Genomic DNA, 56,739 nt, shown 5'->3' with positions numbered 1-56,739 from the left:
GGTGATCGAGACGACCTGGGGCATCGCCCGGTGCTCGTCGTCCCAGCCCCAGGCCTGCCGGTCGATCAGCTCGGGGGTGAGCTTGCCGTCGGGCGTGGGCACGGTGAGCAGCTTGAGGCCGCCCATCCGCTCGGGGGCGCCGCCCTCGTCGACGTGGATGTGGGCGCTCTCCGCGCAGATCACCGCGCCCCAGCGGTCGGTGACCGCCTGGAGGGCGACGACGTTGGCGCCGGTGCCGTTGAAGACCGGGAAGGCCTCGGCGGTGGCGCCGAAGTGGCTGCGGATCACGCTCTGGAGGTGCCCGGTGTAGTCGTCCTCGCCGTAGGCGACCTGGTGGCCGCCGTTGGCGAGGGCGAGGGCGGCGAGCACCTCGGGGTGGGCACCGGCGTAGTTGTCGCTGGCGAAGCCCCGGACCTCGGGGTCGTGGTGACGACGGGCGTCGGTCCGGGGAGGGTTCACGGCTGCTCGGTCAGCCACAGACGGTTTCCGTTCACTTCGGCGGCGGACTTGTTCCAGACGTCGGTGATGGCCTCGGCGAGGTCCGTGACGTCCGTGAAGCCGGCGAACTTCGCGTGCGGCCGCTCGGCCCGCATCGCCTCGTGGACCAGCGCCTTCACCACGAGGATGGTGGCCGCCGAGGTCGGTCCCCCGGCGCCGCCCGCCTTGCGGAAGTAGTCGCCCATGGCCAGCGTCCACGCCTCGGCGGCGGCCTTGGCGGCGGAGTAGGCGGCGTTGCCCGCGGTGGGCTTGGTGGCGCCGGACGCGCTGATCAGGACGTACCGGCCGCGCTCGCTCTCCTGGAGCGCCTCGTGGAAGGCGAGGGAGGTGTGCTGCACGGTGCGGATGAGCAGCAGTTCGAGGAAGTCCCAGTCGTCGAGGCTGGTCTTGGTGAAGGTCTCGCTGCCGCGCCAGCCGCCGACGAGGTGGACCAGGCCGTCGACGCGGCCGAACTCCTCGACGATGTGGGCGGCCCACGCGTGCGTGGAGTCGAGGTCGAGCAGGTCGACGGGTTCGCCGGTGACGGTGGCGCCGCCCGCCGCGTACCGGGCCGCGTCCACCGCCTCGGCGAGCCGTTCCGGGTCGTTGTCGGCGGCGACGACGGTCGCGCCGGCCTCCGCGAGCCGGATCAGGGTCGCGCGGCCCGCGGGTCCACCGGCGCCGGCGACCGCGATCACCGCGCCGCTGAGAGGGCTGTTCACCATGTGCTTCGCCTCCTGAGCACTGTGGCCGGTGCGGTCGCTCACGCGGCGACCTGCTCGGCGTTCTCCGACCGGATGCCCCGGGTCGAGGCGATCACGTTCTTGAGTTTCTTGGAGAGTGCCTCATAGAACATGCTCAGGGGAAACTCGTCCGGAAGCACGTCGTCCACCAGCTTGCGCGGCGGCAGGTCCAGGTCCAGGGCGTCCGGCCCCTTGGCCCAGCGGGAGCCCGGGTGCGGCGGGAGGTAGCCGGCGACCAGCTCGTACCCGGCGAACCAGTGGACCAGCTTCGGGCGGTCGATGCCGTCGCGGTAGAGGGTCTCGATCTCGGCGCAGAGCTGGTTGGTGACCTGCGGGGCGCGCTCCCAGTCGAGGTGCAGCTTGTTGTCCGTCCAGCGGATGACGTCGTGCCGGTGCAGGTAGGCGAAGAGCAGCTGGCCGCCGAGCCCGTCGTAGTTGCGCACCCGCTCGCCGGTGACGGGGAAGCGGAACATCCGGTCGAACAGGACGGCGTACTGCACGTCACGAGCCTGCGGAACGCCCTCGTCCGCCAGCTTCACGGCCTCCCGGAAGGCGGTGAGGTCGCAGCGCAGCTCCTCCAGGCCGTACATCCAGAACGGCTGCCGCTGCTTGATCATGAACGGGTCGAACGGCAGGTCGCCGTGGCTGTGGGTGCGGTCGTGGACCATGTCCCAGAGCACGAACGCCTCCTCGCAGCGCTTCTGGTCGTGGACCAGCGCGGCGACGTCCTCGGGCAGTTCGACGCCGAGAATCCCGACGGCGGCCTCGGTGACGCGGCGGAAACGCGCGGCCTCGCGGTCACAGAAGATGCCGCCCCAGGAGAATCGTTCCGGCGCTTCCCGCACGGCGATGGTCTCCGGGAACAGGACGGCGGAGTTGGTGTCGTACCCGGCCGTGAAGTCCTCGAAGGTGATCCCGCAGAACAGGGGGTTGTCGTAGCGGGTGCGCTCCAGCTCGGCCAGCCAGTCGGGCCAGACCATGCGCAGCACGACCGCCTCCAGATTGCGGTCCGGGTTGCCGTTCTGCGTGTACATGGGGAAGACGACCAGGTGCTGGAGGCCGTCCTCGCGGTGCGCGGCGGGCTGGAAGGCCAGCAGCGAGTCGAGGAAGTCCGGCACCGCGAACCCGCCGTCGGCCCAGGCCCGCAGGTCCGCGACGAGCGCCCGGTGGTAGGCGGCGTCGTGCCCCAGCAGCGGGGACAGCTCCTCGACGGCGGTGACGACCGCGTCGACGGCCCGCTCGGCCGCGTCACGCCCGGGGGCGCCCTCGGCGGCGAAGTCGATCGATCCGTCCTTGGACTGCCATGGCCGAATCCGCTCCACGGCGTTCTTGAGCCCCGGCCACGCCGGGTGCTCGACGACCCTGGTCACGGGAGGAACAGACCCCTCCACGCCCACCCGCACAAGAATTTCCGTCATGTCCCACCCTCCACAGGAGAACGTCGCGTAAGAAGACCGTATAGGTACGTGGTTTCACGCAGCAAGAGGAGCCCCAGGAAATTATCCTGCCAGCCCCCGCTTCTCACCGAATTTTTTCCTGCCGGAAACCCGTTTGCCCGATACATGGACGGCGCCCGCCTACCCCGGGTCCCGGTGCGCGAAACAGGCCACTGATCGCCACGCGTGGCTCCGGGGAACCGGGGCAGGGGCGGACACGGCACGTGCGGGTTCATCGCGGGGCGCGGCCATTAGGCTGCGGCTCTGCCCGCGCGGCCGTCCGCCCCGGTGCGCGCGAGCCCCTCAGCCGCCGTCGACGGAAGTGAGTCGAGCCTTGAACTTCTTCACCATCGGTCACCGCGGAGTCATGGGTGTCGAGCCCGAGAACACCCTGCGTTCCTTCGTCGCCGCCCAGCACGCCGGTCTCGACGCCATCGAACTGGATCTGCATCTGAGCAAGGACGGCGCCCTCGTCGTCATGCACGACACGGACGTGGACCGCACGACCGACGGGACCGGCGCGATCGCCGAGAAGACCCTCGCCGAGCTGCGGGCCCTGGACGCGGGGCGGGGCGAGCGCGTCCCGGTCTTCGAGGAGGTCCTCGACGCCGTGCCGACCCCGGTGCAGGCCGAGATCAAGGACCTGGCGGCGGCGCGGGCGCTGGCCGAGGTGATCCGCGCGCGCAGGCTGGTCCCCCGCGTGGAGGTGTCGTCGTTCCATGACGAGGCGGTCGCCGAGATCGCCCGTCTGGTGCCGGGCGTGCGCACGGCGCTGATCGCCAGCCGGTTCGGCCCCGACATCGTGGACCGGGCCGTGGAGGCAGGGGCGGCGACGGTCTGTCTGAACATCCGGCGGCTGACGCTGGAGATCGTGGAACGGGCGCGGGCGGCGGATCTGCGGATCATCGGCTGGGTGGTGAACACGCAGGACCAGCTGCGTCTGGTGCGGGCCCTGGGCCTGGACGGCGCGACCACCGACTACCCGGAGATCAAGCGCACCGGCCGGTTCACCGCGTGACGCTCAGCCCCACTCCTTGACCAGCAGCTCGAACCGCAGGTCGGGGCGGAGCGGAATGCCGAAGCGCTCGTCGCCGTACGGGAAGGGGCTGGTGCGTCCTGTGCGGCGGTAGCCGCGCCGTTCGTACCAGGCGATGAGGTCGGCGCGGACCGAGATCACGGTCATGTGCAGCGCGCGGGCGTCCCAGTCGACGCGGGCGACGCGTTCCGCCTCGGCGAGGACGGCTCTGCCGAGACCGGCGCCCTGGAGCGCGGGGCTGACGGCGAACATCCCGAAGTAGGCGTGGTCGCCGCGGTGTTCGAGCTGGCAGCAGGCGACGACGTGGCCCGCGCGCTCGACCATGAGCAGCCGGCTGTCCGATGCCGTGATGACCTCGCGGACGCCGTCGGGGTCGGTGCGCTGCCCGTCCAGGATGTCCGCCTCGGTCGTCCATCCGACCCGGCTGGCGTCGCCCCGGTACGCGGACTCGATCAGCGCGACCAGCGCGGGCACGTCGGTGTCCCCGGCATCGCGGAAGGTGAGGGCGTGGGGGGCGGCCGTGTCCATGGGCGGGTCTCCGATCTGCGCTGCGGCGCGAACACGGCCGAGGGTAGCGCGGGTTGGGCTCTGGGGTCCGGCCCGGTCGGGTCCGGGCCGGAAGGTCAGACGCGCAGCGCGCCCAGGCGGCCTTCGAGACGTCCGAGCAACTCCCCGAGCAGTCCCGCCAGTTCCTCCTGGCCCTCGGGGGCGAGTACCGACAACACCGCTGTCTCGTAGGCGAGTTGGTCGGGGAGGATGGCGTCGACCAGGTCCCGGCCCGCGTCGGTGAGGCGGAGGTGGGCCACCCGGCGGTCGCGGGTGTCACCCCGGCGCTCGACGAGACCGCGCGCGGTGAGCTGCTTGAGGCGTTTGGTGACGGCGGCGCCGGAGGAGAAGGTCTCGCGGGCCAGCTCGCCGGGGGTCAGTTCGTGCCCGGTGCGGCGCAGGGCGCCCAGCAGGTCGAACTCCGCCCGGCTGAGCCCCGCCCGGCGCAGCGGCGCGTCCTCGGCCTGCTGGAGGAGGGCGGCGCAGCGGTTGACGCGGCCGATGATCTCCATCGGGGCGGTGTCGAGGCCGGGGTGGACGGCCTGCCACTGCCGCACCACCGCGGAGACGGTGTCGCCCACGGGCGCCGAGGTAGCCCTCTCCCGGCGGGGTGCCGTCATCGTCGTACGCCTTCCGTCCGTGTGCGGTGGTCCGGGTGCCGTGCCCGGCGTCGGGTGGTCGCGGCGAGCGTACGGTGTCCGGCGCGCTCGGCCCACATCACCCGCTCGTGCGGCAGGGCCCGCCCCCACCATTCACCGGACGCGGCCTCGACGGTGGCCCGCAGGTCGACCAGGCAGGCGGCGAGGGCCCGGCGGGCGGACTCCAGCGCGGCGGGCTGCGGCGCGGATGCGGCGAGCAGCCGGGCAGCGCGTTCCCGGGCGCGTTCGACGGCGGCGAGGGCGTCCTCGACCCGGTCGCGGGAGCGCCGGTTGGTGACGGCGACGGCGGCGACGAAGCCGACCAGGGCGCCGACGACGGTGTCCACCACGCGCTCGGTGATGAGCGCGGCGGACTCCTGGGCGCCCACGAACTCGGTGATGAGCAGCGCCATCGGGGTCACACAGACGCTGCCGAGCCAGTAGTTGCGGGTCATCAGCGCCTCGGCGCCGAAGTTGAGGGCGAGGCAGCACAGCACGACGGCGGCGGGGCCGAGGTGGGCGAGCGGGGCGAGGGCGGCGAAGAGGAGGACGCCGACGAGGTTGCCGACGACGCGCTGGACGCCCCGGCTCCAGGTGAGGGCGACGTTGGCCTGGTAGAGGGAGGCGGCGGTGACCAGCGCCCAGTAGGGGCGGCCGATCCCGAGGGCGAGCGAGGCGTATCCGGCCAGCGCGCAGCCGAGCGCGGTGCGTACGGCGAGGGGGGCGAGCGGGCCGAGACGCTGCCACAACGGCGGTGGCGGGGAGGCGAGTTCGACCTCGACGCCGAGCAGCTCGTCGTCGTCCTCGGGGGTGTCGGTGCGCGGGACGGGTCCGGCGCCGACCAGGTCGCGGGCGAAGGCACGCAGCCGTTGCGGGTCGGTGTCGGCGGGGGCGGCGAGGGCGACCTCGGCGCGTACGACGAGGCGTTCCAGGGCGCGCCGGGTGCGGGCGGAGGGGGCGCCGGTGGTGAGCAGCGACTGCCAGGCGGCCTGCACGGCGGCGGCCGCGGCGGCCCGGGCGCGGGCCGCGCCGTCGCCGGTGGGGCCGGTCTCGGCGTACCCGGCGGCGGCGTTCAGGGCCTGGGCGGTGGCCCGGCGCTCGGGGCCGTGCGGGCGCAGCAGCCAGGGCGCCATGCCGACCAGCCAGGCCCAGCCGCCGGCCGCGACGGCGAGGGCGAGGTGGGCCGGGACCTGGTCGAGGCGCTGCGGGGCGAACAGGGAGGCGGAGCTGATGAAGGTGAGGACGATGGGGCCGGGCGGGCCGACCCGGGTGGCGTCGCACAGCGTCTTCTGGGCCGCCGCCAGCAGGGCGCCGACGGTGACCAGGACGATCGCGCTGCCGGTGAGCGAGGCGGTGACCAGGGAGACGGCGAGCCCGGCGACCATGCCGAGGACGACCAGGGCCAGCACGCGGGCGCGGGCGGCGTAGGGGCGGCTGTGGGCGTACACGGCGCACAGCGAACCGGCCATCGTGTAGAGGGCGAGGTCGAGGCGGCCCAGGGCGAGGAGGGTGAGGTTGGGCGGCGCGACCGAGACCACCACGCTGAAGGCGGACTTGTACCAGATGTCCGAGGGTCTGCCGAGCCGCAGCACTCCGGCCAGCGGGAGGCGCCGGACGCGCGGGGCGGGGGTGGGGGTCGCACTGCTCATCCCGTCACCTTAACAAGTGTTTTACCTGTAAACAATATCGGCGGGAGCGCGTGGACCGGCGCGTTCACCCGCCGCGCTCCGCCGGATGCTCCCCGTGTACCTCCTTGCGCTGGCGTGCGCGCCGCGTGGTGTGGGCATCGACCGACTGTCGACACCGTCGAGCGGGGAGGTGCGTGTGCACGGACCGGCTTCGCCCGGGTGGCTGCTGGTCGCGCTGTGCGCGGTCACGGGGGCCTACTGTCTGCTGCGGATGCGCAGCGAGGTCGAGGAACAGCGCCGGAGTGCGGGGGCCGAGGCGCTGATGGGGTTCGGGATGGCCGCGATGGCCGTGCCGAGCGCGGTGTTCAGTCCGCCGCCGTGGACCTGGCCGCTCTACGCGGCGGTGTTCGGGGCCGCCGCGCTGCGCGCCCTGTGGGCGATGCGGCGGGGCACGCGGCATCTGCACCATCTGGTCGGCGAGGCGGCCATGGTCTACATGGCGGTCGTGATGACCGTCTCCCCCGGCGACCACGCGGGACACGGCGCCGGGTCCGGACTCCCGCCGGTGACCGGGGTGTTGGTCCTCTACTTCGTGGGATACGTGCTGCTGTCCGGCGCCCGGCTGGTGCCGGTGACGGCGGGCGCGGGGAGCCTCGGGTGGGGTGACCGGCCGGAGTTGGCGCGGGCCTGCCGGCTGTCGATGGGGATCGCGATGGTGGCGATGCTGCTGACGGTGTGACCCGGCGCCGGGGCGGCGCACGCGGGGCCGTTGCCTGCGTCACTTTGCCGCGACGGGCCGTGTGCCGGGCGGCGGCACCCCCATAGGCTGGGCCCATGATGGTCCCCGCAGCACTGTTGCTGCTCGGCGCCCTGACCGCCGTCGTCGCGCCACGGCTGCTCGCGCTCGCCCGCTGGCCCGACCGTGAACCGGTGGTCGCCCTGTGGGTGTGGCAGTGCGCGGTGGCGGCGGTCCTGCTGTGCTGCACGCTGTCGATGACGCTGAGTGCGGCGGCGGCCTGGCAGGCGGTGCGCGGCCATGTGTTCGCGACGGCCCCGCACGGCGTGCTGGAGGCCTACCCGCTCGGAACGACGGGACCGTGGGCGGCGGCGACGGCGCTGACGCTCGCCGGTGCCGGCGTCTGGAGCGTGGCCATGCTGCTGCGCGAGGTGCTGCGGGCCCGCACCGGCCGGCTGCGTCGCCGGGCCGAACTCCAGCTGCGCGCCCCGCTGTTGCCCGGCGAGGAACCGGCGCACGGCCGGCTGGTGGTGCTGGAGGGCGAGCGTCCCGACGCGTGGTGGCTGTCGGGCGCGGCGCCCGGGCTGGTCGTCACCACCGCCGCGTTGCGCCGCCTCAAGGGGCGGCAGCTGGACGCCGTTCTGGCGCACGAGCGGGGGCACGCGCAGGCCCGGCACGACTGGCTGCTGCACTGTTCGTCGGCGCTGGCGGGCGGGTTCCCGCAGGTGCCGGTGTTCGCGGCGTTCCGGGACGAGATGCACCGGCTGGTCGAACTCGCCGCCGACGACATGGCCTCGCGCCGCCACGGCCGCCTCACCACCGCCCTCGCGCTGGTCGAACTCAACGAGGACCGTGGGGTGTTCGGCCCCTCCCCCGCCGCCCAGGCGTACGTCCCGCAGCGCGTCCACCGGCTGCTCACCCCGGCCGACCGCCTCCCCCCGACCCGCCGCCTGGGCCTGACGGCGACGGCGACGCTGGTCCCGGTGGTGCCGGTCCTGGTGGCGTTCGTGCCGGGCCTGCGGGCGCTGGGCTGACCGGCCTGTTCGCCTCCCGGCCACCTGGTCGGCGAGGATCGAGGTATGCACCCCCACCTCGTCGACTCCCCGCCCCGCCCGCCGGCCCACCTGCCCGCCACGCGGGCGGCGATCGCGCTGGCCGCCGTCTCCGCGCTGCTGCTCGCGCTGGTCGCCGTCCGGTGGCGGCCGTTGATGGACCTCGACGCGGACCTCGCCGGCACCACCCACCGCTGGGCCGTGGCCGACCCGGGCCTCACCGGCGTCGCGCGGATTCTCACCGACTGGGTGTGGGACCCGTGGACGATGCGGCTGCTGTGCGCGGTGGTCGTGGTGTGGCTGGTGGTGCGGCGGTCGGACCGCTGGACGGCGGTGTGGCTGGCCGTCACGTGCGCGCTGGGCACCGGACTGCAACAGGGTCTCAAGGCCGCCGTGGGCCGCCCTCGTCCGGTCTGGCCCGACCCGGTCGACACGGCGCGGTTCGCGGCCTATCCGTCGGGGCACGCGATGACGGCGACGGTCGTCTGCGGTCTCCTCCTGTGGCTCCTGCACCGGCACGGCACCACCCCGGCCAGGTGGCGCGCGGCGCTGGCGGTCGCGGTGGTCTCGGTGGCGGGCGTCGGCCTGACCCGGGTGTGGCTGGGCGTGCACTGGCCCTCCGACGTGGTCGGCGGCTGGCTCCTCGGCGCGCTGACGGTGGCCTGCGCGGTGGCGGTGCACCGACGTCTGCACCCGGCCGCCTGACCTGACCGACCGTCAGCTCCACAACGACGGTGCGCCGCACGCCCGTTCACGACGCGCCCTCGGAGCGGCTCGCGTACGCCGCCGGGCAGAACGGCACCGCCCGCCTGAGACGATCCCCCGTGTCGCCCCAGACGGACGGCTCCTGACCAGGCCGCAGGGGGCCCGGTCCGGATGCGCTGAGTATAGTTGGCTGGCAACCAGTCAACGCAGGAGTTCCAGCATGTCCCCGCGCAGCGCCTCGGTCAATGAAGAGTTACGGAGACGTTCCCGGGAACGGCTTCTGATGGCGGCCGTCGAGGTGGTCGCGGAGCGCGGGTACGACGCGACGACCCTCGCCGACATCGCCGACCGGGCCGGTTCCGCACGCGGTCTGGTCTCCTACTACTTCCCGGGCAAACGGCAGTTGGTGCAGTCGGCGGTGCACCGGCTGATGCACCGCACGCTGGAGGAGGCCGTCGAGCGCGCACCGCGCACCTCGGACGGGCGGGAGCGGATGGCGCGGGCCATCGACGCCATTCTGGGCCTGGCCCGCGACCGGCCGGTCCTGATGCGCCAGCACATGGCGGGGCTGCTCCAGGCGGAGGGGTTCGTGCAGTGCCCCGAACAGCAGCGCCTGGCCGAGCTGTTGCGGGACGCGGTGACCCGGCACGGCTCCGCGCACGCCGACACCGACTACCCGATGCTGCGCTCCCTGCTGATGGGCTCGGTCTACGCCATGGTGCTGCCGAACGTCCCGATGCCGATCACCACCCTGCGCGCCGAACTGTTCGCGCGCTACGGCCTGGAGTGGGACATGGGAATCCCGCCGGACGCGGATGAGGCGTCCGACGGGAGTCAAGGGGCGGATCTGTCACGGTACTTCGCGACCGGCGACCCGGTGACCGCTCGGCCCGGGGGGACCGAACGGCCCGATGGCGCGGGTCAGTCGAAGTAGTCCGGCTGCGTCTGCACGTTCAGCTCGCCCAGGCGCACGCGCGCGGCCGGGTCCGTGCGGCGGTCGCTGAGCTTGAGCACGTCGAAGCCCTTGGCCATGTCGTTCGAGTAGATGTAGCCGTTGTAGTAGTACGCCGACCAGGAACCGCCGCCCACCAGGGTCTCGGTGCTCAGCGGGCCGCGCTCGAAGTAGGCGATCTCCCGGGGCTTGGCCGAGTCGGTGAAGTCCCAGACGGAGACGCCGCCTTGGTACCAGGCCTGGACCATGAGGTCCTTGCCCTTGACCGGGATGAGCGAGCCGTTGTGGGCGACGCAGTTCTCGGTGTCGGCCTGGTAGCGGGGCATCTTGTAGTAGCTGCGGAAGACGAGCTTGCGCTGGTCGCCCTTGCCGACGATGTCGTAGATGCCGTCGGCGCCCCGGTTCGGGCCGGTGGCCGCGTTGCAGGTGGCCGCGCCACCGCCGCCCAGCTCATCGGTGAACACGACCTTCTTGGCGGTCTGGTTGAAGGTCGCCGAGTGCCAGAACGCGAAGTTCACGTTGTCCTGGACCTGGTCGATGACCTTCGGGTGCTCCGGGTCCTTGAGGGAGAACAGGATGCCGTCCCCCATGCAGGCGCCGGCCGCCAGGTCCTCGTCGGGCAGCACCGTGATGTCGTGGCAGCCCGTGGTCTTGGAGACGCCCGGGTTGGTGGGCGCGCCGGGGTTGCCGCCGCCGTCCTCGCCCTCACCGGGGAAGAGCACCGGGAAGCCGACGACCGCCGACTTCTCGGGGTGGGCGCGCGGCACCTTGATGACGGAGATGCCGTCGTGCGGCGGCTGGCAGTCCGGGTAGGACGCGCTGGGCGAGTACGAGGAGACGTAGATGTAGACGTTCTTGCGCTCCGGCACCAGCGAGTGGGTGTGGGAGCCGCAGGCGGTCTCGACGGCGGCGACATAGCGCGGGTTGCTCTTGTCGCTGATGTCGAAGACCTTCATCCCCTCCCACGACGACTTCTCGGTCGCGGGCTGGGTGGTGCTGTTGCAACTGCTGTCGCTGCGCGAGGAGTCGGTCGACAGGAACAGCAGGTCGCCGGAGACCGAGATGTCGTTCTGCGAGCCAGGACAGAGCACCTGGGCGACGGTCCTGGGGGCCTTCGGGTTGCTGATGTCGAAGACGCGGAAGCCGTCGTAGTTGCCGGCGAAGGCGTACCTGCCCTGGAAGGCGAGGTCCGAATTGGTGCCGGGCAGGGCGTCCTTGGGGATGTTCGCGAGGTGCTCGATGTTGGCCGAGTGGACGATCTCGTCCTTGCCGGGTATCTCACCGGCGGCGATGGCCTCGGCGGCCTGGGCACGGACGCTCTTCGACACCTCCTTCTCGGTCGCCGGGGCGTCCCCGGGGTCGGGGGTGGCGGCTGCCGGGACGGCGGTCAGCAGCGCGGCCATGAGACCGGCGGCCACCGCGGCAACTCCCGCGCGTCTGCGCCGCGTTCGGGAATCTTTGAACAGGATCACTGCTTCCTCCCTGGTTCCGTTCACGTCGGAACGGTTCGCGCACCCCCGAAGTATCGTCTTCATCATGCTCAGATCAACAGTGCGCAATGAAGCCGTAATGAAGCTTTTCGATCACCCATGAACAAGGGCGTGCTAGGAAAGTCATCCACAGCCACGCGGTGACCTCAATCCGCCTGCCACCGGAGGTAGTTGTGCCGTTGCGCCGAGCCCCCCGCGCATTTCTCGCCACCCTCGCGCTGACCGCGCCGGTCCTGCTCGGGCTCACCGGTTGCGAGGCCGACACCGACGCCACGCCGCCCGCGTCGAGCGGGCCTTCGGTGATCGTGCCGGGGGCTCCGGGCGAGGCGAACCGGACCCTCTCCGCGGCGGACGCGGCGGCCCAGCGCTCCGAGGACGACTCCCCCAACGCGGCGGACGTCGCCTACGCCCGCATGATGATCCAGCACCACTCCCAGGCCCTGGACATGACCGGACTCGTCGCGGACCGGGCCGAGTCGACGAAGGTCATCGGGCTCGCCGAGCGGATCGCCGCGTCCCAGGGGCCGGAGATCACCGCCATGCGGGGCTGGCTGAAAACGAACGGCAAGAGCGAGCAGGGCACCGGGCACGACCACGCCTCGATGCCCGGGATGGCCACCGACGCCCAGCTGAAGACGTTGCGCGCGGCGCACGGCACGGCGTTCGATCAGCTCTTCCTGACCCTGATGATCACCCACCACGAGGGCGCGCTCACCATGGCGACGGACGTGAAGGGGCAGGGCAACAACATCCGGATCGAGGAGATGGCCGACGACACGATCGCCCAGCAGACCAGCGAGATCACCCGTATGCGGGAGATGCTCTGACGGTCGCCGCCACCCCGACTCCGGTGCTCAGCGCTTCACATGACGGGGCGTCAGGAATCCGGCGTCCCGCGCCCCCGAGATCAGCCGCAGGGACGTGCGGCGGCTGTGGCCCGTGGCGTCCATGACGGCGAGGACCGGGTCGGCGCCCTCCCGCTGGGCCGCCCGGTACTCCTGGGCGACCTGCCGGCGCCCCTCGGCACCGCCCGGCCAGGGCGGACGCGCTCGGCGGGACCCGGCGGCGCCGTCGCCGCCGGGGTCGGCACCGAGGCCGCACGCCTCGTGGAGCGGGGCCTCCAGCCAGTCGGCGAGCACCACGAGGTCGTCCAGACAGAGCGCCGGCTGGGCCCGCACGTCCTCGACGGACAGACCGGCGGCGCCCACCACGGCCAGGGCGTCGACGCGGGCGCCGTCGGCGAACGCCAGCCGGACGGTGAACCACGACGTGACGTTCTCGCCCTCCCGCACTTCCCACGCGGGCCACACGGACACCGTGCAGTCCGCCGGGCAACGATCAGAAAGATTAAGAAAGGATGCTTCTAGCACTTACGCAACGTAACTGCACGATCACACTCGATCCGAACCGGACACGCGCACCCCATGCCGCCTGCACCCCGCCGGCCGAGCGGGGCGGGCCGAACGGCGGCCTACCAGATTCAGCCACTCTCTGGCCGGTATGACACGCACTGGCAACATGACAGTAATCAACAAACTGTTTAACGGGCCTACCGTCTGGTGCTGTTCGGATGCCATCCCCCGCCGCCGCCCAGGAGTACCCATGACCACAGCCACCCCCGCGCATCCCGTCGACGAGGTGCCACCCGCGGGCCGGCTGGCCGCCTTCGGGCTGCAACACGTGCTCGCGATGTACGCGGGCGCCGTCGCCGTTCCGCTGATCGTGGGCGGGGCGATGAAGCTGTCGCCGGCCGATCTGGCGTACCTCATCACCGCCGACCTGCTGGTGTGCGGCATCGCGACGCTGATCCAGTGCGTCGGGTTCTGGCGGTTCGGGGTCCGGCTGCCGATCATGCAGGGCTGCACGTTCGCGGCGGTGTCCCCGATGGTGCTGATCGGCACGACGGGCGGCGGACTGCCCGCGATCTACGGGGCGGTGATCGTCGCCGGGCTCGCGATCATGCTGCTCGCGCCGGTCTTCGGCCGGCTGCTGCGGTTCTTCCCGCCGCTGGTCACGGGCACGGTCATCCTGATCATCGGCATCTCGCTGCTGCCGGTCGCGGGCAACTGGGCCGCGGGCGGCTCCGGCGCGAAGGACTTCGGGGAGCCCAAGAACCTCGCGCTGGCCGCGTTCGTGCTGGCCGTGGTCCTCGCCGTGCAGCGGTTCGCGCCGGCGTTCCTCAGCCGGATCGCCGTCCTGATCGGCATCGCGGTGGGCCTCGCGGTGGCGATCCCCCTCGGGTTCACCGACTTCAGCGGGGTCGGGGACGCGGGCTGGCTGGGCATCAGCACGCCGTTCCACTTCGGGGCGCCCACCTTCCAGGCGTCGGCGATCATCTCGATGCTGGTCGTGGCGCTGGTGACGATGACGGAGACGACCGGTGACCTGATCGCGGTGGGCGAGATGACCGGGCGCAAGGTGGACCCGCGCTCGCTGTCGGACGGGCTGCGGGCCGACGGCCTGTCGACCGTGCTGGGCGGCGTCTTCAACACCTTCCCGTACACGGCCTACGCGCAGAACGTCGGCCTCGTCGGGATGACCCGGGTGCGCAGCCGCTGGGTGGTGGCGGCGGCCGGCGCGATGCTGGTGGTGCTCGGTCTGCTGCCCAAGCTGGGCGCGGTGGTCGCGGCGATACCGGCGCCGGTGCTCGGCGGCGCGGGCCTGGTGATGTTCGGGTCGGTCACGGCCAGCGGCCTGCGCACGCTCGCGCGGGTCGACTTCAAGGGCAACGACAATCTGACCGTGGTCGCCGTGTCGGTGGCCGTCGGCATGCTGCCGGTCGGGGTGCCGACGGTGTACGAGAAGTTCCCCGACTGGTTCCAGACGGTGATGGACAGCGGCATCAGCGCGGGCTGCCTGACCGCGATCGCCCTGAATCTTCTCTTCAACCACCTTCCCGGCAAGGGGAGTTCAGCCGCCGAGACGGACGGCCTGCCGGTCGGCGGCGTCCAGAAGAGCGTCGAGGAGCCCCGGGAACAGGTCGTCTAGGGCGGCTCGGCGCAGGGCGGTCATCTTGGCCGTGCCCCGGTAGACCTGCCGGACCACCCCGGACTCGCGCAGCACCCGGAAGTGCTGCGTGCTCGTGGACCTGGTGACCGGCAGGTCGAAGTGCGAACAGGCCAACTCGCCACCGTCGAGGGCCGGATCTCCCCGCAGGACCTGGGCCTGCGGAACGACACCCAGGTCGAGGCGTTCCGGCGGATCAACCGTTTCCTGGTCGCGCAGGGGACCGTGCCCGGCGTCCAGCTCGGCCACGGCGGGCGCAAGGCCTCCACCGACCAGCCCTGGAAGGGCGGCGCGCCGCTGGCACCGGACGCCGGGGGCCGGCGGCCGGTGGCGCCGAGCCCGCTCCCGTTCGCCGAGGGGCTCGCGGTTCCGGATGAGTTGACGGTCGATCAGATCCGTTTGATCGTGCGGCAGTTCGCGGACGCGGCGCGGCGGGCGCTGGCGGCCGGGTTCGAGGTCGTGGAGGTGCACGGCGCCCACGGCTACCTCATCAACGAGTTCCTGTCGCCGTACTCCAACCACCGCACCGACGCCTACGGCGGCGATCACGACAACCGCACCCGGTTCGCCCTCGAAGTCGTCGACACCGTACGGGAGGTGCGGCCGCAGGACAAGCCGCTGTTCTTCCGGATACCGGCGACCGAGTGGCCGGCCGACGGCGGCTGGAGCGCGGACGACACCGTCCGGCTCGCCGCCGATCTGCACGCCCACGGCGTCGACCTGCTCGACATGTCGACCGGCGGCAACGTCCCCGCCGCCCGCATCCCCGTCGAGCCCGGCTTCCAGGCGCCGTTCGCGGCGCGGGTGCGGGCCGAGACGCCGATGCCGGTGGCCGCCGTCGGCCTGCTCACCGAGCCCGCGCAGGCGGCGAAGATCCTGCTGAACGGCGAGGCCGACGCCGTTCTGCTGGGCCGTGAGCTGCTGCGCGACCCGTACTGGGCGCAGCGTGCGGCGCGCGAGCCGGGCGGCGAGGTGCACCGCCCGGCCCCGTACCACCGTTCCGCCTGAGCCTCCCCGCCTCGACCGCGTCCGGCCGCCCCCCTGCACGGCGGACGGGCGCGGTCGTTCGGCGTCAACTCGTCGTGCAGGCGGTGCCGTTGAGGGTGAAGGCGCCGGGTGCGGCGCTGTTGCCGGTGTGGGTGGCCTGGTAGCCGAAGGAGACGCTCGCGTTCGGGGCGAGGGCGGCGTTATAGGAGACGTTCGTCGCGGTCACCGCGCCGGAGGCCGGGGCGAAGGTGGCGCTCCAGCCGTTGGTGACGGTCTGTCCGGAGGGCAGGGTGAAGGCGAGCTGCCAGCCGTCGAGGGCTGTCGTGCCGGTGTTGGTGAGGGTGACGGAGGCGGTCAGACCGGTGCTCCAGGCGCTGGTCGAGACGGTCACCCGGCAGGGGCCTGCCGGGGGCCTGGGCACCGTGCCGCCGGCGTCCAGGCCGAAGAAGGTGAGCGCGCGGGCGGCCATGCCCCAGGCGTAGAGGTCGTGGCCGACGCCCTGGAGGCTGATCGCCTCCACGGGGGCCCGGTCACCGGTGGCGCCGTAGCGGGTGCGCGTCCAGCCTGCGGCGGGCGAGTCGGTGGCGGCGGGGGTCTGGCCGGTGCCGAGGACGTTCGTCCACTGCTTCACCTCCTCGCCGAAGTTGGGGTAGCGCAGGGTCTCGTCGGCGGTGCCGTGCCACAGCTGCATGCGGGGGCGGGGTCCGCTGTAGCCGGGGTAGGCGCCGCGCGCCAGGTCGCCCCACTCCTGCGCGGTGCGGGTGACGGTGCCGCCCGCGCACGCGCTGTTCCACTCGGAGCCGTCGGTGGTGGCGAAGCAGCCGAACGGGACGCCGGAGAAGGCGGCGCCGGCCGCGAACACGTCGGGGTAGTCGCCGAGCAGCACGTTCGTCATCATCGCGCCCGAGGAGATGCCGGTCGCGAAGATCTTCGTCGGATCGGCCGCGTACCGGGCCACGGTCCAGTCGACCATGGACTTGATGCCGACCGGGTCGCTGCCGCCGCCGCGCCGCAGGGCCGCGGGTGAGGAGACGTCGAAGCACTTGCTGGCACGCGTGACCGACGGGTAGACGACCACGAATCCGTAGGCGTCGGCGAGGGTGGCGAACTCGGTGCCGGAGTACATCGCGGGGCCCGAACCGGTGCAGTAGTGCACGGCGACGACGACCGCCGGGTGAACGCTGACGGTGGCCGGCACGTACAGGTACATCTGAAGGTCACTGGGGTTGCTGCCGAAGTCGGTGACCTCGGTGAGGGTCGCGGCCGGTACGGCGGCGGCCTCGGTGCGGGCGGTGGCCTGCGGCGCGGCGAGCAGCCCGGCCGCGAGGAACGACAGCAGGGCGGCGAGGAGTGCCACGAGCGGCGAACGCGGTGGTCTCCTCGTGGTGGCGGGCGTGGTCACGTCCTTGCCCCTTTCTCGACGGGAGGTACGGGCACGGAGGGGTGCGACGACGGTGCTGAGACGGTTCCGGAACGGGTGCGGGACGGGTGCGGAACGGCTTCGGGAAGGCTTCGGAACGGCGCGCGCTCGTCGGCATGGTGGCATGGACACGACCGGCATGGAAGCGCTCCCACACGCGCTTCCGGCCACCCCGCGGCTCCGACCAGGACTGGCCGAATGTGTCCTGCGCGAGGCGTTGACCAGAAAGCGCTTGCCCCCTACGTTCCGTTCAGCAGGGTGACCGCGAGGACGCGAATCCGGCCCGAATCGTCACCATGCCTCCGTAATGGGTTCAACATGAAGCTCGTCGTTCACATACTCGACCAAAAGCTTCCGAAGGGACGCACCCCGCATGCGTACTCGCCTCCCCCAGGCCCCCACCCGCCGCGCCGCCCTGGTCGCCGCCGCGGCTGCGTTGGCCACCGTCGCCGTGGTCTCGCTCCCCCAGTCCGCGGGCGCGGCCGACTCCCCGCTCGTCGGCTACGCCGCCGGGACCACCGGCGGCGGCAGCGCGACGGCCGTCACCGTCTCGACGCTGGACGCCTTCAAGACCGCCGTCACCGGCAGCGCCACGAAGGTGGTGAAGGTCAACGGCCTGATCTCGCTGAGCGGTCAGGTCGACATCGGCTCCAACACCACGGTCCTGGGCGTCGGTCCGTCCTCCGGCTTCACCGGCGGCGGACTGCGGCTGAAGAACGTGACCAACGTCGTCGTCCGCAACCTGAACATCAGCAAGCCGGTCGCGCCGTCCGACGGGATCACCGTCCAGGCCTCGACGAAGGTGTGGATCGACCACAACTCCTTCTCGTCCGACCTGGATCACGGCAAGGACTACTACGACGGCCTGCTCGACATCACACACGCCTCGGACTACGTGACGGTGTCCTGGAACACCTTCAAGGACCACTACAAGGGTTCGCTCGTCGGCCACAGCGACGACAACTCGTCCGAGGACACCGGGCACTTGAGGGTGACCTACCACCACAACTGGTTCAACAACGTCAACTCCCGCATCCCCAGCCTGCGGTTCGGCACCGGGCACTTCTACGACAACTACGTCGTCGGCGCCGACACGGCCGTGCACTCGCGGATGGGCGCGCAGATGCTCGTCGAGAACAACGTGTTCCGCTCGACCAAGATCGCCGTCACCACCATCCGGGACAGCGACGTGGACGGTTACGTGAACCTCAGCGGCAACGACCTCGGCGGGGCCGCGACCGAGGTCTCGCAGGTCGGGACGTTCACCAAGGCTCCCTACAGCTACACCGCGGAACCCGCGTCGACGGTCGTCGCCTCGGTGACGTCCGACGCCGGCGCCGGAAAGCTCTGACCGACCCCCACTCGGAAGCAGGTACCCGCACATGACCTCCCCAGCACCCCGGCGGGCCAGGCGGCGCGCGCTCACCGGCGCACTCGCCGCCGCCGGACTCACTATTGGCATGATCATGACGAACGGGGCGCTGACCCCGGCGGCAGCCGCCACCTGGCCGTCCGCGAGCGGCAACCAGGCGGTCACCGCCTCGATCAACATCTCCGGCACCAAGGACTACGGGATGCTGCGCCTGTACGGCAGCGGCGACCTCGGCACCGGTGGCCAGAACGAGGACCAGGACCCGATCCTGAACCTCGCGGCCGGGGCCACCGTCAAGAACGTCATCATCGGCTCGCCCGGCGCCGACGGCATCCACTGCGCGGGCAGCTGCACCTTGCAGAACGTCTGGTGGGAGGACGTCGGCGAGGACGCGGCCACCTTCCGCGGCTCCTCCTCCTCGAACGTGTACACCGTCTCCGGCGGCGGCGCGAAGGAGGCCAGCGACAAGGTGTTCCAGTTCAACGGGGCGGGCACCCTGAACATCTCCAACTTCGCGGCGCAGACGTTCGGCACCTTCGTGCGCTCCTGCGGCAACTGCTCGACGCAGTACAAGCGCACGATCAACCTGACCGGCATCGAGGCGACCTACAAGGGCGGCCGGATCGCCGGCATCAACACCAACTACGGCGACAGCGCGACCCTGAAGAAGATCACCATCGTGGGCGACTCCGGCAAGAAGATCGTCCCGTGCCAGAAGTACATCGGGAACAACACGGGGGCGGAGCCGCCCACGAACGGCTCCGGCCCGGACTCGACATACTGCAAGTACGCGACGTCGGACATCACCTACAAGTAGCGCGTCCGGGGTGAACTCGGCCGTACGGGGCGCCGCGAGGGCGGTGTGCCGTACGGCCGCCGGCGTGTTCGGGGACAGGGGGTTTCGGCGTGTCCGGGGACAGGAGGTGTGAGGCGGGGCGCTGTCGCCCACGCACGCGTGGCGGCCGTTCCGCGTCTCACGCGTGGCGGCCGTTCCGCGTCTCACGCGTGGCGGCCGTTCCGCGTCCACGCACGCGTGGCAGCCCTTCCGCGACGGCTTCGCCGCGCGCGCGGGCGAGCGTTCCGGTCGGGCGCCCGGCCGTTCGCAGGGGGTGGCCTCAGAGGCCGATCGCGACCGCGATCCCGGTGCGGTAGTCGGCGTACGCGGTGCGCAGGGCGGGGGCGGGCCAGTCGGCGGGGAGGAGTTCGGGGGGCAGGACGGGGTCGGCGAGCAGGTGGCGTACGACCGCCGCGAAGACGGTGAGGCCGTCGGCCGGGCGCCGCACCTCGGCCACCCGGGCCAGCAGGGCGTGGGCGTGCGCCGACCAGGCGTCCAACGGCCAGAGGAGGGCGGCGAGTTCGGGGCCCGGGGTGTCGGGGCGGGCGGTGCAGCTCTGGGCGACCCGGGCCAGCTCGGCCGGGAGCGGGCGGCTCAGGTTGGCGGGGCGCAGCCACACGCCCTCCCGGAGTTCGGCCAGGCGCAGGGCGGCCAACCGGGCGCGCAGCTCGGCGCGTTCGGCGGCTCCGCGACCGGTGGCGGTGATCACCACCATCTCCCAGTCGCCGTTCCACGCGCGTGTACGGGGCCGCACGGACTCGTCCTGGCGGTGCTGGCGGGCGAGCAGCCGGTCGCTGAGCCGGTAGACGGCATCGGTGCGGACCAGGTCTCCGGCGGCCACCATCCGGCTGAGCGCGGCCCTGAGCGTGGAGGCGCCGACCCCGAACGCGGTCACCGCGCGGACCAGGTCCTTCACCGCCAGCTCCGGCGGATGCGCGCCGAGCAGCAGGCTCAGCACGACGGACCGCGCGGACAGCGGGCGCAGACCGGTCGCGCCGGGCTGCTCAGTGACGTTGATCCGCATGGACACGTACCTTACGGGCTTCGCGCTCACCCTCATGTTGCACTATTGCTGCAATCGTAGCGTGGGTGCAACATGAAGGTATGGCCTCGCACCCGACGTCTCCGCACTCCCCCGCCCCCGGCGCCACCCACGCGGTCACCAATCAGCCGCCGCCGCTGGCCCCCTACGACGCGTCCGAGGACGCGGCCCTGCTGGAGGGGCTGCGGCGGGAGGGCGCCGGGTGGGCCGAGGCGGAGGTGCGCGGGCTCGGGCGGCGGGCGGGCGGTGTCGAGGCGCAGGGGTGGGGCGAGCTGGCCAACGTCCACGCGCCCGTGCTGCGCACGCACGACCGGTACGGCAACCGTGTCGACGAGGTCGACTTCCACCCCAGCTGGCACCGGCTGATGGACGTCGCGGTCGGCGCGGGACTGGCCGGCTCGGCCTGGGCGGACGAACGGCCCGGCGCCCATGTCGCCCGTACGGCGGGCGGGTTGGTGTGGGGGCACACGGACGCGGGGCACGGGTGTCCGACGTCGATGACGTACGCCGCCGTGCCCGCGCTGCGCGCGCAGCCGGACCTCGCGAAGGTGTACGAACCGCTGCTGACCAGCCGGGTGTACGAGCCCGGCCTCACCGTGCCCACGGAGAAGCGGGGGCTGCTCGCGGGCATGGGGATGACCGAGAAGCAGGGCGGTTCCGACGTCCGGACGAACACCACGGTGGCGACGCCGACCGCCGAGCCGGGTGTGTACACGCTGCGCGGCCACAAGTGGTTCACGTCGGCCCCGATGTGCGATGTGTTCCTGGTGCTGGCGCAGGCCCCGGACGGGCTGTCCTGCTTCCTGGTCCCGCGCGTGCTGCCCGACGGCACCCGCAACACGTTCCGCATCCAGCGCCTCAAGGACAAGCTGGGCAACCGTTCCAACGCGTCCTCGGAACCGGAGTTCGACCGGACCGTGGCGTGGCGGGTGGGGCCCGAGGGGCGGGGCGTGAAGACCATCATCGAGATGGTCAACTGCACGCGTCTCGACTGTGTGATGGCGTCGGCGACGCTGATGCGCAGGTCGCTGGTCGAGGCGGGGCATCACGCCCGGTACCGCACCGCGTTCGGGGCACGGCTATTCGATCAGCCGTTGATGCGGAACGTGCTGGCCGATCTCGCGCTGGAGTCGGAGGCCGCCACGACGCTCACCCTGCGGCTGGCCGGTGCGGCCGACCGGGCGGTGCGCGGTGACGCGGGCGAGGCGGCGTTCCGGCGGATCGCGACCGCCGTCGGCAAGTACTGGGTCACCAAACGGGGACCGGCCTTCACGGCGGAGGCCCTCGAATGCCTGGGCGGCAACGGCTATGTCGAGGAGTCGGGCATGCCCCGCCACTACCGGGAGGCCCCGCTGCTGTCGATCTGGGAGGGCTCGGGGAACGTCAACGCCCTCGACGTGCTGCGGGCGTTGCGCCGCGACCCGGGTACGGCACAGGCCCTCTTCGACGAACTCGCCCTGTCCAGGGGCGCGGACAGCCGCCTCGACGCGGCCGTGACCCGCCTGGAGACCCTCCTCACCACCGCCTCGGAGACCGGTGCGCGGCGCCTGGTGGAACACATGGCCCTCACCCTTCAGGCCTCCCTCCTGGTCCGCCACGCCCCGCCCGCGATCGCCGACGCGTTCTGCGCGAGCCGCCTCGACGGCGACTGGGGCCACTCTTTCGGCACCCTGCCGGAGGGGGCGGCGCTGGGGTCGATCCTGGAACGGGGGTGGGGAGTCGAGCGGTGAGGGGCGCCCCGGGCGGCGGTGGGGCGACCGGGGCGCCGTTGAGCGGAAGGTGAGCGGGCGGGCGGCCCGGCGTGGATCGGGCCGTCGGTCACGCCCCGTGCGCTGCGGGAAGTTGGCGGGTTCTCGCCCCACCGGAACGGGTCGGCCTCCCCGCTCCCGGGTGCCGAGGCGGCGTTCGACGGTCGACGTGCGGCACGATCGCGCAAAGTCACATGCCGATTCCGCTTGGTTGTCAGTGGCGTGGTGCAGACTCACGTTCAGCTGGCATTTCCGTGCGGGGAGGGCAACGTGTTCACGGGCATCGACGAGGTCGACTGGGCCTCGATGCGGCATGCGTACGGCAGCGCGGAGGACGTACCCGCGCTGCTGAGGGGGCTCGCCTCCGCGGATTCCGCCGCGCGGGAGGTCGCGCTCGACGGGATGTACGGCGCGGTGCATCACCAAGGGGACGTGTACGACTCGACGTTGGCCTGTCTCCCGTTCCTGTTCAGGCTCGTGCAGTGCGAGGAGGTGGGCGACCGGGGCGAGGTCGTGGGGCTGCTGGTCAGCATCGGGGGCGAGGCCGTCGAGGGCGGTGCGGTCGGCGAGGGGCCCGTGGAGACGTACGCGAGGGCGCGCACGGCCGTCCGTGCCGGGGCGGCCGCCTTCGCCCGGCTGGCCGGTGACCCCGACCCGGCGGTGCGGCAGGCGGCGCCGGGGGCCGTCGTCCGGTTCCTCGACCAACCCGCGCGCGTGCTGGACCTGTTGGCGCAGCGCATCTCGGTGGAGCGGAACGACGGGGTGCTGATCGCCCTCGCCGAGAGCCTCGGTCTCTTCGCCCGCCGCCACCCGGGGCACGCCCCGCGCGCGGTGGACCTGCTGACGGCGTTGAGCGGGCCTCCGGCCGGGCCGGGACTGCGGCTGGCCGCGCTCGGCCAGCTCGCCGGGTGCGCTCCCGAACGGCTCCCCGTCGACCTGGTGTCCACGGCCGTCGCACTGCTCCGGGTCCGCTCGCGTGGACCCCGGCCGCAGCCCCGTGCGGCCACGGACACCCTGGTCGGACGGTTACGGCAGTTACGGCCTTCGGACGAGGAGGGCTCGCAGCTGCTGCGGACCCTGCACGGCGGGCTCGGGGACCGGGTGGCCGACCGGATCGCCCTGCTGGAAGGCCAGTTGAGCAGCCCCGACCCGACCGACCGGTGCAACGCGGTGTGGATGGCCTCAGCCCTGGTGCACGGCTGGCGCGGCGACTTCCACCGCCCCGTCGAGCTGATCGGCGCCCAACTGGCCGAGGGTGAGGGCCGGTTGCGGGACTCGGCGGTCTCGGTGCTGAGCGGTCTCTTCGGTCTGGCCGCCCCGGCCGCCGACCAGCTGAGCGCCCTGGTGGACGCCCACGGCGACCTGTGGGTACGGCACTGGGAGCGCGGGGCGCCGACCCTGGGCGATCCGCTCAAGGCGCTGGCCAGGGCGGGGGACGCGCGGGCGGTGCCGGTGCTCGCGCTGGTGCTGGCGGGGCCCGTGGTGCCGGACGACCTGGGCCATGTGATCGCCCCGCTCGGCCGTGCCGCCGCCCCGCTCGCGCCCGCGCTGCGGAGCCGGCTCGCCGGAGTGCCCCTGGATTCCCCGGAGTTGGGCACCCGCGCGCTGCCGCTCCTCGCGGCGCTCACGGCACTGGAGGACGTGCGGGCCGTCCCGGCGGTGCTGCGTGTGCTGCTCGGCGCGCCGGAGGAGGTCCGCTCGCGCGACGCCCTCATAGCGGCGGCGATACGGGCCCTGCGGGCGTTCGGCACGGCCGCAGCGGAGGCCGCGCCGGTGCTGCGTACCCTGCTGGACACCGAGTACGCGGTCGCGGCGGCGGACGCGCTGTGGTCGGTGCAGGGCGACGCGGACGCCGTACGGCCGGTGCTGGCGCGGGAGTTGGCCAACGGGCGGTCAGGGGTGCGCCGCCCGGCCGCCGAGGCGCTGGCGCGGATGGGCCCCGCCGCCCGACCGGCGTTGCCCGCGCTGCGGCACGCGGCCGACTCCCCCGAGCTGTGGGAGCGGATGTCGGCGGCGTGTGCGCTGTGGCGGGTCGGCGGCGAGGAGGGGCTCGCGGTGCCGGTCCTGCGGGCGGCCTGGGCGGAGAACCCGCACTGCCGGCTCCTCATCGCCGACTGCCTGGTCGCCCTCGGCCCGGCCGGCGCGCCCCTCCACGACCTGGTCGACGGCGAACTCGCCGCCCCGCGCCGCCACACCGCCTCGTTCCCGGGCGTCGCCGGGCCCGGCGGCCACTCCGAGCAGGGCGCCTTCGCGGACGAACAGCTGCTGCGGTTGCTCCGGATGTGCCGGGGTGCGCGGGAGTGACGGAGGGCGTCCCCTGCGGCGGACGGCGCCCCTCGTGAGGTCCGGTCTTGAGGTCCGGTCTTGAGGTCCGGGGAACCTCATCGTCGGGGCGGAGAGAAGCCTCACCCTGCCGGGGGAACCTCCCCGCGTTGCGGACCAGCCCTTTCTTCAGCCGTTCCCCAGCGCTTTCTTCAGCCCTTTCTCCAGCGCTTTCTTCAGCCCTTTCTGCGGTCGCCCCGGGGGTCGAAGCGGGCCCAGGCCGTGTCCCACTGGTCCAGACGGCGGCGTTCCAGCCGGCCGCACAGGAGGCGTCCGCCCACCAGAGGGACCGCCGCCGCGCTCAGGCCCACCAGGCAGCCGATCAGGGACGCCCTGAGCCGGGCCTCGGAGGCGGTGGCGGGCTCGGACACCAGACGGCCCCGGCGGTCCGTCCACACCTCGACCGGGGTGTCGGCCGGGCTGCCCTCGACGACCCGGACCTGACCGGTGCGCTCGGTGCCGTCCGGGGCCGACCAGCTGACCTTGCCCCACACCAGATCGCCGGACGCGCCGGTCCTCTGGTCGGGCGCGCCCCGCGCCTCCTCTATGAGATGCCCCTGCACACGCCCCCATTCGACGCGTTCGCGGGCCAGCCCGTGTTCGACGGTCCGGGCCGCCGTGAGACCGGCGACCACCCCCGCGAGGACGGTGAACAGCCAGGCGCCGAGCACCACCCACGCCTCCACCGCGTCGGAACGCCGCCTGAGCGGATTGCGCCGCCAGCGCCACAGCCGGACCTTCGGACCACGGAACGCCATCGAGGCATCCTCCTCACGCGCGCGACTTCCCCCGACCACCCTCCTCTACGGAACGAGGCTTCCGCATGCTCAGGCCCGGGCTGCGATCCGACGGTCGCACGCGCACCCCTGTCTCGTGGACGTCCCCGGAAATCAACCGCACCGATTACGCCACTGAGCTACCATCCGCGCCCTGACCTGGGGCGACGCCGCACCCACCCGGTCACTGTCGGTGGTGGGGGCGCGGACCGGTGAATGGCTGGATCGAGAACGTCGTCGAGGCCGCGCCCCGCGCGGGACGGACCGGTATCCGGTGGAGCGGGGCATGCTCCGGTGACGGGAGCGCGGACGGGTCGCCCCGCACCGCTCTCCCGTCACCGGAGCACCGCCGGCCCCTCAGCCGTCGCTCACACCTGGGGCCGGCGTCCCTTCTCCTGACTCGGGAAGGTCTGGTCCGCGCCGGGCAGGGTGGGGGCCGGCAACGTCGCCACCTCCTCCTTGGCCTTCTCCAGCTGCTCCGCCGTGTCGTGGGGCAGCCTCGGCGGCCGTGAACCGCTGGAGCGGAAACGGAACGCGGAGGTCAGGTCGCCGAAGGTCTCCCGGCGCCAGTCGCTGATGTTCGGCTCCTCCACCCCCGTCCAGCGCTCCAGGAACTGGAGGACCGAGGTGTGGTCGAAGGTCTCCGTGGCCACCCAACCACCCACCGTCCAGGGCGAGATGATGATCGACGGGACGCGGAAACCGCCGCCGATCGGCAGCCCGCCGATGTACTCGTTCGCCGTGCCCGCGGGCGCGGTCGGTGGCACGACATGGTCGAACAGGCCGTCGTTCTCGTCGTAGTTGAGGATGAAGGCGGTCTTCTTCCACAACTTCGGGTTCGAGGCGACGGCTTCGATCTTCGACGCGACGAAGTCCGCGCCCGCCGCCGGGAGATAGTCCGGGTGTTCGGACGTCAGACTCGTCGGGATGATCCAGGACACCGCCGGGAGACGGTCGTTGCGGGCGTCCTCCTCGAACGTGCCCTCGGGCTGGGGGCGGACGCCGCGCTCGTACAGCTCCGAGCCCGGCTGGGACTCCGCGAACGACTTGAACTGCACCAGCACGTTGCAGCCGAACGCGTCGTCCTCCTGGTGGTACGACTTCCAGCTGATGCCGGCCGCCTGGAGCCGCTCCGCGTAGGTGGTCCAGTTGAACGGCGTCGAGGGCACGACGTTGTTGATGACGGGGCCGCCGTGGGTGCCGGCCGGGTCGATGGTGCCCGTCATCCACATCATCCGGTTGGGCCAGGTCGGGCCGAGCACCGAGCAGTGGTACGCGTCGCAAATGGTGAAGGCGTCGGCCAGGGCGAACTGGAAGGGGATGTCCTGGCGGTTGTAATAGCCCATCACATAGGGGCCGTTGACGCCGTCGGCCAGGCGGTGGGCGGGCAGCCAGTTGTCCATCTTGCCGTTGTTCCAGGCGTCGTGCTGGACCGTCCAGGCATGGCTGGTGGACGGGATGGCCTGGGCGCTGGAGGTGTGGGTGTCGAGATGGAAGGGGAGCAGGTACCCCTTCGGGTTCACGGTGTCCGGCTGGTAGAAGACGGACCTGCCGGAGTCGAGCGTGAGCGCGTCCGGGTCGGCGAAGCCGCGCACACCGGACAGCGTGCCGAAGTAGTGGTCGAACGAGCGGTTCTCCTGCATCAGCAGGACGACGTGCTCGATGTCGTCGAGCGAACCCTTCACCGGTCCGGCCGCGACAGCTTTCTGGACGCTCGGCGGGAGGACGTTCAGCGCCGCGGCGCCGCCCAGCACGCCCGCAGCCGAACCCAGGAGTCTCCGGCGCGTTAACTCGGCCATGATTGCCCCTTCTCTGGTTTGCGTCAGTTCGCGGCGGGGAATTTTCTGCGCCCCCTCCGGGAGGCCACTGCCCAGCAATGAGCTGTGAGCGATCCCGGCGGCAGACCCTGTCCGCGTGATCATCCTTGCCCGACGCAGGGGTGAGTCGGCAGGGGCCCCGTGGTGAACAAGTGCCCAAAGATAAGGAAGGGGTTGGCCAAGTCATGACCGGTGTTGCACGTCCGTTGCCCGGCCGTTGTCCGGCCGTTGTCCGCCCTTGGAGCACAGGCCGTGACGGTGCGTCAGGCAGGCTCCGCACATCCGGAGGGCTAACTACCCGTTTGCGGACATAAACATGATCACGGCACCCGCACGCGACCCGGACGACCCACGGCGCCACCCTCCCCGCCAGCCCCCATCACGGAGAGTGAGAATTTATTACGCACGGCTAACTCTCTGAAATCTCAAAGCTCCCGCAAAGGGAAACTCACAGGAAGTACATTGGTGATCTTTTTGCATTGCATGAGCAATCCTCACACATCTTTAATAAATCAAGCATCACTGGAACGTCACTGATCAGTACGGTGTGTGAAGCGTTGCGAAACGTGTTGCGCTCCGAGGAGAGTTAATGACGTATCGTCGTGCAATCCTGCTCTGCGCCGGTCGAGGTACCCGAGCCCGGGACATAACCGACGGCCAGCCGAAGTGTCTGATCCGGATCGACGGGGAGACTCTGATCTCCCGAGTCCTGAATCAACTCCGCCTGAACGGTGTGACCGATGTCCATGTCATAGTTGGTCATGAAGCCGACCAAATAGCCCAGGAAGTCGGCGACCGTGCGATTCTGCATTATTACCCGGACTTCGAACGCACCAATAACCTCTGGACGCTCGCGACCCACGCCGATCTGTTGCGTGGCCACGACTGTGCCGTTCTCTTCGGTGACGTCGTCGTCTCCGATCAGGCCGTGGCCGATCTGTGGGACGGGATTTCCGGAATCAACCTGTTGGTCGACCTCTCATCGAGACTGACCGGCACCATGCGGGTGCGCCGCGAGGCCGACAAGAGCGTGGACATGGGCAACCACATCGCTCCGGACGACGCGGACGGCAACTATGTCGGGTTTCTCAGTGCGACGCGTGCGGCGGCGGAGCTGCTCGCCGACGCCATCGCCAGGGAAATGTCCGCGGGCCGTGGCACGGACGCCTACTTCACCTCAGTCATGGCCCAGGTCAGCACGGCCGTCCCGGTCTCTTTCGTGGACGTCAGGAGCGACCAGTGGGCCGAGATAGACGACGGGGACGACTACCTGGTCGCGAAGCAGCGCTTCGAGTAGCCGAACCGTACGGCGGCACTGAGCAGCAGAACTGAAGAGCGGTTACGGAGCACCACACCCCGAGAAAGGGAGAAAACGACATGTGTGGCGTGGCGGGTGTTTTCCAGACCGACGGACGAAATTTCGAACAGACCGACCTTCTCAAAACAATGACGGACTGCCTGGTCCATCGCGGGCCCGACGAGAGCGGCCTGCACATCGACGGGCCGGTCGGCTTAGGCTTTCAGCGGCTGAGCGTCATCGACGTTCCGCACGGACACCAGCCGATGACCGACGAGGACAGCGGTGTTGCCCTCGTCTTCAACGGCGAGATCTACAACTACCGTGAACTGCGAACGCGGCTCGAAGGGCTTGGCCGGCGGTTCCGTACCACGAGCGACACCGAGTCCATCCTCCAGGGATACCTGCAATGGGGCGAGCGGGTCGTGGACGAACTCGTGGGAATGTTCGCCTTCGCCATCCACGATCCGCGCTCCGGAACACTGACCCTCGCGCGGGACCGCCTAGGTATCAAGCCGCTCTACTGGGCGCAGGTCGGCTCACAGTTCCTGTTCGGCTCGGAGATGAAGTCCATCTTCGCGCATCCCGACTTCCGCCGGGTGGCCAGCCTGGACGGGATATCGAGCTATCTGACCTTCCGGCAGCCCGTCTGGGGCGTCAGTTATTTCGAGGGCCTGGAGAAAGTCCTGCCCGGTCATGTGCTCACCGTCAAAGGCTCCGAGGTCAAGGTCCGTCAGTACTGGAGCCTTCCGGTCCCGGACATCGACGACTCGACGTCCGAGGCGGACTGGCTCGACCGCGCCGACCAGCTCCTTGAGCAGTCGATCCGCCGGTGCATGGTCTCCGAAGTGCCCCTGGGCGCCTACCTCAGCGGCGGGCTCGACTCCAGTCTGATCGTGGCCATGATGGCCAGGATGAGCGACCGGCCCATCAAGACCTTCTCGGTCGGGTACGGCGACGGCGCCTACGACGAGGGCAGGTTCGCCGAGGCCGTCGCCAGAGAGGTCAGCGCCGAGCATCAGCACCTGGTCGTCGGTCACGAGGATTACCGGAAGGGGCTGATACCGCTCATCCGGCACCGGGACGCCCCGTTGAGCATTCCGCAGGAGATCGCCGTCCTTGAGCTGTCCAAGCTCATGAAGCATGACGTCACCGTGGCCCTTTCCGGTGACGGCGCCGACGAACTGTTCGGCGGTTACGGACGCGTCATGCGCTCACCGTTGGACTGGAAGAAAATCAGCACTCTGCGGAAAATACTTCCCGCCGACGCCATCGACCGGATAGTATCCGGACGCGGTCCGAGTCAGACTTCTGTACTGGCCAATCTCGATGTGCGCAGTCACCTCGAACACTTCTACCGCGTATACAACTGGGTGCCGTTCGAGGAGAAGAACGGACTTTTCACCGCCGAATCCCGTGCCGTTCTCGACGGCGACCGGGCCACCCGGTATCCGTTCGAGGCGTCCTTCGGCCGCACTCAGGGGGGCAACCCCTACGACTCGGTGCTGCACGCTTTCCAGCATCTGCATATCGGGGCGATTCTCGACAAGGTCGACACCATCGGTATGGCGGCCAGCCTCGAAGGGCGCGTTCCCTTCGTGGACGCGGAGCTGATCGAGACCTTCATCCGGATGCCGGTCACGTACAAGATGAGCTGGAACAGCCGTCTGTCCCAGCTCCGGTCCTTCTCCACGCCCGCCTTCGCCGCGTCCGAGAGCCTGGACACCACGAAGACCCTGCTGCGGAAGCTCGCCGAACGCTACCTGCCCCGCGAACTGACCCAGCGCAAGAAAATGGGCTTCCCCACGCCGCTCGACGACTGGATGCGGGCCGGCATGCTCGGCGAGGCCAAGGAGATCCTCCTCGACCCGGCCGCGACCCGGCGCGGAATATTCGACCCGCGCCGCATGGAGAAGTTCCTCTCGAATCCCCAGAACCTGGACCACGACTTCTACGGAAAGAAAGTCTGGATGTACATGAACGTCGAACTCTGGCTACAGAACGTGGTGGACGCATGAGCCAGCAGAGGACTCAAGCCAAACCGGCCGAACCGCCCCAGGCGACGGAACCGGCCACACCGGCCGGCCCCGCCGGCGAGACCAACCCGACCATCCTCTCCTTACTTGCGGACTGGGCGAATCTCTGCACCCTCGCCGGCGTCGTGAGCGGTCTTCTCGGCATCTACTTCGCCGCACAGGACAAGCTCCAGATATCCGCCGCGATGGGCGTGATCGCGGTCATCCTGGACTGCTTCGACGGCCCGATCGCCCGCAGCACCAAGAACCGGCCGGCCCATATGTCCCCGCTGGGACTCCAGCTGGACTCGCTGGCGGACGCGATATGCAGCGGCGTCGGACCTGCCGTCCTGGTGATGGCGGTGGGTGACTGGAATGCGTTCCTGCTGATCCCGGCATCCCTGATCGTCATCGCCGGCGTCACCCGGCTCGCCTATTTCAACGTCTATGGACTCTCCGGCGGTAAATTCTCGGGGATGCCCATTTTCTACAACCCGGTGGTGGTCGCCATCGTGCTGCTCGTCCTGTGGGCACTGGCACCGGGCGCGGCGGTGGGCGGCGCCGCGGCCGCCGGATTCGCGGTCGCGATCCTCAATGTCGCGCCTTTCACGGTCCCCAAGCTCCGCGGGCGTTTCCTCAAGGGGTTCCTGGTCTTCTGCTTCGCGCAGACCGCTGTCCTGTTCGTGTACGCCGCACAGGGGATCGGATCATGACCCAGGTGGCGACGGACGTCGCGCTCCGCACCCTGGAACAACTCGCCGCGCACAGCTTCGACTTCGCCACAGGAGTGCCCTGCTCGCTCCTGACGGGACTGTTCCGGCATCTCGAATCCCCCGACACCGAGCGGGAGTTGGGCCTCGCCTACGTGCCGGCGCCGCGTGAGGACACCGCCGTCGGGATCGCGGTCGGTGCCCGGCTCGCCGGCCGGACCCCGTTCGTCCTGATGCAGAACTCCGGGTTCGGCTACAGCATGAACTCCTTCACCTCGCTCACCCAGATCTACGGCATCAACCCACTGGTGCTGATGAGTTGGCGCGGTTTCGACCACACCGACGCCGTCGAGCACGACATCATCGGCCGCGAACTGCTCCGCGTCCTGGACTCCGTCGGAATCGCGCATGTGGTCCTGGACCCGGAAGATCCCGCCCGGGCGATCGACGCGGCGGTCGACCTCCACGACGACGGCAACCGCGCGGTGGCCGTCCTGATCACCTCGGGGGTCTGAGATGCAGTACGAGGACGTGTTCCGCTCCGTGCTGACGGCGTTCCCGAGCGCGGCGGTGATCTCGACCTGCGGGCACATCTCCCGCGACCTGTTCAACTTCGAGGACCGCGACGGGAATTTCTATCTCGTCGGCTCCATGGGGATGGCGGCGCCCGTCGGCGTCGGCGTCGCCCTGGCCGACCCCGGCCGGCTGGTCGTCGTGCTCGACGGCGACGGCTCGCTGGCGATGAACACCAGCGGCATGCTGAGCGTCGCGGCGGCCGGGGCCCGTCTGCTCCACGTGGTTCTTGACAACGGTGTCCACGGCAGCACCGGTGGTCAGCGCACCGTGAAGTTCGAGAATCCCGCCTCGGCCGCACTCGCCTTCGGCTACCGCCGGGCGCTCACCATGGCCACCCCGGACCTCGACTGGGCGTCGCTCGACGCCTTCCCCGCGTTCGTCCACGCGAAGGTCCAGCCGCGCAACGCGCCCGTCGGCCGCCGTGTCGTGCAGACCCCGCACGAGCTGCGTGAGCGCTTCACCCGCTTTCTGTCGGTCAAGTAACCCGCTCGGTCACCCCCGATCACCGCAAGGGAGAACATCAATGTCGCCGGTAAAGTCCCTGCGCACGCTGCTCAACGACGCTGAACTGGCCAAAGCGGCCGGTGCCCACAACCCCCTGACCGCGCAACTGGCCGAACAGTCCGGGTTCGACGTGGTCTGGGCGAGCGGGCTGGAGATCTCCGCCTCCTTGGGCGTGCCCGACGCCAACATCCTCAGCATGAACGAATGCCTCGCCGTGGCCCGGGCGATGGTCGAGAAGGTGAACGTCCCGGTGCTGGCCGACTGCGACTCCGGCTTCGGCGGCATCGGCAACGTCGTCCACATGGTGCGCAGTTACGAGGCCGCCGGGGTCCAGGGCGTCTGCATCGAGGACAAGACCTTCCCCAAGCTCAACAGTTTCGTCGCGGGCAATCAGGCGCTCGTGCCGATCGAGGACTTCGCGGGCAAGATCGCCGCGGCCGTGGAGACACGTGTCAGCGAGGACTTCATCATCGTCGCCCGCATCGAGGCGTTCATCTCCGGTTACGGCCTGGAGGAGGCGCTGCGCCGGGCCGAGGCATATGAACTCGCGGGCGCCGACGCCCTGCTCATCCACTCCAAGCTCAAGACCCCGGACGAGATCTACTCGTTCTGCGCCGCCTACGAGGGTGACCTGCCGATCGTGGTCGTCCCGACGACGTACAACAGCGTGACGATGGAGGAGCTGCGGGCCGCCGGGGCGTCGCTCGCGATCTACGCCAACCAGGGCCTGCGGGGCGCCATCACGTCGATCCGGCAGATCTTCGGGTCCATCCTCGCCGAGGGCACGGCGGCGCCCGTGGAGGACCGGCTGGCCCCGCTGGGCGACGTGTTCCAGTACCAGGACGTGGCCGCGCTGCTCTCGGCCGAGGACCGGTTCGAGTCGATCGGGCAGGGCGTCGCCAAGCAGATCCTCAACGGCGCCAGGGAAGAGCGGAGGAACGCCGATGTCGTTGAGCGTTGAGGTCCGGGCCGGTTGTCTCCATCGGGGCGCGCATCTCGTCGGTGGCCGCCGGGTGCAGGGCGGTGCCCAGCTGGAGAAAGTCAACCCCGCTCGTCCGGGAACCTCGTTAGGCCGTATTCCCGTCGCGGACCGGGGAGTTGTCGAGAGCGCCGTCAGGACGGCGCACGGACAGCTCGCGGCCTGGCGGAAGCGGGGCTCCATCGCCCGCGCCGAACTGGTCCACCGGCTGGCCGAGTTGATGGACCGGGACCGGGTCGAGCTGGCCCGGCTGATCACCGAGGAACACGGCAAGACCAGGGCGGAGGCGGCCTCGGAGGTCGCCCGGTCGATCGAGATCGTGCGGTTCGCCGCCGGGCTCGGCCGCCGGCTCGGGGGCCGGACGCTGCCGTCCGACAGCCCGGACACCTGGAGCTCCACCACCCGCCATCCGATCGGCGTGGTCGGCCTCATCACCCCGTGGAACTTCCCGCTGGCCATCCCGGTGTGGAAGCTGGCGCCTGCCCTGGTGGCGGGGTGCACGGTGGTGCTGAAGCCGTCACCGCTGGCTCCGTTCACCGCGGAACGACTGGTGGGTCTGGCGCACGAGGCCGGGGTTCCGGCCGGTGTCGTCAACCTCGTGCACGGCGACGGTGCGACCGGGGCCGCGCTCGTGGAACATCCGCTGGTCAAGGGGGTGTCCTTCACCGGGAGCGTCGAAGTGGGCCGCCGGGTCCAGACGGCCGCCGCCGCGTCGCTCACCAGGACCCAGCTGGAGATGGGCGGGAAGAACGCGGTGGTCGTGCTGGCCGACGCCGACCTGGAGAAGGCCGCCGACGCCGTCGCGCACGGTGCGTTCGGGCAGGCCGGTCAGCGGTGTTCGGCGACCAGCCGGGCCATCGTCCACGACGACGTCTTCGACGAGTTCGTCGCCCTCCTGGCGGCCCGGGCGAGCGCGCTGCGGGTGGGCCGGCCGGACGATCCGGGGACCGATCTCGGTCCGCTGATCAACGGCGCCAGTCTCGAACGGTGCCTGGACGCCGTGTCCGGGGCCGTCCGTGGCGGCGCCCGGCTCGTCACCGGAGGGACGGCGGTGGTCACTGACGACGGCGGCTACTTCATGGCGCCGACGGTGATCACCGAGATCGACGCGGACGCCCCGCTGGCGAACACCGAGGTGTTCGGCCCGATCGTGGTGGTCCTGCGGTGCCGTGACTTCGACGACGCGCTGGCCATCAACAACTCGGTCAGGTACGGGATGTCGGCCACCTTGTTCACGGCCAGCCTGCCGCTGATCGGCCGGTTCCTCGCCGAGGCCGAGGCCGGGATGCTGCACGTCAACCGGCCGGGGGTGGGCGCGTTCCCGCACATGCCGCACATCGGGACGAAGGAGTCCCAGGTGGGTCCGGCGGAGTGTGCCGACGACGCGATCGAGTTCTTCACCGAACTCAGAACGGCGACCATCGGTGTCGGCTGAGCACTCCGCCGGAGTCCGTCGCTCAGCGCCTGCGGCCGGTGCCGTACTGGAAGTACGTCTCGGTCTCCCGCACGTCGAGGTCGATACCGGCCTCGTCGGCGGCGGCGGCCAACTCGTCGGCCCGGTAGAAGTTCTTGACGATGGTCGCGCTCTCACCGCTGTTGAGCCGCCGCGTCATGGTCTGCCCGGCCGCGCCGTCCACATGGGGTTCGGTGGTCGCGAGCGGCAGGTCGTCGAGGAAGAACAGCCGGCCGCCGGGCCGTAGCCAGCCCCCGAGCGAACGGAAGAAAGGACGGAGTCGTTCGCGCGGCACATGCGAGATCCAGAACGTGAAGACGATGGTGTCGAACCGCTCGTCGGTGTCCCAGGTGAACAGGTCCGCGATCTCGGTCCGGACCTGTTCCTCCTTGGCCACCGGATTGTGCGCGAGCATCTCGGCGGACCCGTCGACCAGCAGGAGGTCACGGGCACGGGGGGCGAGGTGAGCGCTCCAGGTACCGGTGCCAGGGGCGAGTTCGAGGACGTCGGCACCGAGGTCGGTCGAGTCCAGTACGGACCGGACGAGTGCGGCCTCACGGAACCAGACCTCGTTCGCGGCCTCGCCCTTGTCGAAGGAGCCTCGCCTGAGCCACCAGTCGTCGTATTCCCCCGCACGGCTCGAATAGTACGCCAGCTGCTCGGCCAGTTGCTCCTCGGTGACGGGCTGAAATTCCTCTTCGGCCGATCGACCGGGCTGCGTCGTCATGCGGTGTTTCACCTCTCGGGTAGTGCCATCAACTCGCCCAGAACTCAGGATCTGAACTCCAGGAGAATCGAGAATGTGCGGTACTGTTGGACTCTTCACAGGTTGTGCGGCTGCTGCATTCTGCCCAATCAGTCAGTTAAAGCGCAACCCTGTGCAGGCCGACGATTCGTCGACAAAACTTGACGATTCTTTGGCCAAACTACCCGGCTATCGCACCGCATTCGCGAACTGGGACCGGCGCGCCTCCGTGCGCTCCAGTCCGCGCCGGACCCTTTCGGACGACACCGGTGACCTCTTCCCGGCGGACCTGGTGCCGGTCGCGAAGCACGCGCTCGTCGCCGGCATCCGCCCCGAGCTGTTCCGCCGGCTGCTCACCCAACAGCTGTACCGCTACCTCCACTTCACGTCGAAGCTGGAGTTCATGGTGGTCAACTACGTCGTCCTCGGCATCTCGCAGGGCAGCATCCGGGTGCCGATCCCGGACCAGATGCGCTTCGACGCCCTGAAGATCTACTGCGACGAGGCTTATCACGGTTATTTCTCCGTCGATCTGATGCGGCAGGTCCAGGAACGCACCGGCATCGCACCCCGGATCGACGACGAACCTTATTTCCTGCGCCGCCTCGCAGCGCTCAAGGAAAAGCACGATCCGGCCAAGGCGGGCTTCATCGACCTGCTGTTCACCATCGTCTCGGAAACGCTCATCACCGCGTCGCTTACGGAGATATCGAAGTCCCGTGAAGTGTCGGGAGCCGTGGTCGACACCTTGCATGACCACGCCCTGGACGAGGGCCGGCACCATGCCTATTTCGCTTCCTATCTGACCTTCTTATGGGCGTCCCTCGACCGTACGGAACGCACTTTCTCCGCGCGGCTCTTTCCCGAACTCATCGACGTATTCCTCCGTCCCGACGTGCCGTCCATCGGGGCCGAACTCGGCGGGTACGGACTCAAGCCCGACGAGGTGAGCCAGGTGCTCGCCGAGACCTTCAGCGAGCGGACCCAGGCCGACTACAACCGGGCGACCGCCTCGAAGCTGCTCGGATACCTCCAGGAGATCGAGGCGTTCGACGAACCCGGCGCCCGTGACGAGGCTCAGCACCGCGGCCTGCTCCTTGGCTGACGGACCGTCAATTGACCCATTCCGTCCGCTACTTCGCTCGCCCACCTGAGAAGCCCCAGGTCCATGTGGCGGCGCCCGACGAGCTGGAGTCCGAGGGGCAGCTCCCCGGCGCCGCGCGGCAGGGGGATCGTCACGCAGGGCAGGCCGAGGTGGCTCCACGGCAGACTCATCGCCGGACTGCCGGTGTTCGACAGGCCGAGCGGCGCCACATCGGTCGCGGCCGGCGCCACGACAAGGTCGAAGCCCTCCCGCTCCATCCAGGTGTCGAAGGCGGAGCGCTGTGCGGCCAGGTCGTCGGCGGCGGCCGCGTAGGCGTGCGCGGGGAGGGCGAGGCCCCGCCGGATCACCTCCGTGGTGCCCGCGCCGAGAAGGCGGGCGTGCCGATGGAACCGCTCCTCGTGGGCGCGGGCGAATTCGGCGTCGAAGATGACCTTCTGCGTGCGGGTGAGGACGTCCACGTCGGCCGCCAGATCGGTGGGCACGACGTCGAGGCCGGACTCGGCGAGCGCACGCACCGCATGGGCGAACACCTCGTTCGTCGTGTCGGTGGCGAGTGCCAGATAGGCACGCGCGGGAATCGCGACGACCGGCTTCCTGCCGACCGACCGCCCTTCCCCCAACTGCTTTTCCTCCGGCTGCTTTTCCTCGGTCTGCTTTTTCTCCGGCCGACCTCCCTTTGGCTGTTCTTGCTCCGATTTCCCTTCCTCGAAGAACACCGAGGCGGCGAGCAGAAGCCCGGACACGGATGAGGCGAAGAGTCCGAACGAGTCGTAACTTCCGGCGCACGGAATGACGCCGTCCAGCGGGACGCTGCCGTGGGTCGTCTTGAAGCCCGCCACACCGCAGTAGGACGCCGGCCGGATCACCGAGCCGATCGTCTGCGTCCCCACCGCCAGCGTGACGGCGCCGGTCGCCACGGCTGCCGCGGACCCGCTGCTGGAGCCGCCGGGTGTGTGGCGCGGGTCGTGCGGATTACGGGTCGTGGGCGGCTGTACGCAGGCGAACTCCGCGGTCTTGGTCTTGCCGACGACGGTCGCGCCGGCCCGCCGCAGCCGGGTGACCGTCGATGCCTCGGGGCCCGCGAACTCGGCCGGGTCGAGCGCGGAGCCGCCTCGGGTGGGCAGGCCGTCGACGACGAAGATGTCCTTGACGCCCAAGGTGGCCCCGCGCAACGGCCCGGAGCTTTCGGTGTCCGTCCGGGCCAGCCGTGATTCCCTGTCCGGTTCTTCCTCGAACGCCTCGACGGCGGAATCCGTTTCGGCGATTCTTTTCAGAGAGATCCGGATGGAGTGGGTGACATCCGCGTGCGTCCCGGATTCAGAGACGAGTTCACGACCGAAAACCATATCCATGGCCCGATGTTACTCGTTTCCCCACACCGTCGACTGACGCTCAACCGACCGTCTGCTGCTCGTCGAGATCCGCGCCCGGCGCCGGCGACGCGAGGGGGGACCGTACCTGGCGTCGGAACATCACCAGGGACACCGGGGCCACCACGAGACTGACGACGGCGACGACGCCCAGGATGGTCCGGGGGTCCCAACTGCCGCCCGCGGTGGCCAGGATGAGCCCGGCGAGCGGCGCCGACGCCAGGATCATCGAGGAGAACACCCCGAGCGTGGCGCCGAGTTGCTCGGCCGGGATCACACGGATGCGCCAGGTACGCATCCAGATCGTGAACACGGTCACCCCGGCGCTCCAGCACCCGTAACCGACGCCCATGACCACGACGTTCCCGGCGAAGATCATGCACAGGGCGCCGGTCACGAGGAGCAGGGCGACGGGCCACAGGAAGACGTCGATCTCCCGTTTCTTGGCGATCGGGGCGGTCAACAGGGCGGCGAGGAAGCTGACCACGGTCGCCGTCGCCGCCAACAGCCCCACCGTCGGCTCGGATTGGCTGAGGTCGCCGATGATGATCGCGGGAAGCGACGCCAGGACGAGGCTCGCGGTGAGGTTGACGCCGAGCGTGACCGCGATCAGCGAGAGGATCGGGCGGCTGCCGAACACCGTCGAGAAACCGGTGCCGAGCCGCCGCAGGAGTTTCTCACCGCCCGTCTCGACCACCACGCGGTCCAGGGCGTGGAAGCACAGCCCCGTCCACACCCCGGCGACCAGGAAGATCGCGGCGATGACGGCGAGGCCCCCGGCGACCGGCAGGACACCGAGCAGCATGCCGCCGAGGGCGGGGCCCGCGACCGTCACGAGTTGCTGGGCGGCCTGGAATCTGGCCTGCGTCTGCGGGTAGCGGTCCCGGGCCACCTGGCGGCCGAGGATGCTCTCGACCGCGATCGTGGAGTGCCCGTTGAGCAGCGTGGCCGCGCCGCCGGCGACCACCAGCAACGGCAGCGAACCGGTGACCGCGGCCAGCACCAGCATCGCGACCCGGGCGAGGTCGACGACCACGAGCTGCCGGCGGGCCCGGAAGCGGTCGACATAGGCGCCCGAGACCGGCATCGACACGATCCGCGGCAGCCACTGCACCAGGAACGCGATCCCCGACGACGTGACCTTCTGGGTGGCCCCGTACACCGCGATCGGGACGAAGAACGTCACCGTCTGGTCGCCCAGGATCGCCAGCGCCCGGGCGGCGATGAACCCCACGATGGTCGCGTCGCGGTGCAGGGCGGGAGCGGGAGCCGTCACCGGTCGGCCCCGGCCGGGACGTCCCGCAGGACCAGCGCCGAACTCAGGGCGTCGACAGCGGAGTTGAGGTCGCGGATCACATCCGCCTGGCGGGCGCCGACCGCGACGAACGACGCGATCACGGACGTGCTCGACGCGGGTCGCTCCAGCACGTCACCGGGGCTGACCTTGGGCTCGAACAGCGTGATGGACGGGGGGAGTTGGACCTCGCCGAGCGACTCGACCAGCCCGGGGCGGGGTGGCACGAGGGCGTATCCGGTCTGCCGGACGGGCTGCGAACTCACCTCGCGGTGCTGCCGGTTGCCGAGGTAGGCGCGGGCGAACCACTCGATGGGGTCGAGGTCGAAGCCGTTCTCCAGCAGATCGCGGATCTTGGCGCCGCCGACCCGGCAGCCGACCTCGTTGAACACGAAGCCGTCCGGCGAGCCGAAGATCTCCGCGTGGAACAGCGCGGTCTCCTCGATGCCGAGGGCCCGGAGCGCGCGCACGGTGATGTCCTGCAAGGTGCGGCGCCGGGGGTCGTCGGCGTCGAGAAAGGTGCTGAGGGAGACCGCGCCCTGGGTGATCTCCAGGCAGGAGGTGCTCTGTTCGGACGGCCAGCAGATCTTCACCTCTCCGGCGTCGATGATGCCGTCGATGTGGAACAGCTCGTGGGAGACAAAGGTCTCCGCCATGAGGTGGGCGGGAGCGTCCCCGACGGAGAGCGGATTCCGGGTGAGGAACGTGTCCAGTTCCGTCTGGTTCTCCAGGACGGTCACGCCCACCGAGGCGGCGCCGAGCCGTGGTTTGACGACCAGCGGGAAACCGAGTTCACGGACCGCGAGAACGAGGTCGGTGGCATCGTCGACGGCTCGGTATCCGGTGATTCTGACGTCGGACGCGGCCAGTATTTCTTTCATGCGTATTTTGTCGCGGAACAGGAGCGCCTCAGCCTCGGACTGACCGGGAACTCCCCAGCTGTCCCGGAGCCGGCCGGCCCGCAGGAGGTCGAACTCCGACATGGCGAGCAGCTTGCCGAACGAGTGGACACCGTGGAGTTGATGCGCCAGATACTCCGGCATGGCCGAGTCCGCGTAATCGTCGACGATCTCGGTGTGGGCGAATCCGGCCAACTCGTTCTTGCGGGCGGTCTCGTCGGCGGACACCGCGTCACTGCTGGTGATCAGATACAGCTCGTCCGACGGCTGGGCCCACTGTCGGTAATCGACGCGCGCGAGTTTGAACCTGTTGAGAATCAGTACCTTCACGATTGCGGTGCTCCTCGGGCGTATGCAAAAGGACGGAATGTTCTCCCGGGTTCAGACGTATTCGGCGGCGCCCTCGATCGGGTCCCATCCGAACCGCAGCCTGTCGGCGGCGCTCGTGGCGTTCTTGAGCGCGTCGTCGGCGTTCGGCCCGGTGGCGATGACGTGCGCGATCCGGTCGCGGTTGGAGCCGTGCGAGCGGTACACGTCGCCGATCTGGTTCTTGATGTGCACCTCGGTGACGCCGTCGCCGTTCCTGGCGTCCTCGACGCCGTCGATCGAGGCCAGTCTCCCGGTGTCCGGCATCGCGACGAAGCGGATCGCGGCGGCCGGTGCCGCGGCGGTGGCCGGCTCGGGCTCGGGCCTGCCGACGACGGCGGCCATGTGGCGTGCCGTCAGGTCGATGCCGGTGGCGAGCCGGACCAGTTCGGGCACCCGGTCGCCGCCGACCCGGGGGTTGACCTCGATCAATCGCGGAATCCGCTGTTCCCGGTCGGCGAACTTCACCTCGACGTGCGCGGGCCCCCAGTCGAGGCCGACGGCCCTGAGTCCGCGTTCGGCGGTCTCGACGATCAGTTCCGCCACGCCCGGCTCCACGGTGGCCGGGAACTGGTGGGCCAGTTCGACGAAGTAGGGCAGCCGTCCGCTCGTCTTCGCGGTGATGCCCAGGCCACGCCCGTCGAACGCCTCCACCGAGTACTCCGGTCCCGCCAGGTACTCCTCTACCACGACCGTCGGTTCCATCGCGACGCCGAGGTAGCTGGCGGTGCCGAGGATGTGCTCACTTATGCGTGTCACCTCGGTGGCGTCGTCGCACCGCCTCACGAATACGCTGCCGGTCAGGCCGACGGGTTTGACGACGACCGGATAGCCCATCTTCTCCGCCGCGGATAAGGCGCCGGTGACGTCGTGGACGAGTTCGTACCGCGGATTCAGGCCCGGAACCAGGTCACCGGCGGACCGAATGCCCGCTTTTGACCGGCAGCGGCGGACGGCTTCCGGCGCCGGGCCCGGCAGATTCAGGGCGGCGGCGGCTTCGGCAGCGACGGTGACGAAGTATTCGTATACGGACGTCACTCCGGCGAGGTCGTCCCCCGCTATACCGCACGCCGCTTCGACGATCGCGGCAGCGGACGAGGTGTCGCATCCGACAATGCTCGTCCCGATGTCCCGGTAGTCGTCCAGCAGGAACTGGTCCAGTTTCTCCGGCCGGTCGACGAGGATGACCGTGCGGTATCCCCAGTTCGCCAGACTCCGTGCAGCGTCCTGCCCCGCGCCCGTTCGGGGCGATTCGACCAGGCACACAGTTTTCCGCACAACAGATCTCCTCCCGAGAAAATGTGATGACCTCCGCGTCACCGTACCCAGGAAAGATCACAGGAACACTGTGCTATTCCCTGTCGTACGCGAGGTATGACCAGCGACCGGGGAGAATTGACGTTGTTTCACATTCTCTTGGTTGACACGGTTTTACATTCTTTTTCTTGGCCGTTGTCTGGCCGTGTGCGGGTTGAAATCACGGACGCCGACGGCTCCTGGAACGCCGGGTTCCGGGGGCCGGAGATCCCCCACATGGCCTACACGGCAGTTGCCCCGCGTTGCGGCGAGAAAGGATCATAAACGCCGATCTTGCTACCGGGCCCGGCTGCCGGATTCGTCCCCTGACCACCATGCGAGGAGTATCCCTGTGGCGTTGACGAAGGCTTCGGCCCGGGCGGAGCTGGAAGCCGCGAACGCGGTCGGAGACCCGGTCGCCGACACCCTGGTGGGCGATCTGATCGACCATCAGGAAGTCGACGGCGTCAACCATCTGTTCCGCACGATCAACAAGATCGGCCCGGACCAGGATCTCTCCCAACTGCCCCCGCGCCTGGCCGAGTTCATGAAGGAGGCCGCGGCGCCGCTGCCGGGCTGGAGCGAGGCGGACACCAAGGCCGCCGAGGGCTTCTTCGCCCACCACCACGGTGTGGCGTCCATGCTTCAGGGCACGGTCGGCCTGATCGGCACCTACCTCTCCCCCACCGGGGCGTTCACCCTGCGCTCCACCGGCCGCCTCGGTGGCGTCCAGGGCCCGGGGCGCCGGCTGTCGCAGTCCTCGCGGCTGTTCCTCGACATGGGCGACGCGAACGCGCTGCGGGACGGCAGTCTGGCCGCGACCGTGACCAAGGTCCGCCTGGTCCACGCGTCCGTGCGCCAGCTCCACAAGAAGAGCGGCGTGTGGGACTACGCGAAGTGGGGTGAGCCCGTCCCGCAGAAGTACACCGTCGGCGCCGCCTTCGTCTTCAGCACCCAGATCCTCCAGGCGATGAGGAACCTCGGCCTGGAGGTCTCGCGCGAGGACGCCGACGGCTTCGTCGGGGCCTGGCACTACGTCAGCCACTACCTCGGCACCCTGGAGAAGTGGCTGCTGCCGAAGAGCGCCGCCGACGCCGAGGCCCTCTGGAACCAGGAACGCGACCAGGAGTGGGCCAAGACCGACGACGGCGTCTTCATGACGCGGCAGGCCGTCGACTTCTACCGGAAGTTCCTGCCGCCCGGCATCCACGACGCGTTCGTCGCGATGGTGCGCACCGCGCTCACCGACAAGTACGCCGACATGGCCGGACTACAGCACAGCCTCCTGGACGTGGCGGGCAAGCCCCTCGCCGCCGGTAACAGCCTCTTCACCGGCACCGCGAGCGGCCTCTTCGGCGGCACCGCCAAGAAGGTCGTCGGCGTCAACCCGTACGAGGAGGTCATCGGCGTCGCCTCCAAGGCGTTCAACGACGTCGAGCGCTACGCCCTGACCCACGACGAGGACGACCAGCCCCAGATGCACCAGGAACTCAACGACAACCGCTGAGCCTTCACAGGGCTGTTCATCGGTCGTGGCCCGCTCCTCCGCACAACGGATGGGCGGGCCACGGCTGTTGCGGCCCCCGAGCAGGTCTGCCGGACCCTGGGTGACCTGCGACGACGGCAGGTCCAGGGGGCGTTGTCAGTGGTGGGGTGCACACTGGCGAGTGGCTGGATCGAGAACGTCGTCGAGAACGTCGTGGAGGTGACCCTCATGCCCGAGGTGCCGTTCGCCGGGTCTGTCCGATGCCCACGCGGACCCGGATTCCCCCTCACCCCTTCGTGCCCCTGGGGAAGTGGCCCGTGAAAGCGCCCGGCGGGTCCTGGCCCGGCCGCCTTGGCCATGGGGTGATCCCGGCCTCCCGTACGGCAGTAGGGTGACGCCCGTGGCACCACGACCTTTGCATGAAATCGTCGAACCAGGCTGGGCGCAGGCCCTCGAACCGGTCGCCGGACGGATCGCCGAGATGGGGGACTTCCTGCGCGCGGAGATCAGCGCGGGACGCACCTACCTGCCCGCCGGACCGAACGTCCTGCGCGCGTTCCAGCAACCCTTCGACGACGTCCGTGTCCTGATCGTCGGACAGGACCCGTATCCGACGCCGGGGCACGCGGTGGGCCTGTCGTTCTCGGTGGCGCCGGACGTGCGCCCGCTGCCCGGCAGCCTCATCAACATCTTCCGCGAGCTGAACACCGACCTGGGTCTGCCCCAGCCGTCGAACGGCGATCTGACGCCCTGGACCCAGCAGGGTGTGCTGCTGCTCAACAGGGCGCTCACCACCGCCCCGCGCAAGCCCGGCGCCCATCGTGACAAGGGCTGGGAAGCGGTCACCGAGCAGGCGATACGCGCGCTGGCCGGGCGCGGGAAGCCGTTGGTGTCCATCCTCTGGGGCCGGGACGCCCGTAATCTCCGGCCGCTGCTCGGCCCGTTGCCGTCGGTGGAGTCGGCGCATCCCTCGCCGATGTCGGCCGACCGCGGCTTCTTCGGCTCCCGCCCCTTCAGCCGGGCCAACGACCTGCTGATCGGCCAGGGCGGACAACCGGTGGACTGGCGCCTGCCGTGACCCGGGCCTCTCCCCTCGGCTCCGCCGGATTCCTCGCCGTCGATTCCGGTGGGTCCGGGGTTCGGGTGGCTGTCGGGACGGCGGCGCGGGGGGTCGTGGGTGAACGGCGGTGCGGGGAGCCGGTGCGGACCGGGGCGCGGGGCATCGACCCGGAGCATCTGATGCGGCAACTGGTGCCCATGGTGCGGGCGTTGGCCGAGGAGAGCGGTGTCGGCGGGCTCGGGACCGCGGTGGTCGGCGCCACCGGGATGGCCAGCCTCGGGGACGCGCTGCGCGCCGAGCTTCCGGCGGCCCTGGCACGGGAGTTCGGCGTGCGGACCCTCGCCCTGGCCGCCGACGCCGTGACCGCGTACACCGGTGCCCTCGGCCCACGCCCCGGTGCCGTCGTCGCGGCCGGTACCGGTCTGATCGCCGTCGGCACCGACCTCACCGGCTGGCGGCGCGCGGACGGTTGGGGGCATCTGCTGGGCGACTGCGGGGGCGGCGCGTGGATCGGGCGGGCGGGGCTGGAGGCGGCGTTGCGGGCGCTGGACGGCAGGCCGGGTGGGTCGGCGGCGCTGCTGGCCCGCGCCGAGGAGCGGTTCGGGCCGTTGCGGGGGCTGCCGGGGCTGCTCTACCCGCGTGCGGACCGGCCCGCGGTGCTCGCGTCGTTCGCTCCCGGGGTCGCCGCGTGTGCGGTGGACGATCCGGTCGCGGCCGGAATCCTGCGGTCGGCGGCGCGGGAGATGGCCGCGTCGGCGGCGGCCGTCTGCCCACGGGAGGGCGAGCCCCAGGTGGCTTGTACCGGCGGCCTGTTAGGGATGGGGGACGTGCTCCTCGTGCCGTTGGCGGAGGAGTTGGCGCGCGGGGTGCCGTGGGCGCGGCGGGTGCCGGCGGCCGGAGATCCGCTGCTGGGGTCGGTACGGATCGCGACGGACCTGGTCAGGGGGTCGTTGACGCTGCCGCGGGACGAGGCGTTGTTCACGGTGACGACCGGCCACGATGACGCTCCGCATGCTGACCATTTCTGATCTGCACGTAACTCATCAGACAAAACCGGACGGATACCGCTCACCTGCACCCTCCCCAAACGGAGGAGCCGACCGAGCCAGTAACATGCGGCGCCATGAGCTCCCCCACTGGGCCCGCGTCCGGCCTGCCCGTACGAATGCCGCGACCCCGCCAGCCAGGGCGGCACCGCCGCCCCGAACCCGTGGCGGCTCCCGAGGGCGCGCCCGCGCTCGTCCTCGCGGTGCCGGGTACTCCCGGGACCGCTACGCGCAGTCTCGCCGAGGAGGTCGTGAGCATCGCCCGCTCCGAGCTGCCCGGCCTGGACGCGCGGATCGGGTACCTGGACGGGGACGACGCGGAGTTCCCGACGTTGCAGGCCGTGCTCGTGCACGCCGCCGACGAGCGCACCGCCCGCTACGAGCAGGCGAAGGCCGCCGGTCTTGAGGTCAAGCGGCCCGAGGGCCCGGTCGCGGTCGTCGTGCCGCTGCTCGCCGGTCCTGACAACTCGCTGCTGCGGCAGATCCGGCAGGCCGTGATGGAGAGCCGGATCGCCGCGGAGCTGACCGATGTGCTCGGCCCGCACCCGCTGCTCGCCGAGGCGCTGCACGTGCGGCTCTCGGAGGCCGGTCTGGCCCGCGCCGACCGCGCCCGTCTGTTCACCGTGGCCACGGCCGCCGACGGCATCATCCTCGCGTCGGTGGGCGGCGACGAGGCGGTGCAGGCGGCCGGGATCACCGGCATGCTGCTCGCCGCGCGCCTCGCGGTGCCGGTGATGGCGGCGGCGTTGGACCAGGACGGTTCGATCACGTCGGTGGCCGAGCAGCTGCGCACCTCGGGTTCGCAGCACCTGGCGCTGGCGCCGTACCTGATAGGGCCGGAGATCGACCCGGCTCTGGTGCGGGAGGCGGCCGAGGAGGCGGGCTGTTCCGCCGCCGAGGCGCTCGGTCCCTACCCGGCGATCGGCAAGCTGGCGCTGGCCAAGTACACGTCGGCGCTGGGCATCACGCCGCAGCCGGCGCAGGGCACGCCGGTCCGCTGACGCGGCCGCCGGACACCGTACGGACGAACGACGCGGAAGGGCCCGTTCCGAGCATGCTCGGGGCGGGCCCTTCCGCGTGCCGGGGGTCAGTCGAGGACGACGCAGGAGGCGGCCGGTACGGCGGTCCTGCCGTCGTAGCGGGGCAGCCCGGTGGCCGGGTCGAGGGCGAACCAGGTGACGTCGCCCGAGCGTTCGTTGGCGCAGTACAGGAAGGTGTGGGAGGCGGTGAGGGCGCGCGGCCACGCACCGCCGCAGGAGGTGGTGCCGACCAGGCGCAGGCTCGCCCCGGCCGCTTCGACGGCGAAGGTGGACAGGACGTCCTCGCCGCGGGTCGCCGTCCACACGAAGCGGCCGTCGGGGGCGACGACGATGCCCGACGGGTAGGCGTCGCGGGCCGGGGCGGCGGGCAGGACCGGGACCTCGGTGAGGGGGTTGAGGAGGCCGTCGTCGGGGTGCCAGCGGCAGACGGTGACGGTGGGGGTGAGTTCGTTGAGCACGTACGCGTGGCTGCCGTCGGGATGGAAGGCCAGGTGGCGGGGGCCCGAGCCGGGACGGAGGGCGATCTCACGGTGGACGGCGAGGGTGCCGTCACGCAGGGTGCAGACGCGGACGGAGTCGGTGCCGAGGTCGACGCTGACGGCCCAGCGGCCGCCGGGGTCGGGCTGCACCTGGTGGGCGTGCGGGCTCTGCTGGCGGCGGCTGTGCGGGCCCGAGCCGGTGTGCGGGAGGACGGCTGAGGGCGTCGGGGCGAGGGTGCCGTCGGCGCGCAGGGGGACGGCGGTGACGCTGCCGGAGCCGTAGTTGGCGGTCAGGACGTGGCCGTCGAAGAGGCTGAGGTGGGTGGGGCTGTCGCCGCCGACCGGGACCGGCGGACCCGCCTGGACGGGCCGTTGCCCGGTGAGGCGGTAGGCGGCGACCGCGCCCTCGGCCGTCTCGCTGACGGCGTACAGGAACCGTCCGTCGGGCGCGAGGGCCAGGTAGGACGGGTCGGGGACGCCGGTCACGCGGTGCAGGACCGTCAGCGCGCCCCCGCCGGGAGCCACGGCCGCCGTCACGATGCCGGGTCCGCCCGCCGCCGTGAACGACCCGATGAACGCCCGCCGTCGCCGCCCGCCACCGTCAGACACCGCTGTCCCCTCTCGCCGCTTTCACAGCTTTCACAGCTTTCGCGGCTTTCACTGTTTTCGCCGCTTTCGCCGCTTTCGCCGCCGTGAGCCCCTGTGAGCCGCTGTGCGGTCGGGGTGACGCTAGCAGTCGTTCTCCGGCGGTCCAGACCAGCGGCGCGGGTCGGGTCAGGCGCCGACCAGGCGGGAGCCGGGCGGGGTGCGCAGGGGGCCGGCCAGTTCGGCGAGGGCGTGTTCCAGGCCGTGCAGATGGGCCAGGGCCGGTTCGGTGACGGGGGTGTGCGCGGGGCGGGCGACGAGGTCGGGGGCGTCGCCTCCGGTGAGCGCCCGCACGGCGGACTCCACGCGCCAGCAGGCGGCGGCGAGGCGGGCGTCGTGGGAGGCCTCCGGGTCGGCGGCGACGGCGACCAGGCCGCGGATCTCGCGGGCGCAGTCGTCGAGCAGGGCGAGCACCCGGCGGGCCCGGCGCCTGCGGCCGGCCATCGGGTTCAACGGGTGCACCAGCGGGGCCGCCGAGAGCCGTACCCGGGCCAGGAGGCGTTCGAGTTCGGCGACGCGCGGGGCGGGGTCGATGCCTGGGGCACCGGCGAGGCGGGCGGCGGCCTCGGCGGTGCAGGCGTGGACGCAGCGCAGGGCGCGGCGAATCCAGGCGTCGGTGGTGGCGTGCGTGGTGACCGGCAGGACGAGGAGCACGGCGAGCAGCGCGCCCAGGGTGCCGACGGCCGTCTCCGTGAAGCGCAGGGCGAGCAGGTCGGGCGTGAAGACGCCGAGCAGCCCGTAGAGGAGTTCGGCGAGCAGGGTCACCCAGAGCATCATCCAGGTGTAGGACACGGCGGCCGTGTAGAAGATGCCGAAGACGCAGACGGTGAGCAGGGCGGCCGTGGGGACGACGGCGCCGTGCAGCGGGGCGACGAGCAGCAGGCCGAGACCGATGCCGATCACGGTGCCGAGGACCCGGCGGAAGCCGCGGACCACGGTCTCGCCCCGGGACGCGGTGTTGACGAAGATCCACCAGGTGGCGCCGACCGCCCAGTACCAGCGCTCCCCCGACACCGCCGCGCCCACGACCAGCGCGAACGCCGCGCCCGCCGTCGCCTGGAGCGCCTGCCGGGTGGTCACACGGGCGAGTCCGGTGCCGCCGGGCGCGGCGGGCGCCGGTGCGGGCGGCAGCCGTCGTTCGTAGCACCACAGGCCGAAGCGGACGCCGGACGCGGTGAGCACGGAGAGCAGGACGGCCGCGTACAGCTCGGGCAGCCGGTCGGTGGTCGCGTGCAGGAACTGCGCCACGAAGAACGTCATGAACGCGAACACGCCCAGGCTGTGCCCGCGCGGCCCCCAGCGGCGCGCGTACACGCCCGCGCCGACGACGGCGAGGAAGGCGAGGCCGCGGGCGAGGGGGTGGTCGTGCAGGGTGGCGGCGAACGCGAGGACGGGCAGGCCGACGACGGGCAGCAGCGCGGTGGTGACCGCCTGCCCGCGCACGGTCGCGTCGGTGACGGTGAACAGGGCGAGCAGCGCGGCCAGTCCGCCGGTGACGGCGCCGACCAGCGAGTGCCCGGCCAGTGAGCAGACGACGACCGCGAGCCCGATGCCGAGCACGGCCCGCGCGGCGAAACGCAGCCGGGTCCGCCCCGGGTCCGGCGCCAGGAACACCCTCTTCAGCACTGTCTCCCCGCCCCTTTCGACGCCGGCTGGACCGGCATGAAAAAGGCGCCGCGGAGTCCGCAGCGCCATCGACGAGACCCATGAGAGCATCCGGCGCCCGACTGGCTCAAGCGATCCGGTTTTCACTGGTCCATTGGTCCATCGGACCGTCCGTACCACTCCCGCAACCATCGCTGAAGTGGGCGAACGTCTCGGTGGCCGCACTGGGCCATTGGTACAGTCGGCGCAGTTCATGTCTGCGCGAGGAGGGCCATGCCGGTCGACGAGTTGGACACCCGCATCCTGCGGTTGCTGATGGAGCAGCCGCGCACCAGCGTGCGGGAGTACGCCCGGCTCCTCGGTGTCGCGCGGGGCACGGTGCAGGCGCGGCTCGACCGGCTGGAACGGGACGGCGTCATCACCGGCACCGGTCCGACGCTCTCCCCCGCCGCGCTCGGCCACCCCGTGCTCGCGTTCGTGCACATCGAGGTCACCCAGGGGCATCTGGACGACGTCGGTGACGCGCTGGCGGCCGTCCCGGAGATCGTCGAGGCCTTCTCGATCACGGGCGGCGGCGATCTGCTGACCCGGGTCGTGGCCCGCGACAACGCGCACCTGGAGGACGTCATCCAGAAGCTGATCAGCATGCCAGGCGTCGTCCGCACCCGCACCGAAGTGGCCCTGCGGGAACGGGTCGCGCAACGACTGCTGCCGCTGGTGGAGTCGATCGGGCGCGCGACCGGCGCCTGACCCGCCCCGCGAGCGCCGCCGACCCCTTTGACATGCTGGAACGATGAGCGGACCGCCTCCGGCGAGGAGCTCCTCGCCGACGCCGACCGCCGTTGTCTGGAGCCGGCCCGCGACGCCGCTCCGGGCGCCGCCGCACACGCGGCCGGGATGCGCTGCATCGGCGTTCCCTCCGTGGCGGGGGCGTGGGAGTGGCTGACGACGGGGCGGGGCGACTGACCGTCGCGGGCTGACGCGGTCGGCCGTGCGGCCGCCATCCGGGCAACGGCGACCCGATCACCGTCCGGCCGACGGGCTCACCGCCGTCCAATTCAGCCGTCCCACCGCCGTCCGGTCAGCCGTTTCGTCGCCGTCCGGTCGGGCGTCTCGGGGCTGGTCGGCCGGCTGGGCGAACGGCGGGGCGGGTGGCCGGAATTGGTTGCTTCAGGGCCGTTGACCGGTGCGAAGGGCCTGCCTATCGTCTGGTCGGACATGCGCACGGCGTTCGTGATATCGAACTTTTCGGCGCGTTCGCAGGACCGGCCCCGTGGAGGAGCACCCATGGCACCGCCCCTCTCCAGACGATCCCTTCTCCGGGCCGCGGCTCTCGGCGCTGCCCTGCCCACGGTCGGCCAGGCGGTGGCCGGAGCCGCCGTCGCCGCTCCCGCCGTGCCGTCCGCCTGGACGGTCCGGCCGTTCGGGCTCGACCAAGTGACCCTCGGTGAGGGCGTGTTCGCCGACAAGCGCGCGCTGATGCTCGACCACGCGCGGGGCTACGACATCGACCGGCTGCTCCAGGTCTTCCGCGCCAACGCCGGTCTCGCCACCGGTGACGCGGTGGCCCCCGGCGGCTGGGAGGGGCTCGACGGCGAGGCCAACGGCAACCTGCGCGGCCACTACACCGGCCACTTCCTCACCATGCTGTCCCAGGCCTGGGCGAGCACCGGGGAACAGGTGTTCGCCGACACGATCGGCACGGCGGTGGGCGCGCTGACCGAGGTACGCGCGGCCCTGCGCCGGAGTCCGGCCGTGCTGAGCGTGGACGGCAGGTTCGGCGGCGCCGTCGAGAACGAGCGCGGCTCCTACCAGTACGTCGACCTGCCGTCCGATGTCCTGGGCGGCGCGTCCGCCGTCACGCTGGCGGCCTGGATACGGCCGAGCCACGACGACACCTGGGCCCGCGTCCTGGATTTCGGCGACGACACCACCCGCTACCTCTACCTCGTCGCCCGCAACGCGAACGGCGTCCCGCGCTTCGCCGTCACGACCGGCGGCGCCGCCGGTGAGCAGGGACTCGACGGCACCGCCGCGCTGCCGACCGGCCGGTGGAGCCATCTCGCGGTGACGATCGCGGGCGGGACGGGAACGCTGTACGTCAACGGCACCGCCGTCGCCCGGAACACGGCGATGACCCTCACCCCGGCCGCCCTCGGCACGCTCGCGCACCACTGGCTGGGGCGGTCCGCCTACCCGTCCGACCCGGTCTTCGCGGGCGCCTTCGGGGGGTTCGACGTCTGGTCGCGCGCCCTGGACGCGGACGCCGTCGCGGCGTTGCAGGGCGGTCGGCCCTCCGACACCGCCGTCGGCCGGGGCGACCTGGCCTCGTACGCCTTCGACGAGCGCACCGGCGGCAGCCTCGCCGACGCGTCCGGCCGGGGTCTGACGGGCACCCTGCGCCGCACCTGGGGCGGGCCGAGCCATCCGGGGTTCCTGGCCGCGTACCCGGAGACGCAGTTCATCGCGCTGGAGTCGATGACGGGGAGCGACTACACGAAGGTGTGGGCGCCCTACTACACCGCGCACAAGATCCTGCGGGGGCTGCTGGACGCGTACACGGCGACCGGCGACGACCGGGCGCTGGACCTCGCGTCCGGGATGGGCGACTGGATGTACGCGCGGCTGTCCGTGCTGCCCGCGGCGACCCTCCAGCGGATGTGGGGGATCTTCTCCAGCGGGGAGTTCGGCGGGATCGTGGAGGCGATCTGCGATCTGCACGCCCTCACCGGGAAGGCCCAACACCTGGCGCTGGCGCGGCTGTTCGACCTCGACAAGCTGATCGACGCCTGCGCCGCGCACACCGACACGCTCGACGGGCTGCACGCCAACCAGCACATCCCGATCTTCACCGGGCTGGTCCGGCTGTACGACGCGACGGGCGAACGGCGGTATCTGGACGCGGCGAAGAACTTCTGGGGCATGGTCGTGCCGACCCGCATGTACGGCATCGGTGGCACCAGCAGCGGCGAGTTCTGGAAGGCGCCCGGGGTGATCGCGGGGACGATCGGGCCGACGACCGCCGAGACGTGCTGCGCGTACAACCTGCTCAAACTGAGCCGGACGCTGTTCTTCCACGAGCAGGCGCCGGCGTACATGGACTACTACGAGCGGGCCCTCTACAACCAGGTGCTCGGTTCCAAGCAGGACCGGGCGGACGCGGAGAAGCCGCTGGTCACGTACTTCATCGGGCTCGGCCCGGGGCAGATGCGGGACTACACGCCCAAGCAGGGCACGACCTGCTGCGAGGGCACCGGTATGGAGAGCGCCACGAAGTACCAGGACTCGGTGTACTTCGCGGCGGCCGACGGCAGCGCCCTGTACGTCAACCTCTACAGCCCCGCCACCCTGCGCTGGGCGGAGCAGGGCGTCACCGTCACCCAGACGACCGGGTATCCGCGCGAGCAGGGCAGCACGCTCACGATCGGCGGCGCGGACGCGACCTTCGCGCTGCGGCTGCGGGTACCGGCGTGGGCGACCGCCGGGTTCCGGGTCACGGTCAACGGCCTTGCGGTGCCGGGGAGTCCGACGCCCGGGAGCTATTTCACGGTGTCCCGGCGGTGGCGGGCGGGGGATGTCGTGCGGGTCGCGATCCCGTTCCGGCTGCGGGTCGAACGGGCCCTGGACGAACCGTCGTTGCAGACGTTGTTCCTCGGTCCGGTGAACCTGGTCGGCCGCAACTCGTCGACGGAATACCTGACGTTGGGGCTCTACCGCAACGCCGCCCTCTCCGGCGACCTGCTGCCCAGCCTGTCCCCCGTACCGGGCAGGCCGCTCCATCTCACCCTGGGGGGAACGGAGTTCGCGCCGTTCTTCGAGGGGACCGAGGACCCGACGCACGCCTACTTCCGGCGCGCGGAACCGACGGTCGTGTTCGGCACCCTCGACTCCGGCGTGACCAACCCGGTTGATTCCAACGGGACTTCGCTGCTCGACGAGGTGTGGGCCGGGGCGCCGTTCCGGGACAAGGGCGCGCTCGTCACGCGGGTCAGGGCGACGGTGGACGCGTGGGTGTCCGCCGGACTGCTCGACGCGGGGGCCGGGCGGAGCGTGATCCGGACGGCGGAACGGGCGACGTTCGTCCCCTGACGGGCAGTCCTGTGACGGCGGTTCCTTGGAGCGGCCTCCTGACGGCGACTCCCGACTGCTGCTCCTGACTGCGACTCCTGACTCCGGCGAGGGCCTCGGCCCCGGGCAGTGCCTGAGTCGGGACCGTGACCGGGGCCGGGGCCGGGGCGTGCAGGAGTGGTCCGGCCTCGGTCAGGAGCGGCGGCGGGGCTTGCCTCGGTTGCCGCCGCGCGGGGTGCGGGCGCCCGTCTGCTTGCCCTGGGGGGCGGGCGGCTTGCGGCGGGCCGCCTGCTCCGCCCGCTTCGCCTTCTCCTTCGCCTTGTCCTTCGGCTGAGCCTGCGGTTCGGGCTGCTTGCGGCCGCGTGAGCTGTTGACGGTGCGGCCACGGACGATGCCGATGAAGTCCTCGACCAGGTCGGTGGTCGCCTCCTCCGGCCAGGACAGCGCCACGTGCGACTGCGGCGCGTCGGTGATCGGCCGGTAGGTGAGGTCCTTGCGGTGGTGCAGCCGGGCCAGCGACTGGGGGACGACGAGGACGCCGATGCCGGCCGCGACCAGTTCGACGGCGTCGGCGGTGGTCGCCGGGCGCTCGAAGGCGGGCTCGCCGGGCGGCCGGTCCCAGTCGAGGACGTCGTCGAGGGGATGGCAGACGACCTCCTCGGCGAGATCCTCCAAGGTCACCTCGTCCGCCGCCGTGAACACGTGGTCCTTGGGCACCACGACGACCGTCGTCTCGGTGTACAGCGGGATCGCGCTGAAGAACGTGCGGTCGACCGGCAACCGCACGAGCCCCGCGTCGGCCTCGCCGCCCCGCATCAGGGGCTGCGCGTCGGCCGCCGGTACGGCGTGCAGGGTCAGCGGAACGTCGGGGAAGCGCTCGTGCCAGACCCGCACCCACTTGGCGGGCGTCACCCCCGGGACGTACGCGAGCCGGAACATCGGGGAGGTTTCGGAGCCAGTCACCCCGCCAGGTTACCGTCCGTGGTCGTGGGTCCCCCACATGGTCGATACCCTGGACGGTATGAAGTCGCACCAGACCAGCCAGACGATGAAGCCCGCGACCGCGGCGAAGAAGCTCGGCGTGTACCTGGAGGCCACCCCCGCCGAGTTCCGCGAGGGTGTCGTCTCCCGTGCCCAGCTCACGGAGTTGCAGGCCGACCCGCCCGAGTGGCTGCGCGAGCTGCGCGCCAAGGGTCCGCACCCCCGCCCGGTGGTCGCGGCCCGGCTCGGCATCTCCATCGCCGGTCTCGCCCGTGGCGGGGTCACCGAGCCCCTCACCACCGAGCAGATCGACGCGCTGCGGCAGGAGGAACCCGCGTGGCTGGAGAAGGAGCGCGCCACGCAGGCCGACGTCCGCAAGGAAGCGGCCCGGATCAAGCAGCGGGACGCGGAGCGCGCGGCCGGACCGGACGACTCACGTTCTTGAGAACGCGCTGATCACCGGCCACCTTGCCGTCGAGGACGGCCTGCCCTTGAGAGGCCTTGCCCTTGAGGGCGCCCTGTCGCTGAGCATGCCCTTCGCCGGTGCCTCTTCGTTCCGACGGTTCGGGTCTGAGGGGTGGGCATCCGAGCGGTCGGTGTCCGGGGGGCTGAACTGACGGTTCTGGTCCGGCAGTTCACGTCCGATGGTTTGGATCTGGCCGCCCGTATACGGCCGTTCAGGTGCGGTGTTGGGAACTGACGGTCCGTCACGACGAAGGTCACAGAAGCGTATCGGGCATTTCGCGCTTCAACCTTCACACGGGGCGCACATATTGGCTAGGTTGACGCTCAGGCCGCACGACTCCCTCCGGCGATCCTCGCCGGGTCGCGCGGCCTCCGCCGAGTCCGGCCCGCCCTCGCGGCGCACCGGAGCCGGGCCGCGCACGACACCTGGGTGAATCGGCCCAACTGCCTTTCGGGGCACGGGCCGTGGGGCATGCCTTCCGGATGTGACCGCCCGCGCCCGACCGCAGTACCGGCAGGCGGAGCACGGAAGGAGTACGGCTCCCATGGCGCCGGAACGCTCACCGCGTCAGGGAGGCCTCGGCCTCCCCGGCACGCGCAACTCCGCTCCCACGGCGGCGACGGCCGAGGAAGGGCCCAGCCGCGAAGAGGTGCGGCAGCGGGTGAGCAACCTCTACGACCGCGCCGAGACCGACAGCGGGACCTTCAACGCGACCCGCGCGATGAGCACGGGGGCACGCAGGCGCGGCGCCTCCACCGACCGGGGTGAACGGGGCTTCAGCGACGCGGAGTTGGAGAACGTCACCCGGCGACTGTTCGACGCGGCGCGTTCGTCCGTCGGCCCGACCGTCGCGGCGACACTGCCCGCCGACCGGATGCCGGCCCGCCCGATCGGCCGCCCCTCCCGTCCCGACCCCGCCCTGGAACCCCGGCAGGAACGGCCCGCGCTGCCTGCCGCCCGGCCCGTCCCGGAACTCCCGGCGGCGGGCGGCCCCGTCGCGGAACTCCCCGCCGGCCCGACGGCAGCGTTACCGGCCACGCCCTTTGCGGCCCAGGCCACGCCCTTCGCGGCACAGGCAGCCGCTGCGATGAGCGCGCCGCAGGTCAGTGCGGCGGCTTTCGCGCCGGGCGCCATGTCTACGGCTGCACCGGCTTTCGCGCCGGGGGCCGCGTCACCGGGCGGTACGGCTTTCGCGCCGGGGGCCGCGTCTACGGGGGCTCCCGGTTTCCCTACGGGGGCCGCGACGCCAGCCGCTCCGGCCTTCGCGCCCGGGGCCACGTCCACCGGGACTCCCGGTTTCCCGACGGCTTCCACGTCTACGGCCGATCCCGCCTTCCCGGCAGGGTTCGCCTCGGCGGCTGCCCCGGCCTTCCCCACGGGGTCCGCGACGCCAGCCGCTCCGGCCTTCGCGCCCGGGGCCACGTCCACCGGGACTCCCGGCTTCCCGACGGCTTCCACGTCTACAGCCGGTCCCGCCTTCCCGGCAGGGTTCGCCTCGGCGGCTGCCCCGGCCTTCCCCACGGGGTCCGCGACGCCAGCCGCTCCGACCTTCGCGCCCGGGGCCACGTCCACCGGGACTCCCGGCTTCCCGACGGCTTCCACGTCTACAGCCGATCCCGCCTTCCCGGCAGGGTTCGCCTCGGCGGCTGCCCCGGCCTTCCCCACGGGGTCCGGGACGCCAGCCGCTCCGACCTTCGCGCCCGGGGCCACGTCCACCGGGACTCCCGGCTTCCCGACGGCTTCCACGTCTACAGCCGATCCCGGCTTCCCGGCAGGGTTCGCCTCGGCGGCTGCCCCGGCCTTCACGGCTGCCCCGGCTTTCGCGCCGGGTGCGTCGCCGGTCTCCACGTCAGGTTTCGGGCTGGGTACGTCGCCGTTCGGTGCGCCCGCCTCTCCGGTGGACGTGGCGCCGACCGCGGTGCTGCCCGTGATACCGGAGCCCCGTCAGGAACAGGCGCCCGGTGCGGCGCCGTTTGCTCCCCCCACCCCGGCGGCCCGGGCGACGGTTGCTCAGCCCTCCAAGCAAGCCTCGATGCGGGCGGCCAAGGAACTCAGCCAGCGCAAGGTGGGGGTGGCCCGTGAGCTGATGGCCAGCTTCCTGGCCCAACGGGCCCAGCCGCCGTCGAGGGTCGCACCGGCGCCGGCTGCGGTGCCCGCGACGGCTCCGCAGCCGCCGTTCCCTACGGGGGCGGCACCGCAGGCAGCACCCCAGGCGGCGCAGGTCGCGCAGGCTCCGTTCCCGACGGGGGTTCCTCCCTCGGCGGCGATGTTCGAGGGCGGGGTGCCGTCGCAGACGGGGGGCCAGTCAGCGCCCCGGCCCGCGCAGGTGCAGGCCCAGGCGCAGGCCGCTGCACCGGGTCCGCAGGCGTCGTTCCAGACCGGGAGCGTGCCTTCGGTCAGGTCCGAAGGCTGGCCGCCCGCTCAGGCCGGGGCTCAGTCCGCGTCCCTTCCCGCCGCGCAGGGGCAGGTCTCCGCATCGGCGCCGCAAAC

Annotated in this window: 49 protein-coding genes and 2 pseudogenes (1 of these 51 cut by a window edge); 29 read left to right on the top strand and 22 right to left on the bottom strand. The window is 71.2% G+C overall.

All coding sequences use genetic code 11. The features are described from left to right. The 3 genes in view from ACIQOU_RS01725 to ACIQOU_RS01715 are tightly spaced (at most 38 nt apart) and all read right to left on the bottom strand, a layout consistent with a single transcriptional unit that may run on beyond the window. A protein-coding gene (locus tag ACIQOU_RS01725) for a threonine aldolase family protein (RefSeq protein ID WP_401532984.1) crosses the window boundary here: on the bottom strand, positions 1-459 show its start. 612 nt of this gene lie to the left of the window's left edge; only the first 459 of its 1,071 coding nucleotides appear in the window; its start codon is at positions 457-459; its stop codon lies beyond the left edge, outside the window. Further along, positions 456-1,202, bottom strand: a complete 747-nt coding sequence (locus tag ACIQOU_RS01720; RefSeq protein ID WP_401532982.1) for an SDR family NAD(P)-dependent oxidoreductase — start codon at positions 1,200-1,202, stop codon at positions 456-458. The genes ACIQOU_RS01725 and ACIQOU_RS01720 overlap by 4 nt, the downstream gene beginning before the upstream one ends. A gap of 38 nt (positions 1,203-1,240) precedes the next feature. Next, on the bottom strand, positions 1,241-2,638 hold the full coding sequence (locus ACIQOU_RS01715; protein ID WP_401532981.1) for a DUF6421 family protein: 1,398 nt from the start codon (positions 2,636-2,638) through the stop codon (positions 1,241-1,243). Positions 2,639-2,990: 352 nt separating this feature from the next. Between ACIQOU_RS01715 and ACIQOU_RS01710 the strand changes: the two genes are divergently transcribed. Continuing rightward, positions 2,991-3,674 (top strand): glycerophosphodiester phosphodiesterase, encoded by a 684-nt coding sequence (locus ACIQOU_RS01710; protein ID WP_401532980.1) that lies wholly within the window; start codon positions 2,991-2,993, stop codon positions 3,672-3,674. Positions 3,675-3,677: 3 nt separating this feature from the next. Here the strand turns inward: ACIQOU_RS01710 and ACIQOU_RS01705 are convergent, their stop codons facing one another. The 3 genes from ACIQOU_RS01705 to ACIQOU_RS01695 all read right to left on the bottom strand — a co-directional run bounded on the left by ACIQOU_RS01705 (position 3,678) and on the right by ACIQOU_RS01695 (position 6,525). Beyond that, a complete protein-coding gene (locus ACIQOU_RS01705; protein WP_401532979.1) occupies positions 3,678-4,220 on the bottom strand; it encodes a GNAT family N-acetyltransferase in 543 nt (180 codons plus the stop codon). 95 nt (positions 4,221-4,315) lie between these two features. Then, complete coding sequence (locus ACIQOU_RS01700) at positions 4,316-4,858, bottom strand: MarR family winged helix-turn-helix transcriptional regulator (protein ID WP_401532978.1); 543 nt, start codon at positions 4,856-4,858, stop codon at positions 4,316-4,318. Beyond that, a complete protein-coding gene (locus ACIQOU_RS01695; protein ID WP_401532977.1) occupies positions 4,855-6,525 on the bottom strand; it encodes an FUSC family protein in 1,671 nt (556 codons plus the stop codon). Before ACIQOU_RS01695 ends, ACIQOU_RS01700 begins: the two co-directional genes overlap by 4 nt. Positions 6,526-6,700: 175 nt before the next feature. Here ACIQOU_RS01695 and ACIQOU_RS01690 point away from each other — a divergent pair, with 175 nt between their 5' ends. From ACIQOU_RS01690 to ACIQOU_RS01675, 4 genes are all read left to right on the top strand, one after another. Further along, positions 6,701-7,243, top strand: coding sequence for a DUF5134 domain-containing protein (locus tag ACIQOU_RS01690; RefSeq protein ID WP_401532975.1), 543 nt, complete (start codon positions 6,701-6,703; stop codon positions 7,241-7,243). A 95-nt stretch (positions 7,244-7,338) separates the two neighbouring features. Beyond that, positions 7,339-8,274, top strand: coding sequence for a M56 family metallopeptidase (locus ACIQOU_RS01685; RefSeq protein WP_401532974.1), 936 nt, complete (start codon positions 7,339-7,341; stop codon positions 8,272-8,274). A gap of 45 nt (positions 8,275-8,319) precedes the next feature. Beyond that, a complete protein-coding gene (locus ACIQOU_RS01680) occupies positions 8,320-8,997 on the top strand; it encodes a phosphatase PAP2 family protein (RefSeq protein WP_401532972.1) in 678 nt (225 codons plus the stop codon). A gap of 220 nt (positions 8,998-9,217) precedes the next feature. After that, on the top strand, positions 9,218-9,931 hold the full coding sequence (locus ACIQOU_RS01675; protein ID WP_401532970.1) for a TetR/AcrR family transcriptional regulator: 714 nt from the start codon (positions 9,218-9,220) through the stop codon (positions 9,929-9,931). Here ACIQOU_RS01675 and ACIQOU_RS01670 read toward each other — a convergent pair. Beyond that, positions 9,919-11,421 carry an LVIVD repeat-containing protein gene (locus ACIQOU_RS01670; protein ID WP_401532968.1) on the bottom strand — a complete coding sequence of 501 codons (1,503 nt, stop codon included), beginning with the start codon at positions 11,419-11,421 and terminating at the stop codon, positions 9,919-9,921. The two genes, ACIQOU_RS01675 and ACIQOU_RS01670, sit on opposite strands and share 13 nt — an antisense overlap. Before the next feature lie 191 nt (positions 11,422-11,612). On the opposite strand from ACIQOU_RS01670, the gene ACIQOU_RS01665 reads away from it, so the two are divergent. Then, complete coding sequence (locus ACIQOU_RS01665; RefSeq protein ID WP_401532966.1) at positions 11,613-12,266, top strand: DUF305 domain-containing protein; 654 nt, start codon at positions 11,613-11,615, stop codon at positions 12,264-12,266. Positions 12,267-12,293: 27 nt separating this feature from the next. On the opposite strand, the gene ACIQOU_RS01660 is transcribed toward ACIQOU_RS01665, so the two are convergent. Continuing rightward, entirely contained in the window at positions 12,294-12,755 is a 462-nt protein-coding gene (locus ACIQOU_RS01660) for a DUF6214 family protein (RefSeq protein WP_401532965.1), read from the bottom strand. 286 nt (positions 12,756-13,041) lie between these two features. Between ACIQOU_RS01660 and ACIQOU_RS01655 the strand changes: the two genes are divergently transcribed. Then, positions 13,042-14,427 (top strand): nucleobase:cation symporter-2 family protein, encoded by a 1,386-nt coding sequence (locus tag ACIQOU_RS01655; RefSeq protein WP_401532963.1) that lies wholly within the window; start codon positions 13,042-13,044, stop codon positions 14,425-14,427. Here the strand turns inward: ACIQOU_RS01655 and ACIQOU_RS01650 are convergent. Beyond that, positions 14,350-14,571: pseudogene (locus ACIQOU_RS01650) on the bottom strand (winged helix-turn-helix domain-containing protein); the annotation flags it as partial. The gene ACIQOU_RS01655 and the pseudogene ACIQOU_RS01650 sit on opposite strands and share 78 nt — an antisense overlap. On the opposite strand from ACIQOU_RS01650, the gene ACIQOU_RS01645 reads away from it, so the two are divergent. Then, the gene (locus tag ACIQOU_RS01645) at positions 14,548-15,453 is read left to right on the top strand and encodes an NADH:flavin oxidoreductase/NADH oxidase (protein ID WP_401532960.1); all 906 of its coding nucleotides are present in this window, start codon (positions 14,548-14,550) and stop codon (positions 15,451-15,453) included. The pseudogene ACIQOU_RS01650 and the gene ACIQOU_RS01645 sit on opposite strands and share 24 nt — an antisense overlap. 64 nt (positions 15,454-15,517) lie before the next feature. Here ACIQOU_RS01645 and ACIQOU_RS01640 read toward each other — a convergent pair whose 3' ends face one another. Further along, the gene (locus ACIQOU_RS01640) at positions 15,518-16,834 is read right to left on the bottom strand and encodes a PHB depolymerase family esterase (RefSeq protein WP_401532959.1); all 1,317 of its coding nucleotides are present in this window, start codon (positions 16,832-16,834) and stop codon (positions 15,518-15,520) included. Between the two features lie 391 nt (positions 16,835-17,225). Between ACIQOU_RS01640 and ACIQOU_RS01635 the strand changes: the two genes are divergently transcribed. Both ACIQOU_RS01635 and ACIQOU_RS01630 read left to right on the top strand, forming a co-directional pair. After that, on the top strand, positions 17,226-18,203 hold the full coding sequence (locus tag ACIQOU_RS01635; protein ID WP_401532958.1) for a polysaccharide lyase family 1 protein: 978 nt from the start codon (positions 17,226-17,228) through the stop codon (positions 18,201-18,203). A gap of 31 nt (positions 18,204-18,234) precedes the next feature. After that, the gene (locus tag ACIQOU_RS01630; RefSeq protein WP_401532956.1) at positions 18,235-19,041 is read left to right on the top strand and encodes a pectate lyase; all 807 of its coding nucleotides are present in this window, start codon (positions 18,235-18,237) and stop codon (positions 19,039-19,041) included. Positions 19,042-19,339: 298 nt separating this feature from the next. Here the strand turns inward: ACIQOU_RS01630 and ACIQOU_RS01625 are convergent, their stop codons facing one another. Further along, on the bottom strand, positions 19,340-20,083 hold the full coding sequence (locus ACIQOU_RS01625; protein ID WP_401532954.1) for a PaaX family transcriptional regulator C-terminal domain-containing protein: 744 nt from the start codon (positions 20,081-20,083) through the stop codon (positions 19,340-19,342). An 80-nt stretch (positions 20,084-20,163) separates the two neighbouring features. Between ACIQOU_RS01625 and ACIQOU_RS01620 the strand changes: the two genes are divergently transcribed. Together ACIQOU_RS01620 and ACIQOU_RS01615 are read left to right on the top strand one after the other, a co-directional pair. Next, positions 20,164-21,831: an acyl-CoA dehydrogenase family protein gene (locus ACIQOU_RS01620; RefSeq protein WP_401532952.1), complete on the top strand. Its 1,668-nt coding sequence runs from the start codon at positions 20,164-20,166 to the stop codon at positions 21,829-21,831. 288 nt (positions 21,832-22,119) lie between these two features. Next, complete coding sequence (locus ACIQOU_RS01615; protein WP_401532951.1) at positions 22,120-24,153, top strand: HEAT repeat domain-containing protein; 2,034 nt, start codon at positions 22,120-22,122, stop codon at positions 24,151-24,153. A 194-nt stretch (positions 24,154-24,347) separates the two neighbouring features. On the opposite strand, the gene ACIQOU_RS01610 is transcribed toward ACIQOU_RS01615, so the two are convergent. Beyond that, positions 24,348-24,929 (bottom strand): hypothetical protein, encoded by a 582-nt coding sequence (locus tag ACIQOU_RS01610; protein ID WP_401532950.1) that lies wholly within the window; start codon positions 24,927-24,929, stop codon positions 24,348-24,350. 386 nt (positions 24,930-25,315) lie between these two features. Next, positions 25,316-26,746 carry an alkaline phosphatase family protein gene (locus ACIQOU_RS01605; protein ID WP_401532949.1) on the bottom strand — a complete coding sequence of 477 codons (1,431 nt, stop codon included), beginning with the start codon at positions 26,744-26,746 and terminating at the stop codon, positions 25,316-25,318. 607 nt (positions 26,747-27,353) lie between these two features. On the opposite strand from ACIQOU_RS01605, the gene ACIQOU_RS01600 reads away from it, so the two are divergent. From ACIQOU_RS01600 to ACIQOU_RS01570, 7 genes are all read left to right on the top strand, one after another. Continuing rightward, complete coding sequence (locus ACIQOU_RS01600) at positions 27,354-28,061, top strand: NTP transferase domain-containing protein (RefSeq protein WP_401532948.1); 708 nt, start codon at positions 27,354-27,356, stop codon at positions 28,059-28,061. Positions 28,062-28,141: 80 nt separating this feature from the next. Beyond that, positions 28,142-30,079 (top strand): asparagine synthase (glutamine-hydrolyzing), encoded by a 1,938-nt coding sequence (asnB, locus tag ACIQOU_RS01595; protein ID WP_401532946.1) that lies wholly within the window; start codon positions 28,142-28,144, stop codon positions 30,077-30,079. Continuing rightward, positions 30,076-30,789 carry a CDP-alcohol phosphatidyltransferase family protein gene (locus ACIQOU_RS01590; RefSeq protein WP_401532945.1) on the top strand — a complete coding sequence of 238 codons (714 nt, stop codon included), beginning with the start codon at positions 30,076-30,078 and terminating at the stop codon, positions 30,787-30,789. The genes asnB and ACIQOU_RS01590 overlap by 4 nt, the downstream gene beginning before the upstream one ends. Further along, positions 30,786-31,301 (top strand): hypothetical protein, encoded by a 516-nt coding sequence (locus tag ACIQOU_RS01585; protein ID WP_401532944.1) that lies wholly within the window; start codon positions 30,786-30,788, stop codon positions 31,299-31,301. The genes ACIQOU_RS01590 and ACIQOU_RS01585 overlap by 4 nt, the downstream gene beginning before the upstream one ends. A gap of 1 nt (position 31,302) precedes the next feature. Further along, positions 31,303-31,845: a thiamine pyrophosphate-dependent enzyme gene (locus ACIQOU_RS01580; RefSeq protein ID WP_401532943.1), complete on the top strand. Its 543-nt coding sequence runs from the start codon at positions 31,303-31,305 to the stop codon at positions 31,843-31,845. A 40-nt stretch (positions 31,846-31,885) separates the two neighbouring features. Then, the gene (locus tag ACIQOU_RS01575) at positions 31,886-32,827 is read left to right on the top strand and encodes an isocitrate lyase/phosphoenolpyruvate mutase family protein (RefSeq protein ID WP_401532941.1); all 942 of its coding nucleotides are present in this window, start codon (positions 31,886-31,888) and stop codon (positions 32,825-32,827) included. Continuing rightward, positions 32,811-34,280, top strand: a complete 1,470-nt coding sequence (locus ACIQOU_RS01570; protein WP_401532939.1) for an aldehyde dehydrogenase family protein — start codon at positions 32,811-32,813, stop codon at positions 34,278-34,280. The genes ACIQOU_RS01575 and ACIQOU_RS01570 overlap by 17 nt, the downstream gene beginning before the upstream one ends. Before the next feature lie 22 nt (positions 34,281-34,302). Here ACIQOU_RS01570 and ACIQOU_RS01565 read toward each other — a convergent pair whose 3' ends face one another. Beyond that, complete coding sequence (locus ACIQOU_RS01565; protein WP_401532937.1) at positions 34,303-35,025, bottom strand: class I SAM-dependent methyltransferase; 723 nt, start codon at positions 35,023-35,025, stop codon at positions 34,303-34,305. A 151-nt stretch (positions 35,026-35,176) separates the two neighbouring features. Here ACIQOU_RS01565 and ACIQOU_RS01560 point away from each other — a divergent pair, with 151 nt between their 5' ends. Continuing rightward, positions 35,177-36,148, top strand: a complete 972-nt coding sequence (locus ACIQOU_RS01560) for a diiron oxygenase (RefSeq protein WP_401532936.1) — start codon at positions 35,177-35,179, stop codon at positions 36,146-36,148. Here ACIQOU_RS01560 and ACIQOU_RS01555 read toward each other — a convergent pair. The 4 genes from ACIQOU_RS01555 to ACIQOU_RS01540 are packed head-to-tail and all read right to left on the bottom strand — an operon-like array spanning position 36,121 to position 41,355. Next, positions 36,121-37,500, bottom strand: coding sequence for an amidase family protein (locus ACIQOU_RS01555; RefSeq protein WP_401532935.1), 1,380 nt, complete (start codon positions 37,498-37,500; stop codon positions 36,121-36,123). The genes ACIQOU_RS01560 and ACIQOU_RS01555 overlap by 28 nt on opposite strands. 40 nt (positions 37,501-37,540) lie before the next feature. Next, positions 37,541-38,794, bottom strand: a complete 1,254-nt coding sequence (locus ACIQOU_RS01550; protein ID WP_401532934.1) for an MFS transporter — start codon at positions 38,792-38,794, stop codon at positions 37,541-37,543. After that, positions 38,791-40,041 (bottom strand): hypothetical protein, encoded by a 1,251-nt coding sequence (locus ACIQOU_RS01545; protein WP_401532932.1) that lies wholly within the window; start codon positions 40,039-40,041, stop codon positions 38,791-38,793. The genes ACIQOU_RS01550 and ACIQOU_RS01545 overlap by 4 nt, the downstream gene beginning before the upstream one ends. A 51-nt stretch (positions 40,042-40,092) precedes the next feature. Further along, the gene (locus ACIQOU_RS01540; RefSeq protein WP_401532930.1) at positions 40,093-41,355 is read right to left on the bottom strand and encodes an ATP-grasp domain-containing protein; all 1,263 of its coding nucleotides are present in this window, start codon (positions 41,353-41,355) and stop codon (positions 40,093-40,095) included. A gap of 370 nt (positions 41,356-41,725) precedes the next feature. Here ACIQOU_RS01540 and ACIQOU_RS01535 point away from each other — a divergent pair, with 370 nt between their 5' ends. From ACIQOU_RS01535 to ACIQOU_RS01520, 4 genes are all read left to right on the top strand, one after another. Beyond that, positions 41,726-42,880, top strand: a complete 1,155-nt coding sequence (locus ACIQOU_RS01535; RefSeq protein ID WP_401532928.1) for an oxygenase MpaB family protein — start codon at positions 41,726-41,728, stop codon at positions 42,878-42,880. 379 nt (positions 42,881-43,259) lie between these two features. Continuing rightward, complete coding sequence (locus ACIQOU_RS01530; RefSeq protein WP_401532925.1) at positions 43,260-43,937, top strand: uracil-DNA glycosylase; 678 nt, start codon at positions 43,260-43,262, stop codon at positions 43,935-43,937. Then, on the top strand, positions 43,934-44,947 hold the full coding sequence (locus tag ACIQOU_RS01525) for an N-acetylglucosamine kinase (protein WP_401532923.1): 1,014 nt from the start codon (positions 43,934-43,936) through the stop codon (positions 44,945-44,947). Before ACIQOU_RS01530 ends, ACIQOU_RS01525 begins: the two co-directional genes overlap by 4 nt. A gap of 95 nt (positions 44,948-45,042) precedes the next feature. After that, complete coding sequence (locus tag ACIQOU_RS01520; protein ID WP_401532921.1) at positions 45,043-45,966, top strand: sirohydrochlorin chelatase; 924 nt, start codon at positions 45,043-45,045, stop codon at positions 45,964-45,966. An 86-nt stretch (positions 45,967-46,052) separates the two neighbouring features. Here ACIQOU_RS01520 and ACIQOU_RS01515 read toward each other — a convergent pair whose 3' ends face one another. Both ACIQOU_RS01515 and ACIQOU_RS01510 read right to left on the bottom strand, forming a co-directional pair. Continuing rightward, positions 46,053-47,093 (bottom strand): lactonase family protein, encoded by a 1,041-nt coding sequence (locus tag ACIQOU_RS01515; protein WP_401532920.1) that lies wholly within the window; start codon positions 47,091-47,093, stop codon positions 46,053-46,055. A gap of 165 nt (positions 47,094-47,258) precedes the next feature. Continuing rightward, positions 47,259-48,755, bottom strand: a complete 1,497-nt coding sequence (locus ACIQOU_RS01510; protein WP_401532918.1) for an FUSC family protein — start codon at positions 48,753-48,755, stop codon at positions 47,259-47,261. A 252-nt stretch (positions 48,756-49,007) separates the two neighbouring features. Here ACIQOU_RS01510 and ACIQOU_RS01505 point away from each other — a divergent pair, with 252 nt between their 5' ends. The 3 genes from ACIQOU_RS01505 to ACIQOU_RS01495 all read left to right on the top strand — a co-directional run bounded on the left by ACIQOU_RS01505 (position 49,008) and on the right by ACIQOU_RS01495 (position 52,823). Continuing rightward, complete coding sequence (locus tag ACIQOU_RS01505; protein WP_401532917.1) at positions 49,008-49,484, top strand: Lrp/AsnC family transcriptional regulator; 477 nt, start codon at positions 49,008-49,010, stop codon at positions 49,482-49,484. Positions 49,485-49,511: 27 nt separating this feature from the next. Continuing rightward, on the top strand, positions 49,512-49,700 hold the full coding sequence (locus ACIQOU_RS01500) for a hypothetical protein (protein ID WP_401532915.1): 189 nt from the start codon (positions 49,512-49,514) through the stop codon (positions 49,698-49,700). Positions 49,701-50,021: 321 nt separating this feature from the next. Continuing rightward, complete coding sequence (locus ACIQOU_RS01495) at positions 50,022-52,823, top strand: beta-L-arabinofuranosidase domain-containing protein (RefSeq protein WP_401532913.1); 2,802 nt, start codon at positions 50,022-50,024, stop codon at positions 52,821-52,823. A gap of 171 nt (positions 52,824-52,994) precedes the next feature. Here the strand turns inward: ACIQOU_RS01495 and ACIQOU_RS01490 are convergent, their stop codons facing one another. Further along, the gene (locus tag ACIQOU_RS01490; protein ID WP_401532911.1) at positions 52,995-53,765 is read right to left on the bottom strand and encodes a LysR family substrate-binding domain-containing protein; all 771 of its coding nucleotides are present in this window, start codon (positions 53,763-53,765) and stop codon (positions 52,995-52,997) included. 58 nt (positions 53,766-53,823) lie between these two features. Here ACIQOU_RS01490 and ACIQOU_RS01485 point away from each other — a divergent pair, with 58 nt between their 5' ends. Then, positions 53,824-54,228 carry a DUF5997 family protein gene (locus ACIQOU_RS01485; protein ID WP_401532910.1) on the top strand — a complete coding sequence of 135 codons (405 nt, stop codon included), beginning with the start codon at positions 53,824-53,826 and terminating at the stop codon, positions 54,226-54,228. 693 nt (positions 54,229-54,921) lie between these two features. On the opposite strand, the gene ACIQOU_RS01480 is transcribed toward ACIQOU_RS01485, so the two are convergent. Further along, on the bottom strand, positions 54,922-56,097 hold the full coding sequence (locus ACIQOU_RS01480) for a hypothetical protein (RefSeq protein WP_401532909.1): 1,176 nt from the start codon (positions 56,095-56,097) through the stop codon (positions 54,922-54,924). Positions 56,098-56,281: 184 nt separating this feature from the next. Between ACIQOU_RS01480 and ACIQOU_RS01475 the strand changes: the two are divergent. Continuing rightward, a pseudogene (locus ACIQOU_RS01475) lies at positions 56,282-56,739 on the top strand (hypothetical protein); the annotation flags it as partial.

This window comes from Streptomyces sp. NPDC091279 (assembly GCF_044757465.1).
In the GTDB taxonomy this organism is placed as follows: Bacteria; Actinomycetota; Actinomycetes; order Streptomycetales; family Streptomycetaceae; genus Streptomyces.
Note: the sequence above shows the minus strand (reverse complement) of the source record. Positions and strands in the feature narration are given on the sequence as shown.

Coding starts and splice junctions, on each gene's coding strand:
- ACIQOU_RS01675 (WP_401532970.1), top strand. CDS start 9,218: ATGTCCCCGCGCAGCGCCTCGGTCAATGAAGAGTTACGGAGACGTTCC.
- ACIQOU_RS01555 (WP_401532935.1), bottom strand. CDS start 37,500: ATGGATATGGTTTTCGGTCGTGAACTCGTCTCTGAATCCGGGACGCAC.
- ACIQOU_RS01580 (WP_401532943.1), top strand. CDS start 31,303: ATGCAGTACGAGGACGTGTTCCGCTCCGTGCTGACGGCGTTCCCGAGC.
- ACIQOU_RS01635 (WP_401532958.1), top strand. CDS start 17,226: ATGCGTACTCGCCTCCCCCAGGCCCCCACCCGCCGCGCCGCCCTGGTC.
- ACIQOU_RS01485 (WP_401532910.1), top strand. CDS start 53,824: ATGAAGTCGCACCAGACCAGCCAGACGATGAAGCCCGCGACCGCGGCG.
- ACIQOU_RS01495 (WP_401532913.1), top strand. CDS start 50,022: ATGGCACCGCCCCTCTCCAGACGATCCCTTCTCCGGGCCGCGGCTCTC.
- ACIQOU_RS01685 (WP_401532974.1), top strand. CDS start 7,339: ATGATGGTCCCCGCAGCACTGTTGCTGCTCGGCGCCCTGACCGCCGTC.
- ACIQOU_RS01570 (WP_401532939.1), top strand. CDS start 32,811: ATGTCGTTGAGCGTTGAGGTCCGGGCCGGTTGTCTCCATCGGGGCGCG.
- ACIQOU_RS01700 (WP_401532978.1), bottom strand. CDS start 4,858: ATGACGGCACCCCGCCGGGAGAGGGCTACCTCGGCGCCCGTGGGCGAC.
- ACIQOU_RS01695 (WP_401532977.1), bottom strand. CDS start 6,525: ATGAGCAGTGCGACCCCCACCCCCGCCCCGCGCGTCCGGCGCCTCCCG.
- ACIQOU_RS01715 (WP_401532981.1), bottom strand. CDS start 2,638: ATGACGGAAATTCTTGTGCGGGTGGGCGTGGAGGGGTCTGTTCCTCCC.
- ACIQOU_RS01655 (WP_401532963.1), top strand. CDS start 13,042: ATGACCACAGCCACCCCCGCGCATCCCGTCGACGAGGTGCCACCCGCG.
- ACIQOU_RS01600 (WP_401532948.1), top strand. CDS start 27,354: ATGACGTATCGTCGTGCAATCCTGCTCTGCGCCGGTCGAGGTACCCGA.
- ACIQOU_RS01620 (WP_401532952.1), top strand. CDS start 20,164: ATGGCCTCGCACCCGACGTCTCCGCACTCCCCCGCCCCCGGCGCCACC.
- ACIQOU_RS01720 (WP_401532982.1), bottom strand. CDS start 1,202: ATGGTGAACAGCCCTCTCAGCGGCGCGGTGATCGCGGTCGCCGGCGCC.
- ACIQOU_RS01585 (WP_401532944.1), top strand. CDS start 30,786: ATGACCCAGGTGGCGACGGACGTCGCGCTCCGCACCCTGGAACAACTC.
- ACIQOU_RS01630 (WP_401532956.1), top strand. CDS start 18,235: ATGACCTCCCCAGCACCCCGGCGGGCCAGGCGGCGCGCGCTCACCGGC.
- ACIQOU_RS01505 (WP_401532917.1), top strand. CDS start 49,008: ATGCCGGTCGACGAGTTGGACACCCGCATCCTGCGGTTGCTGATGGAG.
- ACIQOU_RS01520 (WP_401532921.1), top strand. CDS start 45,043: ATGAGCTCCCCCACTGGGCCCGCGTCCGGCCTGCCCGTACGAATGCCG.
- ACIQOU_RS01705 (WP_401532979.1), bottom strand. CDS start 4,220: ATGGACACGGCCGCCCCCCACGCCCTCACCTTCCGCGATGCCGGGGAC.
- ACIQOU_RS01590 (WP_401532945.1), top strand. CDS start 30,076: ATGAGCCAGCAGAGGACTCAAGCCAAACCGGCCGAACCGCCCCAGGCG.
- ACIQOU_RS01625 (WP_401532954.1), bottom strand. CDS start 20,083: ATGCGGATCAACGTCACTGAGCAGCCCGGCGCGACCGGTCTGCGCCCG.
- ACIQOU_RS01565 (WP_401532937.1), bottom strand. CDS start 35,025: ATGACGACGCAGCCCGGTCGATCGGCCGAAGAGGAATTTCAGCCCGTC.
- ACIQOU_RS01680 (WP_401532972.1), top strand. CDS start 8,320: ATGCACCCCCACCTCGTCGACTCCCCGCCCCGCCCGCCGGCCCACCTG.
- ACIQOU_RS01575 (WP_401532941.1), top strand. CDS start 31,886: ATGTCGCCGGTAAAGTCCCTGCGCACGCTGCTCAACGACGCTGAACTG.
- ACIQOU_RS01610 (WP_401532950.1), bottom strand. CDS start 24,929: ATGGCGTTCCGTGGTCCGAAGGTCCGGCTGTGGCGCTGGCGGCGCAAT.
- ACIQOU_RS01605 (WP_401532949.1), bottom strand. CDS start 26,746: ATGGCCGAGTTAACGCGCCGGAGACTCCTGGGTTCGGCTGCGGGCGTG.
- asnB (WP_401532946.1), top strand. CDS start 28,142: ATGTGTGGCGTGGCGGGTGTTTTCCAGACCGACGGACGAAATTTCGAA.